This is a genomic window from Spectribacter hydrogenoxidans, assembly GCF_031846275.1.
Classification (GTDB): domain Bacteria; phylum Pseudomonadota; class Gammaproteobacteria; order Nevskiales; family Salinisphaeraceae; genus Spectribacter; species Spectribacter hydrogenoxidans.
The window spans coordinates 1-57,671 of sequence record NZ_JAVRIB010000011.1 but is presented as its reverse complement, the minus strand read 5'-3'; the positions used below and the strand labels follow the sequence as shown (position 1 = coordinate 57,671).

At 66.7% G+C, this 57,671-nt stretch carries 54 protein-coding genes and 1 riboswitch (1 of these 55 running past the window's edge); of the genes, 11 read left to right on the top strand and 43 right to left on the bottom strand.

Going from position 1 to position 57,671, the window contains the following annotated elements:
• Window positions 1-110, bottom strand: partial view of a gamma carbonic anhydrase family protein gene (locus tag RM532_RS11295; RefSeq protein ID WP_311653434.1) — the start only. 433 nt of this gene lie to the left of the window's left edge; only the first 110 of its 543 coding nucleotides appear in the window; its start codon is at window positions 108-110; the stop codon falls past the left edge of the window.
• Here RM532_RS11295 and RM532_RS11290 point away from each other — a divergent pair.
• Window positions 98-733: an arylesterase gene (locus tag RM532_RS11290; RefSeq protein WP_311653433.1), complete on the top strand. Its 636-nt coding sequence runs from the start codon at window positions 98-100 to the stop codon at window positions 731-733. The genes RM532_RS11295 and RM532_RS11290 overlap by 13 nt on opposite strands.
• Before the next feature lie 190 nt (window positions 734-923).
• On the opposite strand, the gene tsaB is transcribed toward RM532_RS11290, so the two are convergent.
• The 18 genes from tsaB to RM532_RS11200 all read right to left on the bottom strand — a co-directional run bounded on the left by tsaB (window position 924) and on the right by RM532_RS11200 (window position 21,565).
• On the bottom strand, window positions 924-1,598 hold the full coding sequence (tsaB, locus tag RM532_RS11285) for a tRNA (adenosine(37)-N6)-threonylcarbamoyltransferase complex dimerization subunit type 1 TsaB (protein ID WP_311653432.1): 675 nt from the start codon (window positions 1,596-1,598) through the stop codon (window positions 924-926).
• The gene (yoaA, locus tag RM532_RS11280; protein WP_311653431.1) at window positions 1,595-3,508 is read right to left on the bottom strand and encodes a DNA repair helicase YoaA; all 1,914 of its coding nucleotides are present in this window, start codon (window positions 3,506-3,508) and stop codon (window positions 1,595-1,597) included. The genes tsaB and yoaA overlap by 4 nt, the downstream gene beginning before the upstream one ends.
• Window positions 3,505-4,041, bottom strand: coding sequence for a tetratricopeptide repeat protein (locus tag RM532_RS11275; protein WP_311653430.1), 537 nt, complete (start codon window positions 4,039-4,041; stop codon window positions 3,505-3,507). Before RM532_RS11275 ends, yoaA begins: the two co-directional genes overlap by 4 nt.
• On the bottom strand, window positions 4,038-6,383 hold the full coding sequence (mrcB, locus tag RM532_RS11270) for a penicillin-binding protein 1B (protein ID WP_311653429.1): 2,346 nt from the start codon (window positions 6,381-6,383) through the stop codon (window positions 4,038-4,040). The genes RM532_RS11275 and mrcB overlap by 4 nt, the downstream gene beginning before the upstream one ends.
• An 83-nt stretch (window positions 6,384-6,466) precedes the next feature.
• Entirely contained in the window at window positions 6,467-7,165 is a 699-nt protein-coding gene (gene phoU / locus RM532_RS11265) for a phosphate signaling complex protein PhoU (RefSeq protein WP_311653428.1), read from the bottom strand.
• Window positions 7,166-7,177: 12 nt separating this feature from the next.
• Window positions 7,178-8,041, bottom strand: coding sequence for a phosphate ABC transporter ATP-binding protein PstB (pstB, locus tag RM532_RS11260; RefSeq protein WP_311653427.1), 864 nt, complete (start codon window positions 8,039-8,041; stop codon window positions 7,178-7,180).
• Window positions 8,042-8,090: 49 nt separating this feature from the next.
• Window positions 8,091-9,011, bottom strand: a complete 921-nt coding sequence (pstA, locus tag RM532_RS11255; RefSeq protein ID WP_311653426.1) for a phosphate ABC transporter permease PstA — start codon at window positions 9,009-9,011, stop codon at window positions 8,091-8,093.
• Between the two features lie 2 nt (window positions 9,012-9,013).
• Window positions 9,014-9,943, bottom strand: a complete 930-nt coding sequence (pstC, locus tag RM532_RS11250; RefSeq protein WP_311653425.1) for a phosphate ABC transporter permease subunit PstC — start codon at window positions 9,941-9,943, stop codon at window positions 9,014-9,016.
• A 42-nt stretch (window positions 9,944-9,985) separates the two neighbouring features.
• Entirely contained in the window at window positions 9,986-11,026 is a 1,041-nt protein-coding gene (locus RM532_RS11245) for a PstS family phosphate ABC transporter substrate-binding protein (protein ID WP_349255312.1), read from the bottom strand.
• 193 nt (window positions 11,027-11,219) lie between these two features.
• Window positions 11,220-11,957, bottom strand: a complete 738-nt coding sequence (gene phoU, locus RM532_RS11240) for a phosphate signaling complex protein PhoU (protein WP_311653423.1) — start codon at window positions 11,955-11,957, stop codon at window positions 11,220-11,222.
• Between the two features lie 65 nt (window positions 11,958-12,022).
• Entirely contained in the window at window positions 12,023-13,450 is a 1,428-nt protein-coding gene (locus RM532_RS11235; protein ID WP_311653422.1) for an OprO/OprP family phosphate-selective porin, read from the bottom strand.
• Between the two features lie 167 nt (window positions 13,451-13,617).
• On the bottom strand, window positions 13,618-14,946 hold the full coding sequence (phoR, locus tag RM532_RS11230) for a phosphate regulon sensor histidine kinase PhoR (protein WP_311653421.1): 1,329 nt from the start codon (window positions 14,944-14,946) through the stop codon (window positions 13,618-13,620).
• A 12-nt stretch (window positions 14,947-14,958) separates the two neighbouring features.
• The gene (gene phoB, locus RM532_RS11225) at window positions 14,959-15,669 is read right to left on the bottom strand and encodes a phosphate regulon transcriptional regulator PhoB (protein WP_349255311.1); all 711 of its coding nucleotides are present in this window, start codon (window positions 15,667-15,669) and stop codon (window positions 14,959-14,961) included.
• 81 nt (window positions 15,670-15,750) lie between these two features.
• The gene (pepN, locus tag RM532_RS11220; RefSeq protein ID WP_311653420.1) at window positions 15,751-18,363 is read right to left on the bottom strand and encodes an aminopeptidase N; all 2,613 of its coding nucleotides are present in this window, start codon (window positions 18,361-18,363) and stop codon (window positions 15,751-15,753) included.
• Entirely contained in the window at window positions 18,360-19,478 is a 1,119-nt protein-coding gene (locus RM532_RS11215) for a beta-ketoacyl-ACP synthase III (protein ID WP_311653419.1), read from the bottom strand. The genes pepN and RM532_RS11215 overlap by 4 nt, the downstream gene beginning before the upstream one ends.
• Before the next feature lie 49 nt (window positions 19,479-19,527).
• Entirely contained in the window at window positions 19,528-21,000 is a 1,473-nt protein-coding gene (locus tag RM532_RS11210) for an alpha/beta hydrolase family protein (RefSeq protein ID WP_311653418.1), read from the bottom strand.
• A complete protein-coding gene (locus RM532_RS11205; RefSeq protein ID WP_311653417.1) occupies window positions 20,997-21,284 on the bottom strand; it encodes a hypothetical protein in 288 nt (95 codons plus the stop codon). The genes RM532_RS11210 and RM532_RS11205 overlap by 4 nt, the downstream gene beginning before the upstream one ends.
• On the bottom strand, window positions 21,281-21,565 hold the full coding sequence (locus RM532_RS11200) for a hypothetical protein (protein ID WP_311653416.1): 285 nt from the start codon (window positions 21,563-21,565) through the stop codon (window positions 21,281-21,283). Before RM532_RS11200 ends, RM532_RS11205 begins: the two co-directional genes overlap by 4 nt.
• Before the next feature lie 112 nt (window positions 21,566-21,677).
• Here RM532_RS11200 and RM532_RS11195 point away from each other — a divergent pair, with 112 nt between their 5' ends.
• Entirely contained in the window at window positions 21,678-22,175 is a 498-nt protein-coding gene (locus RM532_RS11195) for a YqiA/YcfP family alpha/beta fold hydrolase (protein ID WP_311653415.1), read from the top strand.
• Here the strand turns inward: RM532_RS11195 and RM532_RS11190 are convergent.
• Window positions 22,147-23,187, bottom strand: a complete 1,041-nt coding sequence (locus tag RM532_RS11190; protein WP_311653414.1) for a quinone-dependent dihydroorotate dehydrogenase — start codon at window positions 23,185-23,187, stop codon at window positions 22,147-22,149. The two genes, RM532_RS11195 and RM532_RS11190, sit on opposite strands and share 29 nt — an antisense overlap.
• 95 nt (window positions 23,188-23,282) lie before the next feature.
• On the opposite strand from RM532_RS11190, the gene RM532_RS11185 reads away from it, so the two are divergent.
• The 4 genes from RM532_RS11185 (at window position 23,283) to RM532_RS11170 (ending at window position 25,898) form a co-directional block, all read left to right on the top strand.
• Window positions 23,283-23,435 (top strand): hypothetical protein, encoded by a 153-nt coding sequence (locus RM532_RS11185; RefSeq protein WP_311653413.1) that lies wholly within the window; start codon window positions 23,283-23,285, stop codon window positions 23,433-23,435.
• A gap of 144 nt (window positions 23,436-23,579) precedes the next feature.
• The gene (dusA, locus tag RM532_RS11180; RefSeq protein WP_311653412.1) at window positions 23,580-24,587 is read left to right on the top strand and encodes a tRNA dihydrouridine(20/20a) synthase DusA; all 1,008 of its coding nucleotides are present in this window, start codon (window positions 23,580-23,582) and stop codon (window positions 24,585-24,587) included.
• Window positions 24,587-25,159, top strand: coding sequence for a peptidylprolyl isomerase (locus tag RM532_RS11175; protein WP_349255310.1), 573 nt, complete (start codon window positions 24,587-24,589; stop codon window positions 25,157-25,159). The genes dusA and RM532_RS11175 overlap by 1 nt, the downstream gene beginning before the upstream one ends.
• A gap of 16 nt (window positions 25,160-25,175) precedes the next feature.
• Window positions 25,176-25,898, top strand: a complete 723-nt coding sequence (locus RM532_RS11170) for a UDP-2,3-diacylglucosamine diphosphatase (protein ID WP_311653411.1) — start codon at window positions 25,176-25,178, stop codon at window positions 25,896-25,898.
• Between the two features lie 3 nt (window positions 25,899-25,901).
• Here RM532_RS11170 and RM532_RS11165 read toward each other — a convergent pair whose 3' ends face one another.
• The 16 genes from RM532_RS11165 to leuC all read right to left on the bottom strand — a co-directional run bounded on the left by RM532_RS11165 (window position 25,902) and on the right by leuC (window position 44,541).
• Window positions 25,902-26,666 carry a ferritin-like domain-containing protein gene (locus RM532_RS11165; RefSeq protein ID WP_311653410.1) on the bottom strand — a complete coding sequence of 255 codons (765 nt, stop codon included), beginning with the start codon at window positions 26,664-26,666 and terminating at the stop codon, window positions 25,902-25,904.
• Between the two features lie 26 nt (window positions 26,667-26,692).
• Entirely contained in the window at window positions 26,693-27,883 is a 1,191-nt protein-coding gene (locus RM532_RS11160) for an O-succinylhomoserine sulfhydrylase (protein ID WP_311653409.1), read from the bottom strand.
• A gap of 58 nt (window positions 27,884-27,941) precedes the next feature.
• A riboswitch (SAM riboswitch) is annotated at window positions 27,942-28,018 on the bottom strand.
• Between the two features lie 50 nt (window positions 28,019-28,068).
• Entirely contained in the window at window positions 28,069-29,580 is a 1,512-nt protein-coding gene (purF, locus tag RM532_RS11155) for an amidophosphoribosyltransferase (protein WP_311653408.1), read from the bottom strand.
• A gap of 2 nt (window positions 29,581-29,582) precedes the next feature.
• Window positions 29,583-30,125, bottom strand: coding sequence for a CvpA family protein (locus RM532_RS11150; protein ID WP_311653407.1), 543 nt, complete (start codon window positions 30,123-30,125; stop codon window positions 29,583-29,585).
• A 62-nt stretch (window positions 30,126-30,187) separates the two neighbouring features.
• Window positions 30,188-30,898: an SPOR domain-containing protein gene (locus RM532_RS11145; protein WP_311653406.1), complete on the bottom strand. Its 711-nt coding sequence runs from the start codon at window positions 30,896-30,898 to the stop codon at window positions 30,188-30,190.
• Complete coding sequence (gene folC / locus RM532_RS11140) at window positions 30,886-32,145, bottom strand: bifunctional tetrahydrofolate synthase/dihydrofolate synthase (RefSeq protein WP_311653405.1); 1,260 nt, start codon at window positions 32,143-32,145, stop codon at window positions 30,886-30,888. The genes RM532_RS11145 and folC overlap by 13 nt, the downstream gene beginning before the upstream one ends.
• Entirely contained in the window at window positions 32,142-33,017 is an 876-nt protein-coding gene (gene accD, locus RM532_RS11135) for an acetyl-CoA carboxylase, carboxyltransferase subunit beta (RefSeq protein WP_311653404.1), read from the bottom strand. Before accD ends, folC begins: the two co-directional genes overlap by 4 nt.
• Window positions 33,014-33,844, bottom strand: a complete 831-nt coding sequence (gene trpA, locus RM532_RS11130; protein ID WP_311653403.1) for a tryptophan synthase subunit alpha — start codon at window positions 33,842-33,844, stop codon at window positions 33,014-33,016. The genes accD and trpA overlap by 4 nt, the downstream gene beginning before the upstream one ends.
• Window positions 33,841-35,025 (bottom strand): tryptophan synthase subunit beta, encoded by a 1,185-nt coding sequence (trpB, locus tag RM532_RS11125; RefSeq protein WP_311653494.1) that lies wholly within the window; start codon window positions 35,023-35,025, stop codon window positions 33,841-33,843. The genes trpA and trpB overlap by 4 nt, the downstream gene beginning before the upstream one ends.
• A gap of 28 nt (window positions 35,026-35,053) precedes the next feature.
• Complete coding sequence (locus tag RM532_RS11120) at window positions 35,054-35,680, bottom strand: phosphoribosylanthranilate isomerase (RefSeq protein ID WP_311653402.1); 627 nt, start codon at window positions 35,678-35,680, stop codon at window positions 35,054-35,056.
• 52 nt (window positions 35,681-35,732) lie between these two features.
• Complete coding sequence (gene truA, locus RM532_RS11115; RefSeq protein ID WP_311653401.1) at window positions 35,733-36,533, bottom strand: tRNA pseudouridine(38-40) synthase TruA; 801 nt, start codon at window positions 36,531-36,533, stop codon at window positions 35,733-35,735.
• Window positions 36,534-36,553: 20 nt separating this feature from the next.
• Window positions 36,554-40,090, bottom strand: coding sequence for a FimV/HubP family polar landmark protein (locus RM532_RS11110; RefSeq protein WP_311653400.1), 3,537 nt, complete (start codon window positions 40,088-40,090; stop codon window positions 36,554-36,556).
• Window positions 40,091-40,260: 170 nt separating this feature from the next.
• Entirely contained in the window at window positions 40,261-41,286 is a 1,026-nt protein-coding gene (locus RM532_RS11105) for an aspartate-semialdehyde dehydrogenase (protein ID WP_311653399.1), read from the bottom strand.
• 33 nt (window positions 41,287-41,319) lie between these two features.
• Window positions 41,320-42,396, bottom strand: a complete 1,077-nt coding sequence (leuB, locus tag RM532_RS11100) for a 3-isopropylmalate dehydrogenase (RefSeq protein ID WP_311653398.1) — start codon at window positions 42,394-42,396, stop codon at window positions 41,320-41,322.
• A 34-nt stretch (window positions 42,397-42,430) separates the two neighbouring features.
• The gene (gene leuD, locus RM532_RS11095) at window positions 42,431-43,072 is read right to left on the bottom strand and encodes a 3-isopropylmalate dehydratase small subunit (protein ID WP_311653397.1); all 642 of its coding nucleotides are present in this window, start codon (window positions 43,070-43,072) and stop codon (window positions 42,431-42,433) included.
• 65 nt (window positions 43,073-43,137) lie between these two features.
• On the bottom strand, window positions 43,138-44,541 hold the full coding sequence (gene leuC, locus RM532_RS11090) for a 3-isopropylmalate dehydratase large subunit (protein ID WP_311653396.1): 1,404 nt from the start codon (window positions 44,539-44,541) through the stop codon (window positions 43,138-43,140).
• A 133-nt stretch (window positions 44,542-44,674) separates the two neighbouring features.
• On the opposite strand from leuC, the gene RM532_RS11085 reads away from it, so the two are divergent.
• The gene (locus RM532_RS11085; RefSeq protein WP_311653395.1) at window positions 44,675-45,547 is read left to right on the top strand and encodes a LysR family transcriptional regulator; all 873 of its coding nucleotides are present in this window, start codon (window positions 44,675-44,677) and stop codon (window positions 45,545-45,547) included.
• A 1-nt stretch (window position 45,548) separates the two neighbouring features.
• Here the strand turns inward: RM532_RS11085 and RM532_RS11080 are convergent, their stop codons facing one another.
• The 3 genes from RM532_RS11080 to prmB form a co-directional block, all read right to left on the bottom strand.
• On the bottom strand, window positions 45,549-46,712 hold the full coding sequence (locus RM532_RS11080; protein ID WP_311653394.1) for an MFS transporter: 1,164 nt from the start codon (window positions 46,710-46,712) through the stop codon (window positions 45,549-45,551).
• A gap of 84 nt (window positions 46,713-46,796) precedes the next feature.
• On the bottom strand, window positions 46,797-47,894 hold the full coding sequence (aroC, locus tag RM532_RS11075; RefSeq protein ID WP_311653393.1) for a chorismate synthase: 1,098 nt from the start codon (window positions 47,892-47,894) through the stop codon (window positions 46,797-46,799).
• Between the two features lie 3 nt (window positions 47,895-47,897).
• On the bottom strand, window positions 47,898-48,842 hold the full coding sequence (gene prmB / locus RM532_RS11070) for a 50S ribosomal protein L3 N(5)-glutamine methyltransferase (RefSeq protein WP_311653392.1): 945 nt from the start codon (window positions 48,840-48,842) through the stop codon (window positions 47,898-47,900).
• Between the two features lie 199 nt (window positions 48,843-49,041).
• On the opposite strand from prmB, the gene asd reads away from it, so the two are divergent.
• Entirely contained in the window at window positions 49,042-49,899 is an 858-nt protein-coding gene (gene asd / locus RM532_RS11065) for an archaetidylserine decarboxylase (RefSeq protein WP_311653391.1), read from the top strand.
• On the opposite strand, the gene epmA is transcribed toward asd, so the two are convergent.
• The gene (gene epmA / locus RM532_RS11060; RefSeq protein ID WP_311653390.1) at window positions 49,896-50,855 is read right to left on the bottom strand and encodes an EF-P lysine aminoacylase EpmA; all 960 of its coding nucleotides are present in this window, start codon (window positions 50,853-50,855) and stop codon (window positions 49,896-49,898) included. The genes asd and epmA overlap by 4 nt on opposite strands.
• A gap of 42 nt (window positions 50,856-50,897) precedes the next feature.
• Entirely contained in the window at window positions 50,898-51,461 is a 564-nt protein-coding gene (gene efp, locus RM532_RS11055) for an elongation factor P (RefSeq protein WP_311653389.1), read from the bottom strand.
• A gap of 61 nt (window positions 51,462-51,522) precedes the next feature.
• Here efp and epmB point away from each other — a divergent pair, with 61 nt between their 5' ends.
• The gene (gene epmB / locus RM532_RS11050; protein WP_423246894.1) at window positions 51,523-52,587 is read left to right on the top strand and encodes an EF-P beta-lysylation protein EpmB; all 1,065 of its coding nucleotides are present in this window, start codon (window positions 51,523-51,525) and stop codon (window positions 52,585-52,587) included.
• Window positions 52,584-54,599 (top strand): EAL domain-containing protein, encoded by a 2,016-nt coding sequence (locus RM532_RS11045; protein ID WP_311653387.1) that lies wholly within the window; start codon window positions 52,584-52,586, stop codon window positions 54,597-54,599. Before epmB ends, RM532_RS11045 begins: the two co-directional genes overlap by 4 nt.
• 45 nt (window positions 54,600-54,644) lie before the next feature.
• On the opposite strand, the gene htpX is transcribed toward RM532_RS11045, so the two are convergent.
• Window positions 54,645-55,511 carry a protease HtpX gene (gene htpX / locus RM532_RS11040; RefSeq protein ID WP_311653386.1) on the bottom strand — a complete coding sequence of 289 codons (867 nt, stop codon included), beginning with the start codon at window positions 55,509-55,511 and terminating at the stop codon, window positions 54,645-54,647.
• A 195-nt stretch (window positions 55,512-55,706) separates the two neighbouring features.
• Here htpX and RM532_RS11035 point away from each other — a divergent pair, with 195 nt between their 5' ends.
• Entirely contained in the window at window positions 55,707-57,029 is a 1,323-nt protein-coding gene (locus tag RM532_RS11035; RefSeq protein WP_311653385.1) for an OmpP1/FadL family transporter, read from the top strand.
• Between the two features lie 291 nt (window positions 57,030-57,320).
• Here the strand turns inward: RM532_RS11035 and RM532_RS11030 are convergent.
• The coding region (locus RM532_RS11030) for a VOC family protein (protein WP_311653384.1) at window positions 57,321-57,671 on the bottom strand (351 nt) is incomplete at its 5' end.

Genomic DNA, 57,671 nt, shown 5'->3' with positions numbered 1-57,671 from the left:
CTGGCGCCCTTTTCCAGTACCACATCGCCGATCACCGTGGCATTGTCGGCAATGTAGTAATCCCCGTCCGCCGGCAGTACCGGCGTCTTGTCACCAAGTGAATAGATCATTGCGCCACTATCGTTTCCTGATCGAATTATTGCAACCGCTGCTGCTCATGCTGGTGCTGGCAGGCTGCAGCACGCCGCCATCGCTGCCGATGCTTGCCGGCGACGCCACCATCCTGGCCTTCGGCGACAGCCTGACCCACGGCACCGGCACCACCCGGGACCAGGCCTACCCCGCCCGCCTCCAGGCATTGATTGGCCGACGCGTGGTCAATGCGGGCGTGCCGGGCGAAACCACCGCCCAGGGTCGGCAACGGCTGCCGGCGGCCCTGGCCGAGCACCGGCCGGATATGGTCCTGCTCTGCCTGGGCGGCAACGATTTCCTGCGCAAGCGGGACCCGGCAGCAACCCGGGACGATCTCGCCGCCATGCTCGAAGCCCTGCGGGAACGAGATATCCCGGTACTGCTGATCGCGGTCCCGGAACTGATGCTGCTGGGTGGCGATCATGCGTTATATGCCGACCTGGCCGAGCGTTACGAGGTACCGCTGCTGTCGGGCGAGCTCAACCGGATTCTGCGAGACGCCGAGCTGAAATCGGACCGGGTCCACGCCAACGCGGCCGGTTACGCTCAACTGGCCGAAACAGTGGCGACGCGGCTGCGCGAGGCCGGCGCCCTACCCTGAACGACATGTCGGGGAAACGCTTTTCTGGTCCCCGCCTACGGATAGCGATCCGATGTAGGGCTGCATCCATGCCGTCGCACCGCGATGTCGATGATCGGGGCAGGTACCAAACAGACGCGATAAATCTCGCCCTACTGGATCGTACGGTGCCCTGGCCAGGCAGTTGCCGAAAACGGTATCGGCATGGTCCTCAAGCAGACTTTCGGGCCACCTGGTCACGCACATAGACAGGAATAGCATCCGCCGCCGACCCGGCGTCACCGCGGGCTACCCGCGAGGCCGCCAGCCGGGCGATGTCCAGGGCGTGAGGATGAATCGCGGCCACCGGGCCATTCGCCGCGGCATGCACGGTGGCCAGTGCTTCCGGATAGGCCATCCAGCCGTTGCCGGCCGGATACCACTCGCCCGCGGGCGCCACCACCGCCGCCGGCGGCGCAACCTGTTCCTCGCCGAGACACCGCGGTTCGTCCCGGTCGTCAAAATCGTAGGCAGCCCAGTAGACCTCCTGCATGCGGGCATCGTTGACCACCAGACAGCGATTCACGCCAGCGCTACGCCGCGCCCCGGCGGCCAGGGCCGCCAGATCGGAAATGCCGACCACCGACAAGTCAGCGCCCAGCGCCAGGCCCTGGATCAGGCCGGCCGCAATCCGCAAGCCGGTAAAGGCGCCCGGCCCGCGGCCGAACGCCAGTGCATCCAGGTCGTGTAGCGACCAGCCGGCCTCGGCCAGCAGTTCCTCGGCCATGGGCAACAGCAGGTCGGCATGCCGGCGCGGGGCCACCTCGAACCGGGACAGCGCCAGATCCGGCCCGATCAGGGCCGCGGAACAGCCCTCGGTGGCCGCGTCGAGCGCCAGTATCCTCATGCCGACACCGCCGCCCGCAGGAACGCCTCGGCATCGTCGCGCGACCGGGTGACCGGCAGGTCCGGCAGGCTGGACAGGAATATCCGGCCGTAGCCCTTGCTGGTCAGGCGCGGGTCGCAGATCGCCAGCAGACCCCGATCGGCATGGTCCCGGATCAGCCGACCGACGCCCTGCTTGAGGGCAATCACCGCCTGGGGCACCTGGTAATCGGGGAACGGGGCCTCGCCGCGCTGACGCATGGCGTCGACCCGGGCGGCCAGCACCGGGTCCGAGGGCGAGGCGAAGGGCAACCGGTCGATGATCACCAGCCGCAGGGCCGGCCCGCGCACATCCACACCCTCCCAGAAACTGCCGGTGCCCACCAGCACCGCGTCGCCATGATCACGGAATTCCGACAGCAAGGCCGCGCGGCCCTGTTCCCCCTGCACCAGCAGCGGCCCCACGCCGGCCTGACGCAGGCGGCCGGCCACGGCATGCAACGAGCGGAAACTGGTGCAGAGCACGAATGCCCCGCCCTGACTGGCCTCGACCAGCCCCAGGACCTGCCCGGCGAACGCGGCATCGAAGCCTCCGTCGCTGGGCAGCGGCATCGAGGCGGGCAGATACAGTAGGCTGTTGTTGCGGTAATCGAAGGGGCTGTCGAACAAATGCTGGGTCGCATCGTTCAGGCCCAGACGGCCGGCGAAGTAGTCGAGCGACCCGTTGACGCTCAGGGTGGCGGACGTGAACACCCAGGAACCCGTGTGCGCCTGCAGGGCTCGTTCGAACGGCGCGGCCACATCCAGCGGGGTGGCATGCCAGAACCAGCCGCTGCCCCGCCGTTCGACCCAGCGGACCTCGGCCTCGGATTCGCGCAGCAGCGCCTCGCCCCGCTCCCCCAGCTCGGCGACACGATGCCCCAGGGCGGCCAGCGCGTCGGCTCTCTCTGCCACCTCTGCCAGCGCATCAGCCAAGCCATTCAGGGCAGCTACCAGTTGACCCGCCGCCGCCTCCGCGCCGCGCCGCGCGACGAACGCCCGCCAGGCGAGCGTGCTGTCGCTCTGGGCAAAGCAGTCGTTGACCGTGGCCTCGGCCGCGCCCAGTTCTTCCAGCGCCGCGGTCAGGTCCGGCATGTCGCCGCCGGCAGCCAGCGCTTCGGCATGACCGTCCCGGATCACGTCGCGCACCCGCCGGCTGGACAGGCTGTGGCCGAAGAACTGGCCGGCGATGTCGGGCAGGCGATGGGCTTCGTCGAGAATCACTGTATCAGCACCCGGCAGCAGTTCACCGAACCCCTGCTCGCGCAGGGTCAGATCCGCGAACAGCAGATGATGATTGACGATCACCACCTCGGCCGCCTGGGCCGCGCGGCGCGCCGCCACCACCCAGCAGTCCTCGAATTCGGGGCATTCCGTACCCAGACAGTTGTCCACCGTCGACGACACCCGCGGCCACAACGGAGAGCCGTCGTCGATGTCGCCGATCTCGCTCAGATCACCGATGCGGGTTCGCATCGACCAGTCACGCACCCCGCGCAGCCGGGCCCGCAGCGCCGGGCTGCGCAGATCACCGCCGGCCTCGGTCAACGCCAGCCGATGCCGGCAGAGATAGTTGGCGCGCCCCTTGAGCAGTCGCACCCGTGGCCGCACGCCCAGCGCAGCGGTGACCAGGGGAATGTCGTTGGCATAGATCTGTTCCTGGAGATGGCGGGTGGCCGTGGACACGATCACCTTGCCGCCGGCCGCCAGCGCCGGCAACAGATAGGCCAGCGTCTTGCCGGTGCCGGTACCGGCCTCGACCACCAGTCGGTCGTCGGTCTCGATCGCGGCGGCCACGGCCTCGGCCATGGCCACCTGAACCGACCGGGGCGCATAACCCGACAGCTGCGCCGCCAACGGTCCGTCGGCGGCGAACAGATCGGCTGTGGTCACAGGGACTGGCCGGCGTAGTAATCCGCGCGGCTGGCAGCCGCGTCGGCGCCGACGGTATCGCCCCGGGCCCGTCGGGCCTCGGCGATCAGCCGCCAGTTGGAGGCGCGCAGCGGCGGATTGCGCCCGGCCAGGCTGTTGGACTTGCGGGCAAAGGTTTCCGCCTGCTCGGGCTGGCCCTGATCGAGATAAAGCGCAGCCAGCCGTCGATACACGAACGGGTTGCGAGGCTCCACGTCCAGCGCCCGTTCGGCGGCGGCGGCGGCGCGATCGTGGTTGCCCGCCCGGGCCAGCTGCTCGCTGGAATCCAGCAATGCGACCACCGCCGGACCGCTGACGTCGGTCAGCGTGGGCGCCGGTTGCGACGGCGTCCCGGCAGTCGAGGACGGTTGCTCGGGCTGCCCTTCCGGGGGTGCCGGCTCGGACGTGTCCTGAGAATCCGGCGGTGGCGGAGGCGGATAGGCTGCGCGCGGGGCACAGCCCGCCAGCCAGATCATCCCCATCGACACCGCCAGCGGCAGGAGCAATCGCCTCATCGGAACAGATCCAGGAACCAGTTGGAATCACGATCGTCCGCCGGTTCGGAATCGGGCGCAACCGGAGCATCGCAGGGTTCGAGTCCGGGCGGGGCATACCCGGCCATGAACGGTACCTGTACGGCCTGATCACAGTCCCGGCCGACCGGACGGCTGTCATCCCGCGCAGACAGCCGGACCGGGAGCGTCTGAATACCCTCGGGCCGAGCCGGCTCGAAACTGCTGGGTTCGATATCCCGCATCATCCGGGACCAGAGCTGCAATGCCCCGGTGGCCCCACTGAACGGCGTTGGCTGGTTGTCGTCGCGGCCCACCCAGACCACCCCGACCCGGTCGCCACCGTAGCCGGCGAACCAGCTGTCGCGCAGTTCGTTGGTAGTGCCGGTCTTGCCGGCCACCTGCAGTCGATCCGGCAGGGTCAGATAGGCCGAGCGGGCGGTGCCTTCACGCGGCACCCGCTGCAGAATCCAGTTGAGCAGGTACACCGACTGTTCGTCGAACGCCCGACGTAACTGCAACGGATAGCGGTTGAGCGGTTCCCCCTGCCGGGTAGTGACCGCCCGGATTGCCAGCAATGGCGTGTAGTAGCCGCCCGCCGCCAGCGTGTTGTAAATCTGGGCCACTTCCATCGGCGACATTTCCACCGCCCCCAGGGCCAGCGCCGGCACCGGGATCGGGTCGCCCGGATAACCCAGCGCCTGCAGGGTTTTCACCACCGACGGCAGACCCAGATCCACCGCCAGCCGCGCGGTGGCCACGTTGTAACTCTTCGTCAGCGCTTCGTAGAGCGGCACCGCCGCGCCATGGGACTGGTTGTCGTAGTTGGCGGGTTCCCAGACATCCCCGTTGGCCAGTTCCACCTGCAATGGCCGATCGTCCAGCGGCGTCAGAACGTTGTACTGGCGCGGCCGGTCGAGCGCCGTCAGATACACCGCCGGCTTGACCAGCGAGCCGATCGGCCGTTGTGCGTCCAGGGCCCGGTTGAAGCCGGCACCGCGGGCCTGACGCCCGCCGACCAGAGCCAGGATGCGACCACCTTCCACCGAGGTCACCACCGCCGCGGCCTGGAGTTTGCCGCCATCCACGCCCCGACTGCGTTCCAGCGCTTCAAGACCGTTCGCCACCTGTTCATGCGCCGCCGACTGAACATCCGGATCCAGGGTGGTGAAGATGCGCAGGCCCTCCTCGGTGAGGTCGTCGTCCTTGTACTGACCTTTCAGCTGACGGCGCACGAGGTCGATGAAAGCGGGGTACTGGCTGGTGCCGCGGCTGCCGGCATCCGTGACTCCCAGCGGCCGTCCACGGGCGGCGACGGCAGACTCGGTGTCGAGAAACCCGGCCTCCTCGAAGATGTCCAGCACCAGATTGCGGCGGGATTCGGCACGGTCGGGGTGGCGCCGGGGATCGTAGTAACTGGGTCCCTTGACCATTGCCACCAGCAGCGCAATTTCATGGGGCTGCAACTCTTCCACCGGTTTGGCGAAGTAGAAGTAGCTGGCCAGGCCGAAACCGTGGATCGCACGGCCGCCCTCCTGACCGAGATACACCTCATTGAGATAGGCCTCGAGAATCGCTTCCTTGTCGTAGTGGGCATCCAGCAGAATCGCCATCAGGGCTTCCTTGGCCTTGCGCACCAGGGTCTGCTGGTTGGTCAGATAGAAGTTCTTGACCAGTTGCTGGGTGATGGTGGAACCACCCTGCACCACCCCGCCGGCGCGCAGGTTGGCCACCGCCGCCCGCAGGATTGCCTTGGGCGACACGCCGAAGTGATCCATGAAGTTGCGGTCTTCCACCATGATCAGGCCGGCCGGCAACATCGGGGGCACCTCGCCGAGCTTGACCAGGATGCGGTCCTCGCCCTTGCCGGTGGGATAGATGCTGCCGATTAGCATCGGGTCCAGACGCATCAGCGCTGGATCGTCACCGTCATCGAGTGCGGTCAGCGAGCGGATGCGCCCATCGCCGAAGGCCAGCCGCAGCCTTCGGTCGGGCTGGTGGCCGTCCCAGAAATCGAAGGCCCGGGTATGCAGATCAACGCTGGCGGCGCTGGCGCGAAAGGTGCCGGCGGCATCGATTTCCTGGTCCCGCCGATAGCCCTGCCGGGTGAGATCCGCCACCACCGATGCCGGCGTCGCCGCCTGCCCGATGTAAAGCTCCACCGGATCGGCGTACACCTTGGCCGGCAATGTCCAGCGAGCCCCCTCGAAGCGGCCGCGTACCTGTACGTCGAGATACACCGTGTAGAGCGCCGCCACGGCCATGACCGCACACAGGATCACCGCAACCGGTATCAGCCAGCGGCGACGCCCTCGTGCCGGGGATTTACGACGGGATCGGGCCAATGAGGAATCGTTTGACGCGGGTGATCGGGCAGCGAAGCCGCAAGTCTACCAGATGGCCACCCGCTGCCCTGCGCGCGGGCCGATCAGCGGCGGTGTCCGACCAGGTCCTGCTTGGGGCGCGGGTCCGTCACCCGGTCGCCGGTGGCCAGGAACACCACTTCCTCCGCGATATTCGTGGCGTGATCCCCGATGCGTTCCACGCTCTTGGCCACGAACATCAGATGGGTGGCCACGGCCGCATCGTGGCCACCGGCGTGGCGGTCATCCATCAGGGATTCGAATAGCTGGCGATACAGCCCGTCCAGCTCGGCATCGCTGGCCCAGAGTTCCCGGGCCGCCTCGCCGTCTCGCCGGGCATAAGCAGTCATCACCCCGGTGAGAAGGTCGCGCGCCCGGGTGTAGAGCCGCTTGACCTGGAACAGCGAGCCGGTTTCCAGCGGCACCCGCAGCAGCAGCACCCGCTTGGCGATGCTGCCGGCGTGATCCCCGATGCGTTCGAGGTCAGCGGCAATCCGGCCGGCCACCAGGATCTCGCGCAGGTCCCCGGCCACCGCTGCGTGTTCGGTCAGGGCATGCAGCTGGGCATCGTCGACACCGAACTGCATAAGATCGATGTCGCGATCGCTGTCGATCACGGCTTCGGCGGCCGCCCGGTCATGCTCGGCCAGCGCCGCCACCGCGGCATCCACGGCCGCCAGCGCCTTGTCGCCCATGCCGCGGATATCAGCCCGCAGCCTGTTCAGGGCCTCGTCGAAGCCCTTGAAGGTGTGACTCTGGGCCAAGACAGCCCCGACTCAGCCGAAGCGGCCGGTGATGTAATCGCTGGTGCGTTCGGAACTGGGCGACGTGAAGATGGTGTCGGTCTCGTCATACTCCACCAGCTCGCCCAGATGCATGAAAGCGGTGTAATCGGAGATACGGGCCGCCTGCTGCATGTTGTGGGTCACGATCAGGACCGTGATCTCGCTGCGAAGATCGGTGATCAGATCCTCGATCTTGGCGGTGGCAATCGGATCGAGCGCCGACGTGGGCTCATCCAGCAACAGCAGTTCCGGTTCGGTAGCCAGGGCACGCGCAATGCACAGACGCTGCTGCTGACCGCCGGACAGGTCCAGGGCCGGGGTGTTCAGGCGGTCCTTGACCTCGTCCCACAGGGCGGCCTGCTTGAGTGAGCGTTCCACCGCGTCATCCACCACCGCCCGCTTGCGGATGCCGCGGATCTGCAGCCCGCTGGCGACGTTGTCGTAGATCGACTTGGGAAACGGATTCGGCTTCTGGAACACCATGCCCACGTGCAGCCGCACCCACATCGCGCTCACGCCGGGGCTGATGATGTTGACATTCTCGGGCTGGAGGTTGATTTCGCCCTGGTAGCGGTTGCCGGGATACAGATCATGCATCCGGTTGAAGCAGCGCAGGAAGGTGGACTTGCCGCACCCGGATGCGCCGATCAGGGCGGTGATCTGCCGGTCCAGCACCGGCAGCGAGATGTCCGACAGGGCCTGGAAATCCCCGTACCAGAAGCTCAGGTCACGCACCTCGGCGCGGCCGCGCTGAGACGGAACCGCCTCGGCCTCGTTCCGGGGCGCGGCCTCGGCCGTTGCCTCGTTGTCCGGACTGTCCATGGCGGATGCCTCTTGTGTGCTCGGTGCGCTCATCTCGACTCCATCGCGAAAGTATTGCAGACACGCCGGCGCGTTGGTGCCGTCACCGCTGACGGCGAACGCGATAACGGATGTAGACGGCCACCGCATTCATCAGCAGCGTCATCGCCAGCAGCACCACGCCGGTACCTGCGGCGGTGACGTGAAATTCGGCCTGTGGGCGCGACACCCAGTTGAACATCTGGATGGGCATGACCGTAAACGGGGTATTCAGCCACTCGAAGCTCAGGAACGGGAAGTTGCCCTGTACCGGCGACGGCGGCAGGAAGGCGATGAAGGTCAGCGCCCCGATGGTGATCACCGGCGCGGTCTCGCCAATCGCCCGTGACAGCCCCACGATGGCCCCGGTGAGGATGCCCGGCCGGGCCGCCGGCAGTACGCACATGCGTACCGTCTGCCATTGATCCGCGCCGAGTCCGTAGGAGGCTTCGCGGGTTTCCTGCGGGATGCTGCGGATGGCCTCGCGAGTGGACACGATGATCACCGGCAAAATCAGCAATGCCAGCACCATGCCCGCCACCAGAATGGTCTGGCCCAGATTCAGTCCATAGACGAACAGACCCAGAGCCAGCAGGCCGTAGATGATCGACGGCACGCCCGCCAGATTGGTGACGTTGATCTCAATCAGATCGGTCAGCCAGTTGCGCGACGCATACTCCTCGAGATACAGCCCCGCCATCACCCCCAGCGGAATGGAAAGGAAGGCGGTGACGATCATCACCGCGGTGGTGCCCACCCAGGCGGACAGAATCCCCGCTTCGCCGGCGTTGCGCGACGGGTAGCTGGTGACGAACTGCCAGTCGATGACCCGGGCACCGGTCACGGCCAGATCCAGGATCAGCGCCAGCAGCGTGAGCACCGCCACCATCAGTACCACCAGACCGGCGCCGGCACAGATCAGGTCCCAGCGCCGGTTTCGCCGGATCAGGCTGTCATAGTCGATGTCGTGCACACCGTCGGCCATCGTCAGTACACCTCGCGGAAGCGGCGCCGCAGGTAGAAACCCAGCACGTTGAAGCTGAGGGTGATTACGAACAGGGTCAGGCCCGCGGCGAAAATGGTCTGATAGCCGATCGAGCCGTGCGGCAGATCACCCAGGCTAACCTGGACGATGTAGGCGGTGATGGTCGCCGCCCCCTCGGTGGGATCGAGCGTGAACTTGGGATTCTGGCCAGCGGCAATGGCCACCACCATGGTCTCGCCCACGGCCCGTGACATGCCCAGGATATAGGCAGCGGTGATACCCGAGAATGCGCCCGGGATCACCACCTTGCGGGCCGTCTGCCAGCGGGTGAATCCCAGCCCGTAGGCCCCCTCGCGCAGCTCGTTGGGTACCGCGCGCATGGCGTCCTCGGATACCGAGGTGACGTAGGGCAGAATCATGACGCCCATCACCAGCCCCGGCGCCAGCATGTTGAAGCCGGAGAGGCCCGGGATGAAGGTCTGCAGCAACGGCGTGACGAACAGCAGCGCGAAATAGCCGTACACCACCGTGGGCACGCCCTCCAGCAGTTCCAGAAACGGCTTGATGACCTCGCGCACGCGGCTGTCGGCATACTCGCTGAGGTAGACCGCCAGCAGTGTCCCCGCCGGAATCGCCACCAGCAGCGCGATGCCGGCTACCACCATGGTGGCCGTGAGCAACGGCCAGATCCCGTAGTTGGCATTGGTGAACAGCGGCGTCCAGGAGGTCGAGGTCAGGAACTCGACGATCGAGACGTTGGCAAAGAACACCACCGACTCGGACACCAGGATGTAAACGATCGCCGCGGTGACGAACACCGACAGGCTGGCCGCGGCGAACAACAGCCAGCGAACACCCCGATCCACCAGCCGCCGCCGGCGCAGGAATGCCTCGCTGGGCTGCAGCGATACCCGTTCCCCGGTTACTGCCACGTCGTTCCCATCCCCTCGTTACTGACCTGCTGTCGCCGACCGCTACTGGCGCTTTTCCGCCTTCAGCAGATCCTCGATCGATACGCCCACCTGGGCGCCGTCCGCAAAGGCGGTGCCGGTCCGGCGCTCGGCCACGTTCTCACGGGCCAGCTCATAGGCACGGGCCGGCAACGGCACGTAGCCCACTTCCTTGACCAGTGTGGGCGCGCGCTCGGCGTCGAGCATGAATTCCACGAACTGGCGCACGGCCTCGCTTTCGTTCAGCGACGAAACGCGCGCATACACGAACAGCGGCCGCGACAACGGGTTGTATATGCCGCTCTTGGCGGTTTCCAGCGACGGGCCGATGCATTCGCCATCGCTGTTCTCGACCTTGAGCGCCTTGAGCCGCTCACGGTTTTCCTCGTAGTAGGCCAGCCCGAAGTAGCCCAGAGCATTGACGTCGTTGGCCACGCCCTGCACCACCACGTTGTCGTCCTCGCTGGCGGTGAAGTCACCGCGCGAGGCACCGCTGTCGTGCATCACCGCCTCGGTGAAATAGTCGTAGGTGCCGGAATCGGTGCCCGGGCCGTACAGGGTGAGTTTCCGGTCCGGGAAGCTGTCCCGTACCTGACTCCAGTTGGTAATCTCGTCCTGGGCGGCCGGCTCCCACATGGTCTTGAGCTCGGACGGCTTGATGCATGCCACCCAGTCGTTGTCGGGATGCACCACCACCGTCAACGCATCCAGTGCGACCGGCAGTTCGATGAACTCGATGCCGTTGGCCGCGCAATCCTCGCGCTCGGATTCACTGATCGGGCGCGAGGCGTCGGACAGGTCGGTCTCCCCGCGGCAGAATTTCTTGAAGCCGCCGCCGGTGCCGGACACACCCACGGTTACGCGATAGGTGCCGCGATTGGCCTTCTGGAATTCCTCGGCCACCGCTTCGATCACCGGAAACACGGTGGAGGAACCGTCCACCTTGACCGTTTCCATCCCACCGCCGGCATTACCGCCGCCATCGCCACACCCGGCAAGTACGATCAGCGAGGCCGCCATCGCAACACCAAGCACACGGTTGTGAAGTTTCGCCGACATGCGCATTGACTCCTGACTTCGATTCGAATGATTCACGACAACCCGGGACGGTCCGCCTGACGGCGACCGGCGACCCGATGACTGTTTGATGACATGAGGGGGACCGGATACGTCCCCCCCGAAACGCCTGCCGGCTGACACTCCCGGCAAGGTAGCGACGAATAATGACAGTCCCGTGACATTGCTCCGGCGTACTGCCTCACAGCGGCCGCCGCCGCTCCTTGGCCGCGAGCACTTCCCGTTCCATCGCTTCCACGGTGGTATGGCGCACATCCTGCCCGTGCACGAAATAGATCACGTATTCGCCGATATTGGTGGCGTGGTCGCCGATACGTTCCAGCGCCCGTACCGCCCACAGCACATCCAGCATCTGCCGGATAGTGCGCGGATCCTCCATCATGAAGGTGATGCATTCGCGCATGACCGACTCGTATTCGCGGTCGACCTGCTGGTCCTCCTTGGATACTGCCAGCGCCACGTCCGCATCGATCCGGGCAAAGGCGTTGAGGGCGTCGTTGACCATCGAACGCACATGCCGCCCCAGCAGCTCGATCTGCTGGAACGCGCCGCGCGGAGTTACCTGGCTGGACAGCTGGGCCGCCAGCCGGCCGATCTTCTCGGCCTCGTCGCCGATACGCTCGAGGTCGGTAATGGTCTTGATGATGGCGGTAACCAAGCGCAGGTCGCCGGCCTGCGGCTGGCGACGGGCGAGGATGCGGGTGCATTCCTCGTCGATCTCCACCTCCAGCCGGTTCACCTCGAAATCCCCGCGGGCCACGGCCTCGCCGAGCTCCCCGTCGCCCTCCACCAGCGCACGCACCGCGTTGGCGACCTGCTGTTCCACCAGCCCACCCATATTGAGCACGTGCTCACGCACATCCTCCAGATCCTCGTCGAACTGCTTCGAGGTGTGCTTGTCGAGGCTGACCTTGTCCACGCCGTATTCCTCTGAATCCGCGACCGATGACACGCGAGTTTACCAGTTGCCCGTTCGGGGCTCTCTTAGAATGCAAACTGCGTGCGCAGCGTATAGATGTTGAGCCCGTCGGGCTGGCCGCCACCGGTATCCCGCTGCGGCGAGTCCTCCACATCCAGGATCCGGTTGTAATCCAGCATCACTCGGACGTAGTCGTTCATGTACCAGTTAAGCGCCAGGCTCGCGCGGCTCTGTTCACCGCCGATGACATCGCGGTCGGTCAGATCATGCTGGTCAAAGCGTAGCGCCACTTCCCAGGCGCCCCAGTAGCCGTCATCCGGGCTGAAGGCATGGCGGGGCTGCAGCCGCTTGAACTCGCCATCGCTACCCTTGTAGCGGCGCGATTCCCCGGTCAGCACCCAGCCCATTTGCAGGTAGTAACCGATGAAATCGAGACTGGGCAGACCGTTTTCCCGGGAAACACCGACCCGGGCGTACTCGCCCTGCAGCGACCACGGGCCGGCCACCGCGGCCAGTTCCAGACCGGCAATGGTGGCGCGGTCAATGGCGTCGATCGGGCCGGTATCGGTCAGCGCCACATTGGAATGATTGGTGGTGTCAATATTGAAGGCCGGGGATTCGTTGTTGACCCGACCGCTGTCGGCGGGCTCACGCAGGCCCGCATAGGCGCCGAGATGCAGCACCCGGCCGGTGTCGTTGACCAGCGCGTAAGTCAGCCGCGAGCCCAGCCCGTAACCCTCGTCAGCTTCCTGGTCACGGTCGTTGGGAGCGGCGGAATCACCATACAGGCCGATCTGAGCCGACCAGTCGCGACCCGACCCCTTGGCGTTGATCCCGATCGCACGATCGAACAACGTGTCAGTCATGGCATTGAGCAGCGACCGCTCGGTGAACATGATGTCGTTGGAACTTTCCTGCAGCTCCATGCTGATCGCGTGCTTCTGGTGTCCCACCGTGATCTCGAGCGGATCGAAGGCGGTGTAGACCAGAAACACATCGGTAATGGCAATATCGTTGCCGGCGAAATCGAACTCGGTGAGGTACTCGAAGTCCTCGCCCAGATCGCCCGACATGTTGAACCGGGCACGGCGGATCTCCGTGCCGCTGGCCGCGTCCACCGGCTGGCCATTACGAGTCAGGTCGTCGTCCTGATAGCTGTACTGGGCGTGCAGCCGGCCGCCCGGGGCCATCGAGAACTCGCCGCTCTCGTCGGTAAGCTCGAGCGCGCTATCACCCGGTTCGGCGGCGACCGTGGCTTCGCCACTCTGCCCGTCGGCGACATCACGGGCGCGGTCATCCTCGTCGGTCATCGGCCGGAACCGACCCAGCCTGACCCGGCCGGGCCCCGGTTCGGCGAAAATCTGCTTGGTCTCGGTATCCATGTACAGGTCCAGCGCCCGATTGTCGCTGCCAGCGGCAGCCACCGTGCCGACCGTCATCAACATCGTGGCCACCACCATCGGGATCGACCACCGCGTGATTCCGCTGCTCATTCGCAAGGCCTCGCATTGTGCCGGGGCGGCTCCAATCGCCTGGAAGCGAGGGCCGCCGGAAATGAGGCTGCGATTTTGTGACGGAAATGTGACAGTTTTATGACGAACGCGTAGAGCAAGTGCTGCCGGCCCGCCGAAACGGCCACCATGGTGGTAGAAAAGCGGAATCAGGCCGCATTGGCGACGTGGGCACGCTGGCGCGGAAAGCGGCAGGTAAAGGTGGATCCGACACCCGGCTCGCTGTCCACCGACAACTCCGCCTCGTGGTGCTCCAGGCAGTGCTTGACGATCGCCAGCCCCAGGCCGGTGCCGCCGGTGGCGGTGGAACGCGCGGCATCCACCCGGTAGAAGCGCTCGGTCAGCCGCGGCAGATGCCGTTGCTCGATACCGATGCCGGTATCGCTTACCGACAGCTTGACCATATCGGCGTCCAGCCACCAGCGCACCGCAATTTCGCCACCTTCCGGCGTGTACTGGACCGCGTTGGCGATCAGGTTGCCGGCCACGCTTTCCAGCTCGCCGGGGCGCCCGAACAATGACAGGCCGGCCTGGATTTCGGTTTCGAACCGGTGGCCGGCTGTGTCCCGACGGCGGGCGTCGGCCACCAGGCGCTCGATCAGCGCGGCCATGTCCACCACTTCCTGGCGCTGCTGCAGCCCTTCCGCCTCCACCCGGGCCAGCCGCAGCAGGCTTTCGATGATGCGGCTCATGCGCAGGGCCTGCTGGCCCATTTCCCGCACTGGCGCCCGCCACTGTTCCAGCGCCCCGGCCTTGCCGGTTTCCTCCTCCATCATTTCCAGATACCCGCGCAACACAGTCAGCGGCGTACGCAGTTCGTGTGAGGCATTGGCCACGAAATCACGACGGGTGGCCTCCATGCGCTTCTGTTCACTCACATCGCGGGCGATAAGCAACTGCTGGCCGTTGCCATAGGGAATAATGCGCAGCATCAAAACACCGTGCTCGCTGATCGGGGACGGCACCTCGACCTCGCCCGGCTGGGCATCCGGCGCATTGATCAGGGTGGAAAACCGGGGATGGCGCACCAGATTCGTCACGCGCTGACCCAGATCCTGCGGTGCCCGCAGACCGACCAGCGCCGCGGCCGCCTGATTGAACCAGACGATACGACCCTGCCCGTCCAGCACCACCGCCCCGTCCGGCAGCGCGGCGGTGGAGGCCTGGAATTCGTTGACGATGCTCTTGAGCCGTTTCTTGCGCTTGCGATTGCGCTGCTTGAGCCGGTTGAACTCGACGAAGATGTCCTGCCAGACGCCCAGGCCTTCGGGGGGATCGCGGTCGTCATTGACCAGCCATCGATGCAGGCGGTTCGTGTACACCAGGTGCATCACGAGATACACTATCAGTCCGGTGAAGGCGGCCCAAAGGGCATAGCCGAAGGCCGCACCGATCAGCGTCCAGGCCGCCAGCCAGACCGCCAGTACGACAACTTCGCGACGCCAGGCGGATACCACCGCGGCCGAGCGCATGCTCATGTCGGTATCAGGCTAGCCCGCCCGGCTGGAAAAGCGATATCCACTGCCGCGGACCGTCTGGATGAAGCGATCGAAACCGAACGGCGCCAGCGCCTTGCGCAGCCGGCGGATGTGCACATCCACGGTGCGTTCCTCGACGAACACATTCTGTCCCCACACGCGATCCAGCATCTGTTCCCGGGAATATACCCGTTCCGGATTGCTCATGAAAAAGCGCAGGAGGCGGTATTCCGTGGGTCCGAGACGCACCGGATCATCGCCGGCGGACACCCGCTGACTGGCGCCATCGAGCCGCAGGCCGTCCACTTCCAGGGTTTCCGCCTCGCCACCGGGCAGCGTCCGGCGTAGCACCGCACGCACGCGGGCTACCAGTTCGGAAGAGGAGAACGGCTTGACGATGTAGTCGTCACAGCCGATGTTCAGCCCGCGGACCCGGTCATCCTCTTCCACCCGGGCGGTGACCATGATCACCGGGATGGCACTGCTCAACGAGTCGCGGCGCAGTTCGCGCACGAACTCCGCACCGGACACCCCGGGCAGCATCCAGTCCATCAGGATCAGGTCGGGCCGCTGATCGGCAATCGCCAGGCGGGCGGACTGGGCGTCCTCGGCCTCATGAACGTGGAACTCCGACCGCTCCAGCGCGAACCGGATCATGTCGCGGATGGGGGCCTCGTCCTCGACGACCAGAATATGCTTGTGCTGCATGGTTAGCTTCGTCATGCGCTTTCTTGACCTGATCGCAAGCCTATTAAGCTTACATGACACCTCTATGACAACCACCCCGCCGTTGTCACATGCGTACTACGCCGGCTGATCGAGCGCCCGCGTCACCATTTCGTAAACATCGGGCGAGAGTGATGCCCCGGCCAGCCCGGCCAGCTGCTCGCGCATTGCCGTTCCCCGCGGCCCGGCCACCTGGGCCCATTCGGCCAACGGGGTGACCAAACGGGCGGCAATCTGCGGATTGAGTTCGTTGAGTTGACGAATATGACCGGCCAGCCAGGCATAACCGGCGCCGTCCTCCTGATGAAAGCCCGGCAGGTTGCCCCGCGCGAAACTGCCGACCAGGGCGCGCACCCGGTTGGGGTTGGTCGCGTCGAAACGGGGGTCGGCGTCGAGTTCCGCCACGCGCGCCACGGCGCCCGGCAGCCGGCTGGTGGCCTGCAGGGAAAACCACTTGTCCAGCACCAGGGCATGACCCCGGCCGCGCTCGGCAAACGCGGCCATGGCTTCGTCCCGGGCCGGACCGGGCCGGTCGCGCAGGGCCTGTAGCGCCGCCATGCGATCGGTCATGTTGTCGGCATCGTGGTAAAGCGCCAGGCAAAGGGCATCAATACCGGACGCGTCCCCGGCCGCCAGATAATCCAGCGCCACGGCGTTGAGCCGCCGCCGCCCAACCTCGGCCGGCTCGAACCGGTAGCCGCCTGCCGACGGCCCGGTCAGAAAGTCCTCGACACGCGTCTGCAACGCGGCGGCCAGCTGTCGCTTGACGTGACCATGGGAGGCGACGACCGCGTCGACGTCGAACTGCGCATACTGGTCGGCGAGACGACGCTCAGTGGGAAGCGTGAGCATCTCGGCCAGCAATTCGTGATCGGCCGGCGGATCCCCCAGCAGACGTGCCACCGCCTCGATCAGCGCTGTCGGGTCCGGCAGCGCCTCGCCCGCCTGATACGCCGATACCGCCGCGCGCATGGCAGCCAGGGCGAGTTCCTGCCCCGCTTCCCAGCGGGCGACCGGATCGCTGTCATGGGTCAGCAGATGGGCCAGATCCTCGGTTCGGTGGTCGTATTCCACCCGCACCGGGGCCGAGAAGCCGCGCAGCAGCGAGGGCACCGGGCGGGCGGACAGGCCCTCGAAGGTCCAGCTCTGCTCGGGCTGCTCCAGGGTGAGCAGCGATCGCTCGCCGAGGTCGACAGCCCGGCCATCACTCTCGATCAGCCCGAGGCCGAAGGGAATATGCAGCGGCGCCTTGTCGGTCTGCCCGGGCGTATCCGGGGTGTGCTGGGACAGGGTCAGGCGGTAACGGCCGCCCGCGTAATCGTCGCGCACGGTCACCACCGGCGTACCGGCCTGGCTGTACCACAGCCGGAATCGGGCCAGATCCGCCCCGTTGGCGATCTCCAGCGCGGTCACGAAATCCTCGATGGTGACCGCCCCGCCGTCGTGTTCGCTCAGATAATGCTGTACGCCCCGGGTGAAGCCCTCGTGACCGAGGATCACGTGCAGCATGCGGATGATCTCGGCCCCCTTTTCGTAGATCGTGATGGTGTAGAAATTGTTCATCTCGATATACGACTCGGGCCGCACCGGATGGGCGTTGGGGCCGGCGTCCTCGGGGAACTGGATATCGCGCAGCATCCGCACCTGTTCGATCCGGGTCACCCCGGGTGAGCCGTGATCGGCCGCGAACTGCTGTTCGCGGAACACCGTCAGGCTTTCCTTCAGGGAGAGCTGGAACCAGTCGCGGCAGGTTACCCGGTTGCCGGTCCAGTTGTGGAAGTATTCGTGGGCAACCACGTCGCGCACGCGAATGTAATCGCCGTCGGTAGCGGTATCCGGGCTGGCCAGCACGCAGGACGTGTTGAATATATTCAGCCCCTTGTTCTCCATCGCCCCCATGTTGAAGCTGCCGACCGCCACGACCATGTAGGTGTCGAGGTCGTATTCCAGCCCGTAGGTCTTTTCATCCCAGGCCATTGCCTGCTTGAGCGAGTGCAGGGCATGGCCCAGTTCATTCTCGCTGCCATGATCGGTGTAGAAACGCAGCGCCACGTCGCGACCGCTGCCGGTGCGGTAGGTGTCCGCCACCTCGGCCAGATCCCCGGCCACCATCGCGAACAGGTAGCAGGGCTTGGCGAAGGGGTCTTCGTAGACGGCAAAGTGGCGGCCGCCCGGCAGTGTCCCGTGATCCACCCGGTCGCCGTTGGACAGCAGTACCGGATACCGGCCGGCGTCGGCCTCGATCCGGGTGCGGTACGTCGCCATCACGTCCGGCCGGTCCGGAAAATAGGTGATGCGGGAGAAGCCTTCCGCTTCACACTGGGTGCACAGAATCCGGCCCGAGCGGTAGAGGCCCTCGAGCGCGGTGTTGGCGTCCGGGTCGACGTCGACCTCGATCGCCAGCTCGAACGCCGCCGGCGGCGCGGACAGCGTCAGGCCCTCGGCATCCACGGAATAGTCGGACTCGGGTACCGGCTCACCATCGATGCGAATTGCCTGCAGCTGCATTGCCCGGCCATCCAGGCGCAGCGGCGCATCCGCGGCCGCGGCCCGGTCGCGCGCGATGCTCAGCCGGGAACCGATCCGGGTGACGCCCTCGCCGATGTCGACATGCAGATCCACATGGTCGATGCGGTAGGCGGGCGGCTGATAATCGCGGCGGAACTTGGGTTGCGGCGCGGGACCCGTCATGCCCGCCTCAGCACGACGCTGCCGGCGGAATAGCCGGCACCGAAACCGCACATCACGGCGAGATCGCCACTGGCCAGATCCTCGTGATGGCGATGGAACACGATCACCGGACTGGCCGAACTGGTGTTGCCGAATTCATGCAGTACCGAGGGCATTTCCTCGGCGCTGGGTTCGTGGCCCAGCACCCGCTTGGCGATAAGCGTATTCATGTTGATATTGGCCTGGTGCAGCCATAGCCGCCGCAGATCGTCCGTATTCAGCCCCAGGTCACCGACATGCCCGGCAATCAGCTCGGCCACCATCGGCCCCACGTCCTTGAACACCCGGCGCCCGTTCTGCACGAACAGACGGTCGTAGTCCGGCCGCGGCTGGGTCTCGGAGGGGTTGAGAAACCCGAAGTTGTTGCGGATGTTGTTGGAGAACTTGGTGATCAGCCGGGTGCCCAGCACGTTGAACCCCCGACCAGCCGCCCGTTCCTCGGATTCGACCAGCACCGCGGTACAGACGTCACCGAAGATGAAGTGGCTGTCGCGGTCGCGGAAATTCAGGTGCGCGGTGCAGATTTCCGGGTTGACCATCAGCACCGACTCGGCGCTGCCCCCCTCGATCATGTTCACCGCGGTCTGGATGCCGAAGGCCGCCGAGGCGCAGGCCACGTTCATGTCGAAACCGAACCGCCCGGCACCGAGATGTTCCTGCACTTCCACCGCCAGCGCCGGATACGGCCGCGGCAGGTTGGAGCAGGCTGCCAGCACCGCATCCACGTCGTCGGGCTCGCGGCCGGCGCGATCGAGGCATTCCCGCGCGGCGCTGATCGACATCTCGCACATCAGCGAGGGCTCGTCGTTGCTGCGGGTGCGGATGCGCGGACGCATGCAGGACGGGTCCAGCACGCCGGCCTTGTCAACCGAATAACGGCTCTCGATGCCCGAGGCCTTGACGATGAACTCGCTGCTCGAAGGCACCAGCGGCTCCCGGTCGCCAGCGGCGATCTCCGCGGCATGGGCGTCGTTGTACTCCGACACGTACTGGTTGAATGACGCCACCAGCTCATCGTTGGAAATCGCATCCGGCGGGGTGTACAGCCCCGTTCCGGTAATCACCGCTTTCGTCACGCTATCTCCATTCGCCAGACCGCGGGCCAGTTGCGCCGCCCGGCTATTCTCACGTCTGCGCCAGCCGCAAACAACCGGACGTATCGGCAATCGGCGGCGCCAGCCCGCTCTGGTCCAGACACTGTTCGATGAAAGTCTGGACCGAGGCCTCGCGCCGCGCACTCAGATGCGAGCCGTGATACCAGTGGATCGGCGCCCCGCCCCAGTGGGCAGCCAGCCGCGTGGCCTGCCCCGGCGGCACCAGCTGATCGCCGGTGGCTGCGAACACGAAGCGGCGATCGGCCGGCACCCGGCAAGGCAGCAGCAGCGGTGATACCGGCGCCAGCGCCGCCCGTGCCAGCGCCGGCGTCACCCCGGCCGCCTCGATGTAGCGAAGATGCAAAATCGGCAGGTGCCGCCACACCACATCAGCCATGTCGGCCAGCGGAATGCCGGCGATCACGCAACGCAGATCATCGTCCAGCGCCGAAAGCAGTGCCGCGTTATAGGCACCCAGGCTGTACCCGAGGACGCCCACGTCCGCGGCCGGCTCCCGCTCGCGCAGCCAGGCCAGTGTGCGTCGCAGGTCCCAGAGTGCCTGCGATTCCGCATGAAATATGTCCGCCATGTGTCCGTCCAGAAAGCCGCTGCCGCTACGCGCGTGAATCTTTCTCTCACCGTGCAGCGGGAGGATGGGCATTAGCAGGTTGTAGCCCAGCTGCCGGTGCAGCCGATCGATCTGGAACAGGCTGAAATCGATGGCAGGCCTACCCATGCGGTAGCCGTGGATGCACAGTAGCCACGGCCGGACAGCACCCGGATGGCGAAACACCCGCGCCGCCATGCGCTGATTCGCCGTCTGCGCCTGCCAGCGTTCGGCGCCCGGCAGGGCTGGGTCGGGGCTGTAATCGCTGTCGAAACGCAGCAGCAGGAAGCGTTGACCCGCCGCATAACGGTGACTGAGTTTGGGTTTCGCCGGTGGTCGCGGCACCGGATGCAGATGATCCGGCTCGGCCAGCCAACCACGTGCTTCCCCCAGATCCCGCAAACGGGCCAGTTCAATGGCATCCCCCGCCACCTGCTGGCCGGTGGGGACCCGGGCGGTGCCTACGAAATAGGCCAGGATCGCCTCGTCCCAGGCGGCCTTGCCGGCCAGACGCCAGTCCAGCCGCGGCACCGGCACATCCGTCCCGGCGGCGGCCTGGAACACCGCGGTATAGCCGGCCACGAAGAAGCTCAGCAGTGCCAGTCCCGCCAGCCCCAATGCTACCAGAAGGCCCAGAAACGGCCACAGGGCTGCGGACAGCAGCATTCCGGTCAGCGCCCCGAATGCCAGATAATGAGAAATCTGGCGGTCACCGGGAAACAGCAGAAGCGCCAGCCCGGGGGCGAGCATCAGCGACCCGGTGGGACTCATCACCAGCCCGGCGGCCAGGCCCGCGCGCCAGCCCACAGCCAGCCAGAACAGTCCCGCCGCCACCGGCAGCAGCGCCGGCCAGAACCAGCGGGGCTGGGAACGCATGCGGGAAGCGGAATCGGTCATGCCGGCGCCGCCGCCAGAGTGACCAGGATACTGACGACAAGCAGTACCACCTCGAGCGGCCAGCGCCAGGGTCGGCGGCGACGGATGCCGTCGATGGCCAGCGCCGCGATCACGGCCGGCAGGGCCACCAGCACGGTACGTTGCAGGACCGGGCCGATTTCAGCGCCGATCCGCGCCCCCAGGTCGGAATGCACCGCCAGCATCAACGCCACCACGCCGGACACGATGGCCACGCTCGCGCTGGCCAGCAGAATTACCCAGTTGACGAACTGAACCGCCCTCAACGCGACCCGCCGCGTCCTCGCAGCGCGTCCAGATAGGTCAGCAGGCCGGGCGCGATTTCACGATAGAAGGCCGGGCTGCGCATCGCCACCTGCACCAGCGTGGCGGCGAAGAAGCGCACGATGCGGTTGCGGTACTCGAACACGCTGCCAACCATCGGCACCGGTGCGTCATCGAGAATCGTCAGCCGGTCCTCGGGTGCCGGGCCGGTCCTGACCACCAGGGTGACCTCCACGCGCAACGGCTCGCGCTGATGGTCACTACGTTTGCCACTGTCGGCCACGGCGGTCAGATGCCTATTGCGCCACGAGTCATGGCATGAGTATCCCCTACTCGCCCGGGTGCTGACCACCGGCGTAGCATGGGCGCCGACGTTTTCGACGGGACAACACAGCATGTCCGGCAGACAGGTGGTATTCGCGCATGGCAAGGAAAGCGGCCCCTGGGGCACCAAGATCCGGTATCTCGCGGATATGGCGGTGGCTGCAGGGTGGTCGGTGGAAAGCCCGGATTACAGCGGCCTGGACGATCCCGGCGACCGGCTGGAACAACTGCTGGCCCGTCCACGCGACGCCGAGCGGCTGGTACTGTGCGGCTCCAGCATGGGCGGCTACGTCAGCGCGATGGCCTGCCAGCGGTTGCAGCCGCACGGGCTGTTCCTGCTGGCGCCGGCTGTCTACCTGCCCGGTTATCCCGGCGAGCCCGCCGACTGCCCGGCTGCCACGGTGGTGGTGCACGGCTGGCGCGACGACATCGTGCCGCCGGCCAACGCCATCCGGTTCGCCGAATCCCGAGGCTGTGCGCTGCATCTGCTGGATGACGGCCATCGCCTGGTGGACAGTCTCGACTTCATCGGCCGGCAGTTCAGCGAACTGCTGCGCTCGCTGGGATGATCGGGGCCTGCAGCGCGCGGACGCACTCGGCCACCAGACCCGGCCCGCGATAGATCAGCCCGGTATACATCTGCACCAGACTCGCCCCCGCCGCGATCTTGGCGCGCGCGGTCTCGCCGCTGTCGATCCCGCCCACGCCGATGATCGGCATCTCTCCGGCCAGCGCATCGGCCAATCCGGCGATCACCTGATTGGCCAGGGGCGCCAGCGGCGCGCCGCTCAGGCCACCCTGCTGTTCGGCCAGCGGATGTCCGCGGAGGCCGGGCCGGCTGATGGTGGTGTTGGTCGCAATCACCGCGTCCACCGCCGCTCGCCGGAAGCTGTCCGCCATGGTCTGCAACGCGGCAGCGTCCAGATCCGGCGCCACCTTGACCGCCAGCGGCACGTATCGCCCGTGCTGATCCGCCAGCCGCTGCTGCGCAGCCTTCAGATCGGCCAGCAATGCATCCAGCACCGCGCCTGCCTGCAGCTCGCGCAAACCTCGGGTGTTCGGCGAGGAAATATTGACCGTGACGTAATCGGCCTGCGGATAGACCCGCTCGAGCGCCCACAGATAGTCGTCGGCCGCCTGCGCCAGCGCCGTGGTGGCGTTCTTGCCGATATTGATGCCGAGAATGCCGCGATAGCATCGTCCGGAAAGCCGTTCGATCAGCGCCTCGACGCCGTCGTTGTTGAAACCCAGGCGGTTGATCAGGGCCCCGGCCTCGGGCACGCGGAACACCCGCGGCCGCGGATTGCCGGGCTGCGGGCGCGGGGTCACCGTGCCGATCTCCAGAAAGCCGAAGCCCAGTGCTCCCAGTCCGTCGACGCAGCGGCCGTCCTTGTCCAGGCCGGCCGCCAGTCCCACCGGATTGGGAAAATCCAGTCCCATCACCCGGCGTGGTGACGACGGGACGCGGGCGCCGAACAACAGGGCATTGACCGAGGCGGTGCGCGCCAGACCCGTCAGCGTCAGGGCATGGGCTTTTTCGGGATCGAGCGCGAACAGCGCGCGGCGGGCCAGTCGATACATACGCGCATTATGCCCGACGCCCGCGACCCATTCGGATGACAGCGGCCACCCGTCGGTTTAACATCCACGTGAAACCAGACGCGGGAGAACCAACAATGCGTATCGATGCCATTCTCATGGTGCTCGGCGTGGCAGTGATGGCCGCCGGCACCTTCTTCGTGCTGGAAACCACGGTCGAGACTCCGGGCCCGCAGCTGTCGCCGGTAACGCCCCAGGAGCCGCCGGTGGTCGAGGAAAGCGAGGCCTAGGCACGACACGGCCGGGCCCTTTGCCTCGGCCGGCCTGTCGACCCGTTCGACGAAATCGGGTAAACGCCCGCGCCTCCCGTTTCAGACCCGGCTCATGACCACGGCCGTGCGCGGTCTTGAAGCCGCGTTCTTTGAACCCGTTCCATGACGCATACGCTCAGCGACAACCGCGAACACCGCTTCTGCGTCGCCCCGATGATGCAGTGGACCGATCGCCATTGCCGGGTGTTTCACCGGCAGCTGACGCGGCACGCACGGCTGTATACCGAGATGGTGACGACCAGCGCCATCCGGCACGGCGACCGCGACCGGCTCCTGGCATTCGATCCGGTGGAACACCCGGTGGCGCTGCAGGTAGGCGGATGTGACCCGGCAGACATGGCGATGGCGGCGTGCGCCGCTGCCGACTACGGCTATGCCGAGATCAACATCAACGTGGGCTGCCCATCGGACCGCGTTCAGAATGGCGCATTCGGCGCCTGCCTGATGGCCGAACCGGCCCGGGTGGCCGATTGCGTGTCGGCCATGCGGGCAGCCGCCCCGCTGCCGGTGACGGTGAAGACCCGCATCGGCATCGATCACCAGGACGACTATGCGTTTCTGCATGCGTTTGCCACGCAGGTGGCGAATGCCGGCTGCGAGACACTGATCGTGCATGCCCGCAAGGCCTGGCTCTCCGGGCTGTCGCCCAAGGCCAACCGCGAGGTGCCGTCACTGGACTACGAACGGGTGTACCGCCTCAAGCGCGATTTCCCGGCCCTGCGCGTGGTGCTCAACGGCGGCATCGAAACTCTCGACCAGGCCAGGCAGGCCCTGACCCGGGTGGACGGGGTGATGATCGGCCGGGCCGCCTACCAGCGCCCGTGGCTGCTGGCCGGCGTTGACCGGCAGATGTTCGGTCAAGCCGACGAGCCAATCACCCGTCACGACGCCATCCGGGCACTGTTGCCCTACGTCGAGCACGCCATGCATGATGGCGCCCAACTCAAGCACATCACCCGCCATCTGCTGGGGCTTTTCCATGGCTGTCCGGGGGGACGGCGCTGGCGACGGATGCTGAGTGAACAGGCCCATCGTCCCGGCGCCGGCATCGAAATTCTGCTGGCCGCGCTGGCCGAGGTCCCCGAACAATCCACCGCGGAGGTCGCCTGATGCGCACCCTGTCCCGGCTCGGTGCCGGCCTGCTGGCCGTCGTCGTGTCCCTGTCCACCCATGCCCAGGAGACCAATCCGATGGTCCGAATGGATACCAGCCTCGGCGAGATCCGCATCGAGATGTTCGCCGACCAGGCCCCCAAAACCGTCGACAACTTCCTGACCTACGTGCGCGACGGTTTCTACGACGGCACCATCTTTCACCGGGTGATTCCCGGCTTCGTGATCCAGGGTGGCGGCTTTACCGAGGATTTCGACCGCAAGTCCACCCGGGACCCGATCCGCAACGAGGCGGATAACGGCCTGGATAACGAACGCGGAACCCTGTCGATGGCACGTACCAGCGATCCAAATTCCGCCACCTCCCAGTTCTTCGTCAACCTCAGCGACAACAAGCCGCTGGACCAGGGCCCCGGCAATGCCGGCTATGCCGTGTTCGGGCGCGTGGTTGCCGGCATGGAAGTGATCGACAAGATCGCCGCCCTGCCCACCGGCGCCGCCGGCCCGTTCCGCCAGGACGCCCCGCAGGAAACCGCGTTGATCGAATCGGCGGAAGTCATCGAGCCCTGACGCGGATACCGGCAGCGTGGCGCTGCATTTCATTGCCGACCTGCATCTGGAGCCCCGGCGACCAGTGCTGACCGGCGTCATGCAGCGCTACCTCGCCGGCCCCGCCCGCGCGGCCGAAGCGCTCTACATCCTCGGCGACCTGTTCGAGTACTGGGTGGGCGACGACGGCGGGCTGCGCACCCACGCGGACACCGTGGCCGGCATCCGCCGGCTGGCCGATCAGGGCGTACCGGTTTACTTCATGCGCGGCAATCGGGACTTCGCGGTGGGCAACGCGTTCGCGGACGCCGCCGGACTCACCCTGCTCGAGGATCCGGCCACCCTGGACTTTGACGGCCGTCGGGTGGTGCTGTCGCACGGGGACCGCCTGTGCACCGACGACCTCGCCCACCAGCGTTTCCGCGCCCGCTATACCGACCCCGACTGGCTCGACCGGATGCTGGCCCTACCCCTGTGGCAGCGACAGTGGATCGCCCGCTATGCACGCTGGCGCAGCCGCCTGCGCGGCCGCCGCAGCAATCCGGAGATAATGGACGTCAACCGGCAAACAGTGCGGGCCTTCATGGCCGAACGGGAAACCCGGTTACTGATCCACGGCCACACCCACCGCCCCGCCGATCATGAGCTCACGGTCGACGGCGAAAACGCTCATCGGCTGGTGCTGGCCGACTGGCGACAGGATCATGGTGAGGTGCTTACGCTGGACAACTCGGGATGGGAGCGCCATCCCCTGATATAGCCGCTAAGCGGACGAGTTTCGCTCTTGGAGATACTCGAGCTCGGACTCGGCAAACCCGGCCCGCCGCCGGTCCGGGAAGTTATACGGGCCGGGCGGCCCGCCGTTCATGTAGGTCTCGAGCAGGTGCGGAAACAGCGTGTCCGGATCCTCGCCGCGCTGCTCGCAGCAATACCGAAACCAGCGGGTGCCGATGGCCACGTGCGGCACCTCCTCTTCCAGGATGATTTCCAGGATGGCCACCGTTTCCCGGTCGCCGGCGCCGGTGAGGCGCTTGATCATCCCGGGCGTGACATCCAGCCCACGGGCCTCCAGCACACGCGGGACCAGCGCCATGCGCACCAGTACGTCGTGCGCCGTTTTTACTGCGGCTTCCCACAATCCGTTGTGGGCGTCGAAATCGCCGTAGGCGAATCCGAGCTCGCCCAGCCGTTCGCTCAGCAAGCGAAAGTGCCGCGTCTCGTCCGCGGCAACCCGCAGCCAGTCGCGGTAGAAGTCGGCCGGCATGCCGGTGAAACGCCAGGCGGCGTCCAGCCCCAGATTGATGGCATTGAACTCGATATGGGCGATGGCATGAACCAGCGCGGCGCGGCTCTCGACCGTCCCCAGGCCGCGCCGCGGCAGCTTCGCCGGGTGCACCAGCTGCGGCCGCGACGGCCGGCCGGGCATGGCGATGACCGGCGATTCGCCGGTCTCGCCTGCCAGCACACCGGCATCCCCGACAGCCAGTTCGTCGACCCGGCGGCACTTGTCCACCGGATCGTCGGCCATCAGAGCCGAATGGATGTCATCGCGCGTCAAAGGGCTGCCAGCCCTGGCTCGAGATCGGCAATGATGTCCTCGACATTCTCCAGGCCGGCCGAAATCCGCACCAGTCCGTCGCCGATGCCGGCGCGGGCGCGTTCCTCGGCGGAAATCCGCGAATGCGTGGTGCTGGCCGGATGCACGATGGTGGTCCGGGTGTCGCCAAGATTGGCGGTGATCGACAGCATGCGGGTGCCGTTGATCACCTGCCAGACCCCGGCCCGGCCGCCGGCCACCTCGAATGCCACAATACCCCCGAAGCCGGTCTGCTGACGGCTCGCCAGTTCGTGCTGGGGATGCGACGCCAGCCCGGGGTAATGCACCCGTGTGATGCCCGGTTGTGCCTCCAGCCAGGTCGCCAGCGTATGGGCGTTCTCGCTGTGGGCACGCATGCGCACTTCCAGGGTTTCCAGCGCCTTGTGGAAAATCCAGGCATTGAACGGGCTCATCGCCGGCCCGGCCGTGCGCAGGAAACCAAACACCTTCTCGCCCACGGTCTCGGCGTCCCCGATCACCGCGCCGCCCAGCGCCCGGCCCTGGCCGTCCAGGAACTTGGTGGCGGAATGAATGACGATATCGGCGCCGAAATCGAACGGTTTCTGCAGCGCCGGGGTGCAGAAGCAGTTGTCGACCACCAGCCAGCAGTCGTGCTCACGGGCGACCTGCGCCAGCGCGGCGATATCCACCACCTCGGTGAGCGGATTCGACGGGGTCTCCACGAACAGCATCCGCGTGTCGGGCGTAACCGCATCGCACCAGGCGTCGACATCCGTGGTCGCCACGTAACTGGTGCGGATGCCCAGCTTGCCCAGGTAGTTGTTGAACAGGCTGATGGTGGAGCCGAACAGGGTGTTGGCAGCCACGATATGATCGCCCTGCTCCAGCAGCCCGAGGCAGGTGGACAGGATCGCGGACATGCCCGACGACGTGGCCACGCAGCACTCGCCGCCTTCCATCGCCGCCAGCCGTTCGCCGAAGGCGCGGACGGTGGGATTGGTGAAGCGTGAGTAGATGTTGCCGGGCTCGTCGCCGGCGAAGCGGGCCGCGGCCTGGTCGGCCGAATCGAACACGAAACTGGACGTGGCGAAGATGGGTTCGCTGTGCTCGCCTTCGGGCGTGCGGCTGCGGCCGGCCCGCACGCCGCGGGTGGCGGTGCCCCAGGTGGGTTGGTCGTTCTCATTCATTTCGATCACCCGTTACAACACGATAAGACATTGTTTGCGGGCACAAAAAAACCCGCGTGCGAAGCGGGTCATGCCCGATTTAGCAGTATTTATTACGCGCCCGCAAGCTGGTCACAAATCGGCGCACTTCGCAGCTAAAGACTAGCCCTGCCCCGGCAGCCGGGTCAAGTTGATGCGGGTCGGGTTCAGCGCGCGTTATGCAGTTCGATCACCGCGCCCGGGGCGCTGCGGCGCTGCTCCTTGGCCGAATCGGAGCGGAACAGCTCCAGTTGCGACAGGTAGTCATCGTTGATATCGGCGGTGACGTAATCGCCGGTGAATACCGAATCCTCGAACCGCTGGATATGCGGATTGCCCTTCTGCACCGCCCGTCGCAGGTCGTCCATGTCCTGGTAGATCAGACGGTCGGCGCCGATGATGCGGCAGATTTCGTCCTCGTCGTAGCCATGCGCCACCAGTTCGCTGGCCGACGGCATATCGATGCCGTAGACGTTGGGGTAGCGAACCGGCGGGGCGGCGGAGGCAAAGTACACCTTGTTGGCACCCGCCTCGCGGGCCATCTGGATGATCTGCTGCGAGGTGGTGCCGCGTACGATGGAGTCGTCCACCAGCAGCACGTTCTTGCCGGCGAACTCCAGGTCGATGGGGTTGAGCTTCTGGCGCACGGATTTCTTGCGCTGCTGCTGCCCCGGCATGATGAAGGTGCGGCCGATGTAGCGATTCTTGATGAAGCCCTCGCGGTACTTCACGTCCAGCTGGGCCGCCAGTTCCACCGCCGCCGTGCGTGAGGTCGAGGGTATCGGGATCACCACATCGATATCGTGGTCAGCCCATTCCCGCTTTATCTTGTCGGCCAGGTAGGTGCCCATGCGCAGCCGCGACTTGTACACGTAAACATTGTCGATAACCGAGTCCGGCCGCGCCAGATAGACGTATTCGAAGATACAGGGCGACACCACCGGCTTTTCCGCGCACTGGCGTACATGAAGCTGGCCGTCGAGCGTGATCACCACCGCCTCGCCCGGCTGGATGTCACCAATCAGTTCGAACCCCAGCGCATCAAGCGCGACACTTTCCGAGGCCACCATGTAATCGGTACCCGCCGGCCCGGTACGCTTGCCGTAGACCACCGGCCGGATGCCGTTCGGATCACGGAATGCCACCAGCCCGTAGCCGGTGATCATGGCCACCGCCGCATAGGCCCCGCGACAGCGGCGATGCAGGGCTGCCACCGACTCGAACACATCGTTTTCGTTGAGCGTCAGCCCACCGCGCAGCATCAGCTCGTGGGCGAACGCATTGAGCAGGATTTCGCTATCCGAATCGGTATTCAGATGGCGGCGATCGGCGCGGAACAATGCCTCGCTGAGCTCGCCGGCATTGGTAAGATTGCCATTGTGCGACAGGCAAATGCCGTAGGGCGTGTTCACGTAGAACGGCTGGGCCTCGGCCGAGGATTCCACCCCCGCCGTGGGATAGCGCACATGCCCGACCCCAGCGTTGCCCTGAAGGCGCACCATGTGCTCGGTACGGAAGACATCCCGCACCAGTCCATTGTCCTTGCGCAGGTGCAGACGCCCATCCTGCGTGGTGATGATGCCGGCGGCGTCCTGCCCGCGGTGCTGCAGGACGGTCAGTGCATCGTAGATGTCCTGATTGACCGGCCCCTGGGCGACCATTCCGGCAATTCCACACATGGTCAGGCGTTGTCTCCCGTATCGTTGGTTGGCGCCGTGTCAGTAGGCACCGGCGGGTCGAAGCGGATTTCCGAGGCCAGTTCTTCCGGCAGCCAGTCCCGCAGCCAGACGGCGCCCCGCTCCAGATGCCCGACGAACAGCGACTGATCCCACCAGTCGTCCCGGGGCACCGGCGTGAGCCCGGCAATGAGCACCAGCAACACCAGCAGCGCGGCCCCGCGCAGCACCCCGAACAGGCCGCCCAGGCCGCGATCGGTGCCGGCAAACCCGGTACGGTCGACCAGCCCGGCCATCAGGTGATTGAATACCGCCCCGATGATGAGCACGGCGATGAACAGCACGCCAAAGGCCACGGCCAGACGCGCGGAGCCCACGGAAATCCAGCCTTCAAGCATGCCGGCGGCCGGCGTGGCGAAGCGGAATGCCAGCCAGAAGGCCACGATCCACGTGGCCAGGCCAATCGCCTCGCGAAAGAAGCCACGGAAGAACCCGACCATGGCCGAAACGGCGATCACGGCCAGAATCGCGTAGTCGATCCAGATCACCGGCGGCTATCGCTGCGAGGGCGTCATGACGCGGATGTTACCAGACCGGAGACGCAGCCGGCCTATTCGGCCGACTGCACCTGCGGCTGGTGTCCCGCCCCGCGCAGCTTGACCGCGGCGTGCTCGGCCTCGGCCTCGCTGCCAAACGGACCGACCCGCACCCGGTAGAACGTACGCTCACCCACCGTGGCCGGCTGGTAGAACGCCGGAAAGTCGGGATTCAGTTCCGCCGCCAGGCTGCGCGCATTGGCCTCGTCGCCGAAGCTGCCGACCTGGACAACCCAGTCTCCCGCGGGTGTCTGCTCGCGACGCAGGCTGGTTGCGGCCGGCGGCGCCTCGGCGGGCTCGCTTTCGGGCTCGGGCTCGGGCTCGGGCTCGGGTTCGGGTTCTGGCTCGGGTTCTGGCTCTGGCTCGGGTTCCGGCTCGGGTGCCGGTTGCGGCTCGGGCTCGGGTGCGTTGGGCGTTTCCTGCTTCGGTTGCGATGCCGGCGGCTCTGTCTCGCCAGACTGGTCCCGGGCAGGCACGGGCTGCGACACCTGCGCCGGCGGCGTGTCCGTCTGTTCCGTTCCAGACGAAGTGCCCTTCGCCGGAGCCGTCTCATCCTCGTCCACCGGTACGGCTTCGCCGGACGGGCGAATCTCGAACACCCGCACCTCTTCACCCTCGCCCGGGCCGTCGGGCTGGGCCAGCCAGACCAGCGTCGCCGGAATCAGCACCCCGATGCCCAGCAGCACGGCCGCGCCCAGCAGGCGCAGTTTGGTCACGTCTTCCACGGGCTATCCTCCAACAGAGTCATGACCTCGCCCACGGTATAGAACGACCCGCAGACCAGGATGCGATCGCCGGGCTCGGCCCGGCCGCGGGCGGCGGCGAATGCCGACCCGATATCCTCGTAGGCCGAAGCCGATCCCGGCAATTGCGCCGAAAGTGCCTCTCCATCCAGGCCTCGCGGTCCGCTCAGACTGCCGGCGAACCAGGCCGTCACGACATCGGCCAGGTGGGTGGTCGCGCCCGCGATCGGCTTGTTCGCGAGCATGCCGATGACCGCCAGCGTCCGCCCGGGGACCGGGTGCTTCGCCAGCCACTCGCGCAATACCGCCATGGCCTCGGCGTTGTGACCCACGTCCAGCACCAGGTCCACGGCCCCTGCCAGGCGCTGGCGGCGCCCCGGCACCGCGAACCCGGCAAGCCGGGCATCGATGACGGATGCATCCAGTGGATAGCCGGCGGCGCGAAGCGTGGCCAGAGCCGCTGCCAGGTTATCGGGCAGCAGGCCCGGAACCGGTTGCAGCGCGAATTCGGCCCCGGTCCAGTCATGCCAGTGCCAGTGTTGCGCCCCGGCCACCAGGTCGTAATCGATCCCGATCCGGCGCAGCAGCGCGCCAGTCTTCGAGGCGGCCGCGGCGATGCTGGCCGGGGGATCGCGGTCGGCACAGACGGCGGGTCGATCGGCACGGAAAATCCCGGCCTTCTCGCGACCAATGGCCTCGCGGTTATCGCCGAGCCAGTCGACATGATCGAGGCCGATACTGGTGATCACCGAGGCCGTCGCATCGAAGGCGTTGACCGCGTCCAGCCGCCCGCCCATGCCGACTTCGAGCACTACCTGATCGACGCCGGCCTGTGCGAAGCAGTGCATGGCCGTGAGCGTGCCGAATTCGAAATAGGTCAGCGGAACCTCGCCACGGGCCTCGGCCACGGCCCGGAATGCGGCGACCAGCCCGGCATCGTCGACCGGTTCGCCGTCGATGCGGATGCGCTCGTTGTAACGAACCAAGTGCGGCGAGGTGTACACACCGGTGCGGCCGGCCAGCAGCCGTTCCAGTACCAGCGCGCAACTGCCCTTGCCGTTGGTACCGCCCACCGCCAGGATCGGGGCCGGGAACGGCTGCAACCCCATGCGGCCGCCGACTTCGACCACGCGGGCCAGATCGAGATCGATTTCCCGGGGGTGAAGCGTTTCCTGCCAGCGCAGCCAGTCGTCGACGGTAACCGGGGTCGGCGACAGCACCGCGCTCATTGAATGTCGGCGGCGCGGGCTTTCTGGTGGGTCATCATCGCCAGCAGGTTGTGCACGCGATCACGCAACTCGCGGCGGTCCACGATCATGTCGATCGCACCGTGCTCCAGCAGGAATTCGCTGCGCTGGAAGCCCTCCGGCAGCGTCTGCTGCACCGTCTGCTCGATCACGCGTGGGCCGGCAAACCCGATCAGGGCGCCCGGCTCGGCCATGTTGATGTCGCCCAGCATCGAGAAACTGGCGGCAACACCACCCATGGTGGGATGCGTGAGCACCGACACGAACGGCTGCCCGGCGGCGCTCAGGCGGCCGAGGGCCGAACTGGTCTTGGCCATCTGCAGCAACGAGAACAGACCTTCCTGCATGCGTGCGCCGCCGCTGGCGGAGAAGCAGACCAGCGGGCGCTTGCGTTCCGCGGCATGCAGCGCGGCGCGGGCGAACTTCTCGCCCACCACACTTCCCATCGACCCGCCCATGAAACGGAAGTCCATGGCGCCGGCAACAATGGCCAGCCCCTTGACCGCTCCGTCCATGACGATGATCGCCTCGCGTTCCTCGGTATCACGCTGGGCCTGCTGCAGGCGTTCGCGATACTTGCGATTGTCGCGGAACTTGAGCGGGTCGCGCGGTTCGATGCTGCCGAACAGCTCCTCGCGCGGCTCGTGGTCGAGAAACGTGTCCAGCCGCTGGCGGCCGGTGAGCACCTGGTGTGCGCCGCACTTGGGACAGACCTGGATGGTGCGCTCCATCTCCGCGCGGTAGAGCACCGCACCGCAGTCGTCGCACTTGGTCCAGACGCCCTCGGGGACGTTCTTCTTGCCCTCGGCGTCGCGATTCATCTGCGAAGGCATGATCTTCTCGAGCCAACTCATGCGCTTGCTCCGACCGCGGCAGTGGTTTCATCCATGGCCCGACGCATGGCCGCGAGCGTGGCCGGCACCTCGGTGCAGAGGCGATCGCGATCCGCGCCGATTTCGCCGATCTGGCCAACCAGGGCGCTGCCCACAACCACCCCGTCCGCCACCCGCGCCACGGCGGCCGCGGCGTCCGGGGTACTGATACCGAAACCCACGGCCAGGGGCTGGTCCGTATGACGGCGAATCATCGCCAGCCGGTCGTCCAGCGCCGCCACGTCCAGTGACGCCGCACCGGTTACGCCCTTGAGCGACACGTAGTAAAGAAAGCCACTGGCGTGTTCCGCGACCCGAGCCAGCCGCGACTCGATGGTGGTGGGTGCCACCAGACAGACCGTATCCAGCCCGGCCGCGGTGAACAGCGGCGCCACATCGCCGGCCTCGTCGGCGCCCAGATCGACCGCGAGAACACCGTCCACGCCCGCCTCGGCGGCCGTACTGGCGAACCGCTCGATGCCCATCGACTCCAGCGGGTTGAGATACCCCATCAGCACGATCGGGGTGTCGGCATCATCGCGGCGGAATGTCCGGACCATGTCGATCACATCGTGCAGGCTCGTGCCGCCGGCCAGCGCCCGCTCGCAGGCGGCCTGGATGACCGGCCCATCGGCCATCGGGTCGGAAAACGGCACACCCAGTTCCAGGATGTCCGCCCCGGCCCCGACCAGCCCGTGCAGCAGCGCCACGGTGCTGTCCGCATCCGGGTCGCCGGCGGTTATATACGGAATCAGCGCGGTGCGGCCGGCGGCGGCCAGGGCCTCGAAGCGGTGACGGATCCGGCTCAAAGTTCGGCTCCGTCGAATTCGGCCACCGTGGCCACGTCCTTGTCGCCGCGGCCGGACAGGTTGATCAGCACATGCTGATCGGTATCCATGTCCGCAGCCAGCTGCATCGCATAGGCCACGGCGTGCGCGGTTTCCAGTGCCGGCATGATGCCTTCAACGCGGGTCAGTTCGTGGAAGGCGGCCAGGGCCTCGCGATCGGTGACGCTGCCGTAGTGGGCGCGGCCGATATCCTTGAGCCAGGAGTGCTCGGGTCCGACGCCGGGATAGTCCAGCCCGGCGGAGATCGAGTGGGTGGCCGAAATCTGGCCGTTGTCGTCCTGCATCAGGTAGGTGCGATTGCCGTGCAGCACGCCGCTGCGCCCGCCGGTCAGCGGCGCCGCGTGGCGGCCGGTTTCGATGCCGTCGCCGCCGGCTTCCACCCCGTGCAGCGCCACCTGTTCATCGTCCAGGAACGGATGAAACAGACCGATGGCATTGGAGCCGCCGCCCACACAGGCCACCAGGGCGTCCGGCAGCCGGCCGATGCGTTCCTGCATCTGCCCGCGTGCCTCGCGACCGATCACGGACTGGAAATCCCGCACCATCGCCGGATAGGGATGGGGACCGGCCACGGTACCGATGATGTAGAAGGTGTCATCCACGTTGGTGACCCAGTCACGCAGGGCCTCGTTCATGGCGTCCTTGAGGGTACGGGAGCCGGATTCCACCGGCCGCACCTCGGCCCCGAGCAGCTTCATGCGGTAGACATTCGGCGCCTGGCGGCGCACATCCTCGCTGCCCATGTAGACCACGCACTGCATGCCCAGCCGGGCGGCCACGGTGGCGCTGGCCACCCCGTGCTGACCGGCGCCGGTTTCGGCAATCACCCGGCGCTTGCCCATGCGGGCGGCCAGCAGGCCCTGTCCGATGGTATTGTTCACCTTGTGGGCGCCGGTGTGGTTGAGATCTTCGCGCTTGAACCACAGCTGGGCGCCGCCGACCTTCCGGGACAGCCGTTCCGCGTGGTACACCGGCGAGGGCCGGCCCACATAATGCTGCAGGTCGGCATCCAGTTCGGCCTGGAATTCGGGATCGTTGCGCAGCCGGTCATAGGCTTCGCGCAGTTCCTCGAGCGGCGCCATCAGCGTTTCGGCAACGAAGCGCCCACCATAGGGCCCGAAATGGCCCCGGGCGTCGGGCATGTCACGCCAAGCGTGAAGATTGGACAGATCAGTCGCGGTCGACACGGTAAATCGCCTCGATGAATTGCTGCATGAGTTGATGATCCTTGATGCCGGGCGCGATCTCGACGCCGCTGCTCACATCGACACCATAGGGTCGCATATCCCGCACTGCCGCACCGACATTGTCCGGCTGCAGCCCGCCGGCCGCAATCACCGCCGGGCCATTCGGCAACACGCCCCGCTGCCAGTCGAAGGTTTCGCCGCGACCGCCGGCCTCGCCGGCCCGGTGACTGTCCAGCAGCAGCGCCGCAGCATCGGGGAAACGCGCGGCCCATTCCGCCGGATCGGCGTCGCCGCCCATCGGCACCGCGCGGATATACGATACCCCGAAGGCCTGGCAGAACTCCGGCGCTTCATTGCCGTGAAACTGCAGGATGTCCGGGCGCAGCGCATCGACCACGGTCTGCACGGAAGCCGCTGCCGCATCCAGGAACAGCGCGGTAACCGCCACGAACGGCGGCAAGGCCCGGCAGACCTCGCGAGCCTGCTCGATGGTGACGAAACGGGGGCTCTGATCGTAGAACACCAGACCGATCGCGTCGGCGCCGGCCATGGCGGCGGCCCGGGCATCCTCGGCGCGGGTGATCCCGCAGATCTTCACGCGCGTTCGCACAGCCACTCCCTCGGTGATCGCGCCGGCCGGGGTTGCCGACGTAAGCGACAGTTTACCAGCCGCCGCCCCCGGCGATCAGCGCCGATTCCGCCGGCGCTTCCGGCAGACTGAAGCGGGCCGGATAGCCCACCGCGCACAGATAAAGACCGTCGGCCGGCGCGGTCGGCCCTGCCACCGTGCGGTCCCGCCCGGCCAGCAGCCGCGCCGGCCAGCCGGCATCCCGCTGGCCGCGCCCCACCTGGATCAGCGTTCCCGCCAGGTTGCGCACCATGTGGTGAAGAAACGCATTGGCTCGCACCTCGATCACGATCAACCCCTGACGGCGCTCGATGCGCAGCTGTTCGAGACGTCGCCATGGTGTGCGGGACTGACAGCCCGCGGCGCGAAACGCGCTGAAATCATGCTCACCGAGCAACGGCTGCGCGGCGGCGTGCATGACATCCGCATTCAGGCGATAACGGCTATGGGTGACGCGCCCCGCGGTCAGGGCATCCCGAGCGGGATGATCGAACAGCAGATAGCGATAGGCGCGCCACTCGGCGGCGTAACGGGCATGGAAGTCGTCGGGGACCGGCCGTGCCCAGCGCAGGCTGATATCCGCCGGCAGGCGGGTGTTGCCACCGAACACCCAGGCCCGCGGCGGCCGCGGTGACGGTACATCGAAATGCACCACCTGCCCCGCCGCGTGCACCCCGGCATCGGTGCGTCCGGCGCAGACTACCCGCACCGGCGCATCCGCGACCCGACTCAGGGCGGACTCGACCCGCACCTGCACCGAGTCGGCATGGGGCTGCGCCTGCCAGCCTGCATAAGCGCTGCCCAGATACTGGATGCAGGCGGCGTAGCGCGGCATGCCAGGGAGGTCGCCGGGGCCTACAGACGCTTAAGCAGGTCTTCAGCCTCGCGGCGCTGATCGGCCGTGCCCTGGTCGCGCACCTCTTCCAGCAACGAGCCAGCCATGTCGGGTTCGCCCATGTCGAGATAGGCCCGGGCCAGGTCCAGCTGGATTGCCAGGTCCTCGCCACCGGCATCACCGGCCGGCGTATCTAGCGCCATGTCATCGTCGATCGGGCCGGTGGCGTCATCGGGCGACGCCGCCGTGCCGCCGGTATCGGGCATGACCGCTGCCGGGGGTACGGCTTCCGGCGCTGACGCCGTCCCGAATGGATCGTCGGCGCTGGCGTCGTCAGGAGTTTCTCCGGCCGGCGCCCGCTCCATGGTGTCTTCCGGCGATGAATCCGCACCAGTGTCTTCCTCGACACCCTGCCCGGCCGCCAGCGGCGCATCCAGATCGAATTCGTCGTCCAGCTGGAACGGGTCTTCGTCCGGAGCGGTTTCCGGCTCAAACGCCGTGACATCCGGCTGGTCCGCCGTCGCGTCGTCGGTCGAGGAATCGGGCCATGCCGGCTCGTCGGTCAGCGACAGGCCTTCATTGCTGGGCCATGCCGGCGCGTCATCGCCATCCAGCGTCCCGGGCTCACCGGCCGATGCCGGCGCGGGCGTCGGGCGCCAGTCCTCGTCCAGATCAAGGTCCAGGGCGGCCGATTCGTCCGTGACCGGCTCATGCGACTCCGCGTGGTCAGCCGCCGGGCGTTCCTCGGCGGGATCCGGCACATCGAACGGCATTCCATCGTCATCGGCGGTTGACGGTGAGTCGGTCAAAGTGTCGACGCCATCATCCAGCATGTCGCCATCCCCGGACACCGGAACATCCGGATCGCTCTCGGCGAAGGGATCGGTAAAGTCCTCGAAGCCGCCCTCGGCGGCTTCCGGAGGCTGGCGTTCGGTAGCCCCGGTCTCGCCCAGCCAGCCATCGCTGCTGCCCGCATCGGTTTGTCCGGATTCGTCGACAGACAGATCGCCGATATCGAACGCCAACGAGTCCGACAACGAAGCATCATCGCCAGCCGCGGGCTCAACGGTGCTGCCCGAGTCGAGTTCGAAATCGAACTGGTCGGGATCGAGATCGATGTCGGCATTCGTCGCCGGCGCGGATTCAGACTCACGGGGCGGGGTTTCAGCCGCCGGCCCGGGGGCGTTGCCCGCGTCGAACGACGCCAGCATGGCCTCGAATTCCTCGTCGGTCGAGGGGGTCAGATCGTCGTCAAGCCCGTCATCCGCCTCGGTTGTTCCCGGGGCCGCCGCTGCGGCAGGCGTGAGCCATGAGTGCGGCGCGTCGGCAGGCTCGGACAGGCCGTCTGCCGGCTCGCCGGCCACCCGGGTATTGGCGGCGAAATCGGTCTCGGGGGATGCCGCGTCCAGCCGTGAAGCGGGCAGCGGCACATCGGCGAACGAATCCTCGTCCGGGGCCAGTTCTCGGCCCATCGCCGCGGTTTCGCGCCAGCGCTCTTCGTCCGGGTCAGGATGGGGGAATATGTTGCGCGCATCGGCAACGAACGCGTCCCGTTCACCAGCGGCATGCAGCACTGCCAGCGTGCGGTCCTGCAGCCGCGGATCATCGGGATGATGCTCGCGGCCCATGGCCAGCACCGACAGGGCCTCGTCGTAGAGTTCGTTCTCCTCGTGGAAGCGGGCATCGGCCAGTACTTCCTCGACATCGGGCGCGGGCTCCGGGGCCGGCTCGGGTGCGGTTGCTGCCGCGGCGGTGGCAGCCGCCGCCGGCGTGGCCGCAGCGGTAACGTCGGGCGGCTCGTCCTGATCAAGGCCGCTGAAATCAGCCGGCATGGGCTTGTACTGCCGCCTGCGCAGATAGGCGAACAGAGCTACCACTAGCAGCAGACCGGCCAGTGCCAGCAGCAGCTGCCGCGCCGTGAACAGGTCGGCGGCCGAATCGGGCACCACCGATTCCACCGGGGTGATCGGCGCGCCGTTTTCAGATGCGGCGTCGGATGCCGGATTTCCGGCATCCCCGGCCCCGGCATTTCCGGCCGTCTTGTTTCCGGATTCGACATCCGCGGCCGTCGAGCCGGCCTCAGCGTCGCTATTCGTTTCGCCGTCCGCCACCACCTCATCGTCGCCGTCAGCGGCCGATGATGCCGCGTCGTCCGTGGATTCATCGGTGCCGTCGGCCAGGCCCGCCACCATCTCGTCGTCGACGGGTTCGTCCACGGCATCGCCGTTGCCCGCATCAGTAGCCGGTGTGTTCCCGGCGTCGGCATCGTCGCCAGCCACCGCGGCCATCTGGTCGTCGGAATCCTCGTTGGCGGCGTCATCCGCGCCCGGACTTTCATCGGCATCAGCGCCGTCGGCTACGGCGCTCTGAGCGCCTGCTGCCGGCTCGGAATCCTCAATGTCACCGGATTCCTCGTCGACGGTTGCGGCATCATCGTCGCCACGCGCCGGTTCGTCCGCTGCAGCCGCATTGTCGTCGGCGGTCGCGGCCAGGGCACCCAGTGCCTCACCGGTGTCGTCAGCACCGGACCCGCTCGACTCCGGTGTCGCCACTCGCGTGGCATTCGCGTCGTCACCCGCGGATTCCTCGGCAGCTTCCAGCCGCAGTTGGCCCGCGGCGCCATCGCCGGTATCCGGGCTACCGCCATCGGCCACGCGCGTCTGGCTCGAGGAACCGCCGAGCTGCTTGAACGCGCGGCGCTGCTCGGCCACCAGTTGCGTAGCCTCGCGGCGACTGATTGCGCGGATGTCCTCCAGGGAAGGAACGAACAGCGTGGCCCCCTCCAACATCAGATTCATGTTGCCGTCGAAGGCCTGCGGGTTGCTGCGGTAGAGCGCCACCAGCATCTGGTCCATGGTCACCGAACCCGCCGGGCGATTATCGCTGGCCAGGCTCCAGAGGGTCTGGTTGGGCTGGATCGGGCCGATGCGGCGCGGGCCGTCGGCCACCGACGCGGGCTTGCCCCCGCCGGGCTCCTCACGGTAGGCCGGTTCATCAGGCTCCGCCTCGGCGACCGGCTCGTCGTCCAATGGTTCCGTCGGGGCGGTATCGGCGCTGGTCTGCAGTTCGGGCCGGGATGCCGCTGCGGTGTCGAATTCCGCACCCGCCGGCACCGGGGGGGCAGCCTCTGTCGGCGGCGCCTGACCGGACGGTGCGGACGCCGGCGGATCGAGCAGGATGGTGTATTCGCGCAGTGCCCGGCGCCCGGACCAGTTGGCTTCCACCAGGAAGGTCAGGAAGGGCTCGCGGATGCTGCGGGTCGACCGCATGCGCACGCGCAACCCACCCTTCTCCGCGCTGTCGGAAAGAACCAGCTCGACCTCATCCAGAATGCCGACCCGCTCGATGCCGAAGCGCTCGAAGGTTGCCCGCGAGGCAACCCGCACCACGATGTCGTCCTGCTCCTCGGGCTTGACGCCGAGAAGCGGAAACGACGCACGCAGGGGCTGGTTGAGGGCCGATTCGACACGAATGTCACCGAACCCCAACGCATGCGCCGGGCCGACAACACCGACCAGCATGACCAGAACGGCCGCAATGGCCAGCTTGCATCTCATGAAAATCCGTGTCTCCCGCCTCGGCACGTGCCGACCGTTATACGTCAGCCATCCGGGTGCATCAATGCATGGCGCCGGGCCTGATGCGCGGCATCAGGCCTTTCCACCGTTATCGACCGGTTTCCGGCGGGCCACAGACATTTGCCTGTCCGGCCTGCCGGGTTCCCCCCTCAAAGATAGTCGCTGATCAGCCGTTCGGCGATCTGGATGCTGTTGAGCGCCGCTCCCTTGCGCACGTTGTCCGCCACCACCCAGAGGTCGAGGCCCCGTTCGTGCGAGATATCCTCGCGGATGCGGCTGACGAATACGGCGTCGTTGTTGGCTCCGTCGGTCACCGCGGTGGCGTAGCCACCGTCCTTGCGCTGGTCGATTACCTTTACGCCCGGCGCCTTGGACAGAATCTTCCGGGCCTGCTCGGCGGTGAGCTTGTCACGGGTTTCGATATGCACCGCCTCGGAATGGCCGAAGAATACCGGCACCCGTGCCGCGGTCGGGTTCACCTGGATATTGTCGTCCTCCAGGATCTTGCGGGTCTCCCACACCATCTTCATTTCTTCCTTGGTATAGCCGTTGTCCAGGAAGACGTCGATGTGGGGCAGCGCATTGAAGGCGATCTGCTTGGGGTAAGCCTTCGGCGGATCGATGTCCTGGCCGTTGAGCAGCTTCGCCGTCTGGTTGGCCAGTTCCTGGATGGCGGAGGCGCCGGACCCAGAAACCGCCTGGTAGGTGGCCACGTTAATGCGCTGGATGTAGGCGGCGTCATGCAACGGCTTCAGCGCCACGATCATCTGGATGGTGGAGCAGTTGGGATTGGCGATGATGCCGCGGGTGGTGTAACCAGCCAGCGCATGCGCGTTGACCTCGGGCACCACCAGCGGGATATCCGGTTCGCGTCGGAACTGCGACGTATTATCGATCACCACGCAGCCGGCCTCGGCAGCACGCGGCGCGTGGACCTCGGAGATTGATCCTCCGGCCGAGAACAGCCCGATCTGCACCTTGCTGAAATCGAACTCGGCGAGATTCTCGATACGGATCTTACGATTGCGGAACAAGATCTCCTTGCCCGCGGAACGCTCGCTGGCCAGCGGATAGAGATTGCGGACCGGGAATTTCCTCTGTTCCAGGATGCGGAGCATGGTCTCGCCGACGGCACCCGTGGCGCCCACAACGGCTACATCGAATTCTTTTGTCATGACGGGCAGTTGGCCTGCGTGGTTAAAGTGGAGTTACTGAAGCATGTCGATGACCGCACCGCCCATTTCGCCGGTACTGGCCACCTGCTTCTCATCGTCCATGATATCGCGGGTACGCAGTCCACGGTCCAGGGCGTCGCCCACCGCGTGCTCCACCCGCTCCGCCAGGTCCTGCCGGTGCAGGCTGTGGCGCAGCATCATCGCCACTGACAGGATGGTGGCCAGCGGATTCACCACGCCCTGGCCGGCAATATCCGGCGCGGAACCGTGTACCGGCTCGTACATGCCGCGGCCCGCCTCATCCAGCGCCGCCGAAGGCAGCATGCCTATGGAGCCCGTGAGCATGGCCGCGATGTCGGACAGGATGTCGCCGAACAGATTGCCGGTGACGATGGTGTCGAACTGCTTGGGCGCGCGCACCAGCTGCATGGCGGCATTGTCCACGTACATGTGGCTCAGTTCGACGTCCGGGTATTCCTGGCCGACCTCGTTGACCACATCGCGCCAGAGCTGCGAGACCTCCAGCACGTTGGCCTTGTCCACCGAGCAGAGCCGCTTGTTGCGGCGCCGGGCAATATCGAAGCCGACCCGGGCGATGCGTTCGATCTCGCCCTCGGTGTAGAGCATGGTGTTTACCGCCTGGCGCCGGCCGTGGGTATCCGTACGGGTGCTGCGCGGCTGACCGAAATAGATGCCGCCGGTGAGTTCGCGCACGATCATCAGATCCAGACCGGCCACCACCTCGTGGCGCAGGGTGGAGGCGTGGGCCAGCTGCGGATACAGCATTGCCGGACGCAGGTTGGCGAACAGGCCCAGTTCCGATCGCAGCTGCAGCAGCCCGCTTTCCGGGCGCAGCTCGCGCGGCAGCTCATCCCACTGGGCACCACCGACGGCGCCGAACAGCACCGCATCGGCCCCCCGGGCCTTTTCCAGGGTCTCGGCCGGCAGCGGCTCGCCGGTGGCCTCGTAGGCCGCGCCGCCGACCAGATCCTCCTCGAGTTCGACATCGAGGCCGTGATCCCGCTGTAACGCTTCCAGCACGCGTGTGGCTTCGCGGCAGATTTCCGGTCCGACACCATCGCCGGGCAGCACCAGTATTCTTGCAGTCATTGTTCGTCCTTGGTCGTAAAAGCTTCGTTGCCGCTCAAAGTTCGCGGAACAACCAGGGTTTGGCGTCGCGCCGGGCCTGTTCATAGCCGCGGATGGTCTCCGCATGCTTCAGGGTGAGGCCGATATCGTCCAGCCCTTCCAGCATGTTGTGGCGACGGTAGGCGTCGATCTCGAACGGGTACTCGACGCCGCCGGCCCGCACGGTCTGCGCCAACAGATCCACCCGAGCCATCGCGGGCGCGTCCCGGGCGGCCACCTCGAAAAGTGCATCCATGTTCTGGTGATCCAGAACAATCGGTAAAACGCCATTCTTGAAGCAATTGTTGAAGAATATATCGGCAAAGCTCGGGGCGATCACCACCCGGAAACCGGCATCCGACAGCGCCCACACCGCATGCTCGCGCGAGGAGCCGCAGCCGAAGTTGTCGCGTGCCAGCAGGATGCTGGCGTCGCGGTAGGCCGGCTGATTGAGCAGGAAATCCGTATTGGGCCGGCGTGTGGCCGGGTCCACGTCCAGCCCACCCGGATCCCGGTAACGCCAGTCATCGAACAGATGCGGCCCGAAACCGGTGCGCTTGATCGATTTCAGATACTGCTTGGGAATGATGGCGTCGGTGTCCACGTTGCCGCGATCCAGCGGCGCCATGATGCCTTCGTGTGTCGTGAATGCTTGCATGAGTCTCTATCCTGGCAGGATCAAACGGCGACGGTCGCAAACGGAAATGCTGACGCGGCTTCCGTTCAAATGTCTCGGACGTCCACAAAATGCCCCGCCACCGCCGCCGCAGCGGCCATCGCCGGGCTGACCAGATGGGTGCGACCACCCTGCCCCTGCCGACCCTCGAAGTTGCGATTCGAAGTCGAGGCGCAGCGCTCGCCCGGCGAAAGCTGGTCGGGGTTCATGCCCAGACACATCGAGCAGCCCGCATCACGCCATTCGAAACCGGCGTCGATGAACACCTGGTCCAGCCCCTCCTTTTCAGCCTGCAGCTTCACCAGGCCGGAACCGGGCACCACCATGGCCAGCTTGATGTTGTCCGCCACCCGGCGCCCCTTGAGCACGGCCGCGGCCGCGCGCAGATCCTCGATGCGTGCGTTGGTGCAGGAGCCCAGGAACACCTTGTCCAGCCGGATGTCGGTGATCGGCATGCCGGGCGCCAGATCCATGTAGGTCAGCGCATGTCGCCAGGATTCGGCCCGCGTGGCGTCATCGCAGGCCGCGGGATCGGGCACCGCGCCGTCCACCGGCACCACCATCTCCGGTGAGGTGCCCCAGGTAACCTGCGGACGGATCGCCGCGGCATCCAGTACCACGGTCTGATCGAACACCGCGTCCTCGTCGCTGGTCAGCGTGCGCCAGTAGGCCTCGGCCTCCGCCTGATGCTCGCCCTCGGGCGCATAGGTCCGGCCGCGCACATATTCGACGGTCTTGTCGTCCACCGCGATCATGCCGGCCCGGGCGCCGGCCTCGATCGACATGTTGCACAGGGTCATGCGGCCTTCCATCGACAGGTCTCGAATCGCCTGCCCGCCGTACTCCAGCACGTGGCCCGTGCCACCGGCGGTGCCGATCTTCCCGATGATGGCCAGCATTATGTCCTTGGCCGTCACGCCGGGACCGGCCTGACCGTCCACCCGGATGAGCATGGTCTTCGCCTTGGCCTGAATCAGCGTCTGTGTGGCCAGGGCGTGCTCGACCTCGGAGGTGCCGATGCCGAACGCCAGCGCGCCAAAGGCGCCGTGCGTGGAGGTATGGGAATCACCGCAGACGATGGTCATGCCCGGCTGGGTCGCCCCCTGCTCGGGGCCGATCACGTGGACGATGCCCTGGCGCGGGTCGTTCATCGCGAACAACCGGATGCCGAAATCCGCGCAGTTGGCCTGCAGCGCTTCCACCTGGGCACGCGAAATCGGATCGGCAATGCCCCGCAGCCGGTCGATGGTCGGCACGTTGTGATCCGGCACCGCCAGATTTGCACTGCGGCGCCACACGTCACGCCCGGCCAGCCGCAGGCCCTCGAATGCCTGCGGCGAGGTCACTTCGTGGACCATCTGCCGGTCGATGTAGATCAGCGCGGTGCCGTCGCCGTTGTCGCGCACCACGTGCTCATCCCAAATCTTGTCGTACAGAGTTCTGCCGCTCATCACGCCCTCGTCGCGTCTTTTGTATGAACGCAACTATAGGGGTGACTGTTTAATAACTCCAATGAATTGTTTTTATATTTACAAGTCGCATATGGAATGTATTATTCGGTCACCACACTCACCTACCGTCCGCATGCAACTGGCCGCCATCGAAGCCTTCGTGACCATCTGCGACACCGGCAGTTTCCGGGCGGCGGCCCAGCGGCTGCATGTCAGCCAGCCGGCGGTGAGCAAGCGACTGGCCAACGCCGAGGCGCGTCTGGGCTTCGCGCTGTTCGACCGGGTTGGCCGCCGGGTGATTCTCACCGATGCCGGGCGGCAGTTCCTGCCCCATGCGCGGCGCATGCTGGCGGCACTGGAGGACGGCCGCCGGGCGCTGGATGAACTGTCCGACCGGGTGATCGGTCATCTGGCACTGGCGTTGTCCCACCATGTGGCCATGCACCGGATGCCGCCGGTGCTGCGGCAGTACGTCAAGACCTTCCCCGGCGTGGGCCTGGACATCCATTTCCTGGGTTCGGAAGACGCCTGCCATGCAGTGGCCCGCGGCCATGTGGAACTGGCCATCGTCACCCTGCCCGATCCGCCCATTGCCGGGCTGGATCAGCAGCGCGTGTGGGCCGACCCGATGGTGATCGCGGTGGCCGAGGATCATCCACTGGCGCAACAGACCGAGGTCACGGCCGCGCAGCTTCGCGAGGTGCCGGCGCTACTGCCCGAGCCGGACACCCAGACCCATGCCATCGTGAGCCGGGCCGTGGGCGGTCACGATGCCGATCTGACCGTCCGCCAGCACAGCAACAATCTGGATACGCTGAAGATGCTGGCCGAAGTCGGCCTGGGCTGGACCGCCCTGCCCCCGGCAATGCTGGCCGACAGCCGGCTGCGCGAACTGACGCTGCCCGGCGTGACACTGACACGGGCCCTGGGCACGGTGCGCCATCCCGAGCGTCACCTGTCCGCCGCGGCCGCGGCCCTGCTGTCGCTGTTGAATGAGCCCGAGTGATTCAGGGCGACGACGATGCCATCCCCACACCACGCAACCCCAGCCAGGCAATCAACCAGCCCAACGCCGCGGCGGCCGCGGCCATCACGAAAACCCAGGGATGCGGCAGTACATCCCACAGGAAGCCACTGCTCAGCGCCCCGGCAGCCCCGCCAGCACCGAAACCCAGACTGCTGTACAGCGCCTGCCCGCGCCCCTGGAGCGGCCCCTGGAACAGACGGTGGATCAGGCTGACTGCCACGGCGTGATAAAGCCCGAAACTGGCCATGTGCAGCACCTGGACCAGCACCACCATCGCCAGCCGGTCGGGCGCGGCAGCCAGCAGGGACCAGCGAAGCACCGCCAGCCCCACCGCAGTGAGCATGAGCTGGCGTAGCGTGGTGCGAGTGACTACCGCCGGCAGGAAGGCGAACACCAGCACCTCGGCCATCACCCCCAGCGCCCACAATCCGCCGATCAGGCTGCGGCCGTAGCCGTGGTCCTCCAGATAGATGGAAAAGAAGCTGTAGTAGGGCCCGTGACTGAACTGCACCAGAAAGCACACTGCCAGCAGGCTGGCTACCTGCGGGCGACGCAGTACCGTGAGCAACGCGTCGCCGCCGGACGTTTCGCGGGTGCCGGGTGCGTCGGGCACCGCCAGGCTGACAAGGAACAGCGTCACCAGCGTGGCCAGCATCCACCACACCACCAGGCCTGACCCACCGGCATCCACCAGCGGCCCCAGCGCCGCCACCGAGGCGATGAATCCCACCGATCCCCACAACCGGATACGGCTGTACCCGGCCGATCGGCTACCCAGGTGATTGAAGGTAAGCGCTTCGAACTGCGGAATGGACGCGTTGGAGAAGAACCCGTACCCGGCCATCAGCAACGCCAGCGCCAGAAAGCCGTCGACGAACGGCACCCAGAGGAACATCAGAGCGGCGCCCGCGGTGGCCAGCCGGATGACCACCACCCGGCCGCCGTACCGGTCCACCACCCAGCCCCACACGTTCGGGGCCACCACCTTGGTGCCCAGCAGAATGCCAAAGATCAGCCCGATGGCCGCGGCGGAAAAGCCGCGGTCTCGCATGTACAGGCTCCAGTAGGGCAGCAACGCCCCGAGCCCGGCGAACCAGAAGAAATAGAAGCCGGACAGCCGGCGCCGCGGCAGGATATCGGTCACGCCCGACCTGCGGCCTTCAGCGATTGACAGCTGGCGTCAGACCCGACTCACCCGGACAACAGGTGCCATTGGCGGTTGCGCCCGTCATGCGTCGCCCGGAATCGGCGGCAGTGGCGGTATCACGTCGGCGTTCTGTGCCCTGTGACGCAGCCAATGATCCATCAGTACCAGCGCCAGCATCGCCTCGGCGATGGGCGTGGCCCGCAGGCCCACACAGGGGTCGTGCCGGCCGGTGGTGCGCATTTCGGTCGCCTCGCCCGCGATATCCACGGTGCGGCCGGGGATGGTGATGCTCGAGGTGGGCTTGAGTGCCAGCGCCGCCCGCACCGGCTGGCCGGTGCTGATGCCGCCGGCCACGCCGCCGGAATGGTTGGCGAGAAAGCCCTCCGGGCTGAGTTCGTCGCGATGCTCGGAGCCGCGCTGGCGCACGCAGTCGAAGCCATCGCCGATTTCCACACCCTTGACCGCGTTGATGCTCATCAGCGCCGCGGCCAGGTCCGAGTCCAGCCGCTCGAATACCGGTTCGCCCAGGCCGGGCGGCACCCCGGTGGCTTCCACCACGATGCGGGCGCCGATCGAATCGCCGTCGCGGCGCAGCGCGTTGATCGCGGCTTCCAGCTCGGCGACCCGGTCCGGGTCGGGACAGAAGAAGGGGTTGTCGTTGACCGTGTCCGGCGCCACACAGTCCAGGTGGATATCGCCCATCTGGGCCAGCCAGCCGCGTATCTCGATGCCCAGGCGCTCGCGCAGATACTTGCGGGCAATCGCCCCGGCCGCCACCCGCACGGCGGTTTCCCGGGCCGAGGAGCGGCCGCCGCCGCGATGATCGCGCCGGCCGTATTTCTGGATGTAGGCGTAGTCCGCGTGGTTGGGGCGGAACACCTGCTGGATCTTGCCGTAATCGCGGGAGCGCTGATCCTCGTTCTCGATCAGTACCGCAATGGGGGTGCCGGTGGTTTCGCCCTCGAACACGCCCGACAGGATGCGGGCCTGATCGGGCTCGCGCCGCTGGGTGACGTAGCGGGACTGTCCCGGCCGGCGACGATCCAGGTCGGTCTGCAGATCGCTTTCCGTCAGCGCCAGTCCCGGCGGACAACCGTCCACCACGCAGCCGATCGCCGGGCCGTGGCTCTCGCCGAAGCTGGTCACCGTGAACTGGCGTCCCCAGGTATTACCGGCCATGGGCTATTCCCCCGTTGCGCTGGCCGCACATTCGTGGCAATGCGCCACCCAGGCGTCCAGATCGTCGGCTTCGAGCACGCCCACGCCGAGGCCGCCGCGCTCCAGTTCCACCCATTCGATCGGCATTTCGGGCCAGCGCTGCTCCAGCGCGAAGCAGGTGTGTCCAACTTCCAGCACGAACAATCCACCCGGCGCCAGATGCGGCGGCGTGGCGAAGATCAGCCGTTCGACCAGATCCAGCCCGTCACCGCCGCCGGAGAACGCGATCGTGGGCTCGTGGCGATACTCCGGGTCGAGCGTGTCCATCTCCTCGCCGCTGACGTACGGCGGGTTGGTCACGATCAGATCGAACGGCGCCTCATCGTCCAGCCCGTCGTAGAGATCGGCAATGCGCCAGCGCATGCGCGGCGACACCCCGTGGCGCTCGGCGTTGCGGCGCGCCACCGCCAGCGCGTCCTCGCTGACATCCGTGCCCACCACCTCGGCATCCGGAAACGCCATCGCGCAGGCAATGGCGATGGCGCCGCTGCCGGTGCCCACGTCCAGAATGCGCAGCGGTTCGCGATCGTCCAGCCAGGGCTGGAATTCCGCCTCGATGATCTCGGCAATCGGCGACCGGGGCACCAGCACGCGCTGATCGACGAAGAACGGCAGCCCCGCGAACCAGGCCTCGCCGGTCAGATACGGCGCCGGCTGGCGTTCGTCGATGCGCCGCTGCAGCAGATTCAGCGCCGCCTCGGCTTCCTCGGGCGTCACGTGGGCGGACAGATAATCGTCGGCCACGTCGACGGGCAACGCCAGGGAATGCAGCACCAGATGGCGCGCCTCGTCCATCGGGTTGTCGCTGCCGTGACCGAAGGCCAGCCCGGCACGATTGAAGGCCGAGCCACCCCAGCGGATGAGGTCGCGGATGGTGGTCAGGTGCGCGGCGAGCCGAGACGGGTCCATGGATGCTTTCCGGCCGGAGAATGGAACGCCGCCCGGCCGTATCGCCGGGCCGGTGAGGCCGCGGACGGCGGGCGACAGAGGCGTCACATTATGGGCTAAACTCGCCCACAATGCACCGATTTCGCTTGCTTTTCGGCGGTTGGGCCTGCCCGTTTCGCCGCTGCCGGCAAGTCATCTTCCTCGCACTCCGATCCACGCCATGCACCCGTTCGCCCTGCTCCAGCAACTGCTTCCTACTCGCCTGCTCTCGCGGCTGATGCACAGTATTGCCAGCAGCCGCTACCGACCGCTCAAGAACCTGTTGATCCGGGCCTTCATGAAGCTGTTCCGGATCGACCTGAGTGAGGCGGTGATGCGGGATCCGCTGGCCTACGAGAGTTTCAACGCCTTCTTTACCCGGGCGCTGAAACCCGCCGCCCGGCCACTGCCCGAGGACCCGGCCGGCGTGGCCAGCCCCGTGGACGGCACCCTCGGCCAGTTCGGCGAACTGGAGCGCGACCGGCTGCTTCAGGCCAAGGGCATGACCTACTCGGCCGCCGAACTGCTCGGCGACGCCGATGCCGCGGCGCCGTTTCTGGGTGGTCGGTTTGCCACCATCTACCTCGCGCCCACCAACTACCATCGCGTGCACATGCCGCTGACCGGCACCCTGCGGCAGACCCGCTACGTCCCCGGCCGGTTGTTCGGCGTCAATCCGATGAGCGTGCGCGGCATCAGCCGCCTGTTCACCCGTAACGAGCGACTGGTGTGCCTGTTCGATACCGCCGCCGGGCCGATGGCCGTGGTGCTGGTAGGCGCGTTCTGCGTGGGCGGCATGGAGACCGTGTGGTCGGGCACGGTCACACCGCCACACCGGCGCAGCGGCGGCGTGACCGACTGGCCGGTGGAGAACACCGCCACCCGCCTGGGCCGCGGCGATGAAATGGGCCGGTTCAACCTGGGATCGACCGTGATCCTGCTGCTGGGTGCCGGCGCCGCCGACTGGGCGTCGCATCTGAAGCCCGACGCGCCGGTGCGCATGGGACAGTCACTGGGTCACTTGACCCCGGGCGCCTAAGCGCGATCGGCCGCGAAGGGCAACGCGGGCGCAAGCGAGTCGAAGCCGAGCAGGAGCGCCAGCAGCCTGTCCACGCCCAGCGCCACGCCGGCGCAGTCCGGTAACCCGGCATCCATCGCGGCCGGCAGCGCCCGGTCGACCGGCGGACAGGGCTTGCCGAGCGCCCGGCGCGTGGCGGCATCCCGGTCGAATCGCTCGCGCAGCGTGGCGGCGTCAGTGAGTTCGGTGCCGCCGTTGGCCAGCTCCACGCCCTGCCAGTAGATCTCGAAGCGCTCGGCCACCGGCTGTGCCCCCGGCCCGATCTGCGTGAGTCCGGCCAGTGAGGGCGGCCAGTCGCAGACGGCGCAAGGTGCCGACTGGCCCAGATCCGGCCCCAGCACCAGCCCAACCAGGGCATCCAGCCAGAACTCGAACCGCCGGGCGTCATCCAGGCCCGCCGGCTCGGATTCCGGGACCAGACCGGCCCGGGCGGCCCGCTGCTGCAGTTCGTCGGCGCCGGCCCGGCGCCAGTCGAGGCCGGTCAGGCGCGTGAATACCTCGTCGAAACCGACTCGCGCCAGCGGCGGCGCCCCGAGTTCGACCAGCAATGCCTCGGTCTCCGCCAGAACGGCCGGATAGCCCCAGCCCGGCCGGTACCATTCCAGCATGCTGAATTCGGGGTTGTGCCAGCGACCGGTCTCGCCCGCCCGAAATACGTGAGATAACTGATAGACCGGCCCGATGCCGGCTGCCAGCAGGCGCTTGAGACCGAATTCCGGCGAGGTATGCAACCAGCCGACGTCGCCGCAGGCCAGGCTGTCCAGCTGGGGTTCCTGGGCGGCGGCGGCGGACAGCGCCGGCACGTCGGCTTCCAGTACATCACGGCCTGCGAAGAAGGCACGGATATCGGCCAGCAGCCGGGCGCGCCGGCGCAGGGTATCCGGCGTCGCGGAGGGCTGCCAGGTCGGTTCGGTCACGACGGATTCGCGTTGGCGGGCACCCTCGGCGGTGCCGGGTAATCAGGCGCGGGAGACGTATTCGCCCTTGCGGGTGTCCACCTTGAGCACCTCGCCTTCCTCGATGAACAGCGGCACGCGGATCACCGCGCCGGTTTCCAGCGTGGCCGGCTTGCTGCCGCCGCTGGAGGTATCGCCGCGCACGCCCGGGTCGGTTTGGCTGACCGCCAGATTCACGAAGTTGGGCGCCTCGATCGACAGTGGTTCGTTGTTCCAGAGAATGACCTTGCATTCATCCTGCGGGCGCAGCCACTGGCCGGCATCGCCCACCACGGCATCCGGGGCCTGGTGCTGTTCGAAGCTGTTGGGCTCCATGAAATGCCAGAATTCGCCGTCCGAGTAGAGGAACTGCAGATCCAGTTCCATCACGTCGGCGGCCTCGACCGTGTCGCCCGACTTGAAGGTGCGCTCGATGGTCCGGCCGGTCTTGAGGTTGCGCACCTTGACGCGGTTGAAGGCCTGCCCCTTGCCCGGCTTGACGAACTCGTTCTCCAGAATCGTGAAGGGATCGCCGTCGAGCAGGATCTTGAGGCCGCCCTTGAACTGGTTGGTGCTGAAAGTCGCCATCTTGGGTAGTCCGTTGACAAAAGTTTTGGAGACACGCCGGCCGGCGCTCTACACTGCCGTCATGCTCATGCAAGACGCCCCGCCCGCCGGCAGCCGGCCGCGTAGTCTATCCCAAAGCCCGTCCCCCTGGCAGCGGGAAATGGCCACCGCGATCACCGATCCGCGCGAGTTGCTGGCGATGCTCGATCTGCCCGCCTCCGGCCTCGCCGGCGCCGCTACCGCGAACGGCCTGTTCCGGCTGCGGGTGCCCCGCCCGTTCGTGGCCCGGATGCGCCGGGGTGACCCCGCCGATCCGCTGCTGCGCCAGGTCTGGCCGCTGGGCGCGGAAGGCGACGAGGTCCCCGGCTACGATCTGGATGCGGTCGGCGACCTGGCCAGCCTGCGCGGCGACGGCATCATCCACAAGTACGCCGGCCGGGCACTGCTGATCGCCACCGGTTCCTGCGGTGTGCATTGCCGTTACTGCTTCCGCCGGCACTTTCCGTATGCCGACGAGAACGCGGCACGCCAGCAGTGGCGCGGCGCGCTGCAACAGCTGCGCACGGACACCAGCATCCGCGAGGTCATCCTGTCCGGCGGCGATCCGCTGTCCCTGGCCGATCACAAGCTGGCCGATCTGGTCCGGACCCTGGACCGCATTCCACATATCGAACGTCTGCGCCTGCACACCCGGCAGCCAATCGTGATCCCCGCCCGGGTGGACGACGCCCTGCTGACCTGGCTGGGCAGCACCCGACTGCAGACCGTGGTGGTGGTGCACGTCAATCATCCGCAGGAGCTCGACGCCGATACCGGGCTGGCCCTGGGCCGGCTGAAGGACGCCGGGGCCACCCTGTTCAACCAGGCGGTGTTGCTGGCCGGCGTGAACGACGATCCGGCGGTGCTGGCAACGTTGAGCGAACGGCTGTTCGCACAGGGCGTGATCCCCTACTATCTGCATCTGCTCGACCGGGTTCGAGGTGCTGCCCATTTCGACGTACCGCGCGAGCGGGCGCAGCGGCTCTACCGCGAACTGTCCGCCCGCCTGCCCGGCTATCTCGTGCCGCATCTGGCGCTGGAGGAAGCCGGCCGGGCCAGCAAAACCATCATCGGCATGGATGCCACTTCGGGAGATATTGCAACGTGAGTGCCGCGTCGTCCGCCGCCCCGTCATCGACCACCATTCTGGTGATCGCCCCGCGGGAAAACAGCGCGGAAACACTGCGCAACGCCCTCCGGGCGGCCGGCGAGAGCGTCACCGTAGCCTGGCTCGAGCAGGCCGGCGAGCTGGGTGACCAGCTCACCCATCACGACCCTGCACTGATCGCCAGCGCCGCGGACGATTCGGCGGCGCTGGACCGGATTCTCGGGCTGTGCGTGAATGCCGCGCCTCGCGTGCCGGTGATCGCCCTGGCCGACGCCAGACGCCGGACCGACCTGCTCCGCGCCGGCGCCCGCGATGTGGTCGATCCCGCCGATCCCGAACTGCTGGAGCTGGTCCTGACCCGCCATCTGCGCGAGGCCGAGCGGGTGCGTCAAGCCAGCGTGTTGCAGGCACAGCTGGCGGATTGCCGCGGCCGCCTGGATGCGCTGATCGCCGACAGCCGCGAGGCCCGGGCGGTAATCGACGACGGCATCTTCGAGCAGGTCAACGCCGAGTTCGCCAGCCTGTTCGGTTTTCCCGATACCGACGAACTGGCAGGCGTGCCGCTGATGGACCTGGTGCACCCGGATGATCGTCCGACCGTCAAGCAGGCGTTGAAGGACTGCGCGCAGGGCACCAGCGCCCCGTCGCTGCTCACGATTACCGGCCAACGCATGGACGACACTCCAGTGACACTGGCCGTGCGCTGTCGGCCCACGACAGGCAACCAGCCCGGCCGGGTGGAACTGCTGGTCGCACCGCCGGATGAAACCGCGCCGGTGCAACGCGATCCGATTACCACCGGTCGGCAGGCGCTGTATCAAACGCTCCAGTCCCTGCGGCCCCGGGACCCCGGCACGCCGGGCCTGCTGTGTCTGCACCTGGACGATTTCGGCGGCCTGCAGGACCGGTTGGGCCCGGCCACCGCCGACCGTATCGCCGACGAGGTATTCGCCTTCACACTCAGCCTGATTGCCGAGGACGATCGCGGTTTCCGGCTGGCGGCCCCGGGTCTGGCGCTGCTGATGCATCGCGAGGATGCTGGCGCCCTGACCGAACAGGCGGAATCGATCCGTGAAGCCATCGCCCGGGAAGCCTTCGGCGAGGATCAGCAGACGGCCTCGGTAACCGTCAGCATCGCGGTGGCCGCGCTGGCCGCCGACGGTGATGATGCCAAGCGCTTCCTGCGGACCGCGCGGCTGGCAACACAACTGTCCGATCGCACCGGCAATCGGGTCGACATGCTTGGCAAACGCGACGCCGCCGCCGATGCCGACACCAATCGACCGGCGCCCACCGCGGATCGCGCCAAAGCCCTGAATGCGGCGATCGAGAACAATCAGCTGGCTCTGGCCTATCTGGATATCACCAGTCTGGAAGGCGATGCCGGCCCGTATTACGACGCCCTGCTGCGCTGGAACCGTGGCGACGGACGGGCCCTGCGCTTCGACGAATTCCGCGACGAGGCCGAGGCGGCCGGGCTGCTGTCCGACATCGACCGCTGGGCGACCGGTCAGGCGCTGGCCCGCACGCGTGGCGATGCAGCAGGCGAAATCTTCCTGCCGCTATCAGCGGCGTCGGTGCAGCAGGCGGAGGCCTTCGCCAAATGGCTCGGCACCCAGGCGGCCGGCCGCGAGGGCGCGTCCGGTCAGGTCTGGCTCGTGCTCCAGGAGACCGACGTGGCAGCCGCGCCGCGCCAGGCCCAGTTGCTCGCCCGGGCCTGCCGGTCGCTGGGGTTGGGTATTGCGGTGGACGGCTACGCCACCCGGCCGGAAGCCGCAGCGCTGGCCGCCGACCTGCAGGCCGGCTTCGTCCGGCTGGATGCGGACCAGACCGAGATACTGGTTGGCGACGGCGACGAGGCCCTGACCCAGGCGGTCGCCGCCGCCCGGCACGCCGGGATGAGGATCGTGGCCGGCCACGTGCAGGACGCCAACAGCATGGCCCGGCTGTGGCAGCACGGCATCAACTTCATCCAGGGCCGTCGGGTACACGAGCCGGCTGCCGAGGCTTGACCGCTCCGGCTAAGCGACCTTCAACGCCCGCGTGAGTCCCTCCGGCTAACCCTGCTTCAGCGCCGCAATCCGCTGTTCCAGCGGCGGGTGACTGGCGAACAGCTTCTTCAGCCCCTGCCCCAGCGTGCCCGAAATGCCGAACGCGGCCATTTCCTTGGGCATGTCACTCTGGCCGTAGGTCTTCTGCAGGGATTCCAGCGCGCTGATCATCTTGCGCCGGCTGGCCAGATGGGCGCCGCCCGCATCGGCCCGATACTCGCGGTAGCGGGAAAACGCGGCCACGATGATGCTTGCCAGCAGGCCGAACACGATTTCCAGCGCAATCACCACGCCGAAGTAGGCCAGACCGCCGCCGCGCTCGTCACGCATGAGCATGCGCGCCACGATATGAGCGAAGAAGATCACGAACGTGTTCAGCACGCCCTGAAGCAGGCCCATGGTCACCATGTCGCCATTGGCGATATGGCTGACCTCGTGGGCCAGTACCGCCTCCACACCGTCACGGTCCATGTTCTGCAGCAGGCCGGTGCTCACCGCCACGAGGGCATCATTGCGGCTCATGCCGGTGGCGAACGCGTTCATCACCGGTGACTCGAACACGCCCACCTCGGGCATGCCGATGCCCGCGGCCCGGGCCTGCCGCTGCACCGTCTGCACCAACCACTGCTCGGCCGCATTGGACGGATTCTCGATGATGCGCACCCCCATCATCCGCTTGGCCATCCACTTGGAGATCGCCAGCGAGATGAACGAGCCGCCCATACCGAACACCGTGGCCAGCACGAACAGCCCGGTGGTATTGCCGACACCCTTGTCAGCCAACCACTGATCCAGCCCGAAGATCTGGATGAAGGCCGACAGCACCAGCAGGATGGCAAGGTTGGTGCCCAGGAACAGAAGAATACGTTTCATCGTGGTTGTGTCTCCGGGAAATCGCGATGGGAGTTAGATAGCGGCGGCCCGCGACAGTTTCAAGACGCCCTGCATCGGCGCACCCCAGAGCCGAAGGAACCGGCTCGCGACGCCTGCCGGCCGCACGGGCCGCACTTTCGGGCAGGTGACAGGGCATCGGTCATGTGACCATCCTGAAAACAAAAGGGAGTCGACATGCTGATAATGAACCGCGCGGGCACCGTGCTCACAGCCGCGATGATCGTTCTTGGAGTCGCCATGCCTGCCCGGGCCGGCGGCGGCTATTTCATTCTGGGCTACGGGCCGTATGCGAACCAGAGTGCCGGCACGGCAACCGCTGTCGGCATGGACGCCTTCGCCGCGGCGTCCAACCCGGCCAAGCTGTCCGCCGTGGAAGACCGGGTCGACCTGGGCCTGATCCTGTTCATGCCGTACCGACGGGTCGAACGGACCGGTTCGGGCACGCCCTACGATTTCGCCTCCACCAGCGACAACGACCTGTTCCTCCTGCCCGAGGCTGGCATTGCCAAGCGCATCAACGACCGCTGGTCCTGGGGGGTGGCCCTGTACGGCAACGGCGGCCTGAATACCGAATATCACGGCAATACCGGCATTCCCGATACCAACGCCAATCCCGGGCGCTGCGGCAGCCAGCCGGGCAACTTCTTCCTGGGTTGCGGCAAGGTGGGCTTCGACCTGGCCCAGGTGAATCTGGCTCCCACGCTGTCCTGGCAGGCCACGCCGAAGCACAGCTTTGGTGCCACCCTGCTGTTGACCTACCAGCGGTTCGAGGCCTACGGACTGGAAGCCTTCGAAAGTGTTTCGCAGAACCCGCAGGCCCTCACCGGCAACGGCCACGACGAGGCGCTGGGCGCCGGCATCCGCATCGGCTGGTACGGCGAGATCACCCCCTGGCTGGACGCCGGGGCGGCCTGGTCGTCCCGCGTCTACATGCAGGACTTCGACGACTACGAGGGACTGCTCGCCGACGGTGGAAACTTCGACCTCCCCGAGAACTACAACGTGGGCGTGGCGATCAAGCCGGACTCGCGCTGGACCATCGGGCTGGACATCCAGCGCATCCGCTACAGCGATATCCCGGCGCTGGACAACGGCGTGCTCAACTCGCTCAACGATCCGCAGGGCAGTCCGCTGGGCAGCGGCAACGGCAGCGCCTTCAACTGGGCGTCGAACACCATCTACAAGGCGGCGGTGGCATTCGATGCCACCGACACCCTGACCCTGCGCGGCGGCTATGCCTACGGAGACCAGACCCAGCGTGATGACGGGCCCAATTCGGTCAGCCTGAACATGTTCACGCCCAATGCCATTCACCAGGTCAGCCTGGGTCTGAGCTGGCGGCTGCGCGCGAACAACGAACTGAATTTCGCCTACAGCCGCTATACCGAGGTGGAATACGACGGGCCCTCCGCCACCGCCGGGCTGGGCGTGGGCGGCACCGAGAAGCTCACCGCCAGAGTCGACCAGGTGATGCTGGCCTGGAGCTGGTTTCCTTGAGAGCGATTGCTGGCGGCGCGCGCCGGACCTTCTCAATGCCGACGGGTCCTGTTGACCCATTAACAACACCATCGCGGCCACGGCACTTCGGCAGACCTTCCGGCCGATGACCACCCTCGATCCCAACGTGCCCCAGGCTTGGCGTTGAGGTTTGACCGAAGACGCCTTTCGGAGCACCAGCCCTGATGCTTTAATCCAACAACGAAACCAAACAGCCTGACGTAAAGATTCCTGGTCTCCTCGATCTACCCGTACAGCTATTCGAAATCATCCTGATAACGGTGTTTCGCCTCAATCTTCGGGCAGGAAATCCGGATTCCACACGATTTCCCAAATATGCTGATCCGGATCCTGAAAACATCCAGCGTATCCACCCCAGAATGTTTCATGTGCCGGCTTCAGGATATGAGCTCCCGCCTGTTTTGCTTCCGCCATCACAGCATCGACCTCGCCCCTGGACGTAACGTTATGGCCAATTGTGAATTCTGTAGGGGAGACGGGAGCTTTTGATATGCCGACATCATGAGAAATGCTATCTCTCGGCCAAAGGGCCAGCATCATTCCTGCGCTTAATTCAAAGAATGCGACAGCTCCATGCTCAAATTCCTTGCCAACTATTCCTTGTGTCGCCAACCCAAGTCC

Coding starts and splice junctions, on each gene's coding strand:
- tsaB (WP_311653432.1), bottom strand. CDS start 1,598: ATGAGGATACTGGCGCTCGACGCGGCCACCGAGGGCTGTTCCGCGGCC.
- RM532_RS11275 (WP_311653430.1), bottom strand. CDS start 4,041: ATGAGGCGATTGCTCCTGCCGCTGGCGGTGTCGATGGGGATGATCTGG.
- pstB (WP_311653427.1), bottom strand. CDS start 8,041: ATGAGCGCACCGAGCACACAAGAGGCATCCGCCATGGACAGTCCGGAC.
- pstA (WP_311653426.1), bottom strand. CDS start 9,011: ATGGCCGACGGTGTGCACGACATCGACTATGACAGCCTGATCCGGCGA.
- RM532_RS11245 (WP_349255312.1), bottom strand. CDS start 11,026: ATGCGCATGTCGGCGAAACTTCACAACCGTGTGCTTGGTGTTGCGATG.
- RM532_RS11235 (WP_311653422.1), bottom strand. CDS start 13,450: ATGAGCAGCGGAATCACGCGGTGGTCGATCCCGATGGTGGTGGCCACG.
- phoR (WP_311653421.1), bottom strand. CDS start 14,946: ATGAGCATGCGCTCGGCCGCGGTGGTATCCGCCTGGCGTCGCGAAGTT.
- phoB (WP_349255311.1), bottom strand. CDS start 15,669: ATGACGAAGCTAACCATGCAGCACAAGCATATTCTGGTCGTCGAGGAC.
- pepN (WP_311653420.1), bottom strand. CDS start 18,363: ATGACGGGTCCCGCGCCGCAACCCAAGTTCCGCCGCGATTATCAGCCG.
- RM532_RS11210 (WP_311653418.1), bottom strand. CDS start 21,000: ATGACCGATTCCGCTTCCCGCATGCGTTCCCAGCCCCGCTGGTTCTGG.
- RM532_RS11195 (WP_311653415.1), top strand. CDS start 21,678: ATGTCCGGCAGACAGGTGGTATTCGCGCATGGCAAGGAAAGCGGCCCC.
- RM532_RS11190 (WP_311653414.1), bottom strand. CDS start 23,187: ATGTATCGACTGGCCCGCCGCGCGCTGTTCGCGCTCGATCCCGAAAAA.
- RM532_RS11185 (WP_311653413.1), top strand. CDS start 23,283: ATGCGTATCGATGCCATTCTCATGGTGCTCGGCGTGGCAGTGATGGCC.
- dusA (WP_311653412.1), top strand. CDS start 23,580: ATGACGCATACGCTCAGCGACAACCGCGAACACCGCTTCTGCGTCGCC.
- RM532_RS11175 (WP_349255310.1), top strand. CDS start 24,587: ATGCGCACCCTGTCCCGGCTCGGTGCCGGCCTGCTGGCCGTCGTCGTG.
- RM532_RS11165 (WP_311653410.1), bottom strand. CDS start 26,666: ATGGCCGACGATCCGGTGGACAAGTGCCGCCGGGTCGACGAACTGGCT.
- RM532_RS11160 (WP_311653409.1), bottom strand. CDS start 27,883: ATGAATGAGAACGACCAACCCACCTGGGGCACCGCCACCCGCGGCGTG.
- purF (WP_311653408.1), bottom strand. CDS start 29,580: ATGTGTGGAATTGCCGGAATGGTCGCCCAGGGGCCGGTCAATCAGGAC.
- folC (WP_311653405.1), bottom strand. CDS start 32,145: ATGAGCGCGGTGCTGTCGCCGACCCCGGTTACCGTCGACGACTGGCTG.
- accD (WP_311653404.1), bottom strand. CDS start 33,017: ATGAGTTGGCTCGAGAAGATCATGCCTTCGCAGATGAATCGCGACGCC.
- trpB (WP_311653494.1), bottom strand. CDS start 35,025: ATGCCCGACGCCCGGGGCCATTTCGGGCCCTATGGTGGGCGCTTCGTT.
- truA (WP_311653401.1), bottom strand. CDS start 36,533: ATGCCGCGCTACGCCGCCTGCATCCAGTATCTGGGCAGCGCTTATGCA.
- RM532_RS11110 (WP_311653400.1), bottom strand. CDS start 40,090: ATGAGATGCAAGCTGGCCATTGCGGCCGTTCTGGTCATGCTGGTCGGT.
- RM532_RS11105 (WP_311653399.1), bottom strand. CDS start 41,286: ATGACAAAAGAATTCGATGTAGCCGTTGTGGGCGCCACGGGTGCCGTC.
- leuB (WP_311653398.1), bottom strand. CDS start 42,396: ATGACTGCAAGAATACTGGTGCTGCCCGGCGATGGTGTCGGACCGGAA.
- leuD (WP_311653397.1), bottom strand. CDS start 43,072: ATGCAAGCATTCACGACACACGAAGGCATCATGGCGCCGCTGGATCGC.
- leuC (WP_311653396.1), bottom strand. CDS start 44,541: ATGAGCGGCAGAACTCTGTACGACAAGATTTGGGATGAGCACGTGGTG.
- RM532_RS11085 (WP_311653395.1), top strand. CDS start 44,675: ATGCAACTGGCCGCCATCGAAGCCTTCGTGACCATCTGCGACACCGGC.
- aroC (WP_311653393.1), bottom strand. CDS start 47,894: ATGGCCGGTAATACCTGGGGACGCCAGTTCACGGTGACCAGCTTCGGC.
- prmB (WP_311653392.1), bottom strand. CDS start 48,842: ATGGACCCGTCTCGGCTCGCCGCGCACCTGACCACCATCCGCGACCTC.
- asd (WP_311653391.1), top strand. CDS start 49,042: ATGCACCCGTTCGCCCTGCTCCAGCAACTGCTTCCTACTCGCCTGCTC.
- efp (WP_311653389.1), bottom strand. CDS start 51,461: ATGGCGACTTTCAGCACCAACCAGTTCAAGGGCGGCCTCAAGATCCTG.
- epmB (WP_423246894.1), top strand. CDS start 51,523: ATGCTCATGCAAGACGCCCCGCCCGCCGGCAGCCGGCCGCGTAGTCTA.
- htpX (WP_311653386.1), bottom strand. CDS start 55,511: ATGAAACGTATTCTTCTGTTCCTGGGCACCAACCTTGCCATCCTGCTG.
- RM532_RS11035 (WP_311653385.1), top strand. CDS start 55,707: ATGCTGATAATGAACCGCGCGGGCACCGTGCTCACAGCCGCGATGATC.